The sequence below is a fragment of the Pseudomonas sp. GCM10022186 genome, assembly GCF_042656385.1.
In the GTDB taxonomy this organism is placed as follows: domain Bacteria; phylum Pseudomonadota; class Gammaproteobacteria; order Pseudomonadales; family Pseudomonadaceae; genus Metapseudomonas.
In genome coordinates, this window is sequence record NZ_JBHSOU010000001.1 from 1 (window position 1) to 54,087 (window position 54,087).

58 protein-coding genes (1 of these 58 only partly in view) are annotated in these 54,087 nt (G+C 64.9%); 35 read left to right on the forward strand and 23 right to left on the reverse strand.

Annotated features, from left to right (window positions below):
* Positions 1–201 precede the first annotated feature (201 nt).
* Positions 202–1,143 (forward strand): AEC family transporter, encoded by a 942-nt coding sequence (locus ACFPU0_RS00005; protein ID WP_377690749.1) that lies wholly within the window; start codon positions 202–204, stop codon positions 1,141–1,143.
* A 235-nt stretch (positions 1,144–1,378) separates the two neighbouring features.
* Here the strand turns inward: ACFPU0_RS00005 and ACFPU0_RS00010 are convergent, their stop codons facing one another.
* From ACFPU0_RS00010 to gatC, 5 genes are all read right to left on the reverse strand, one after another.
* Positions 1,379–1,756 (reverse strand): carboxymuconolactone decarboxylase family protein, encoded by a 378-nt coding sequence (locus tag ACFPU0_RS00010; protein WP_120652919.1) that lies wholly within the window; start codon positions 1,754–1,756, stop codon positions 1,379–1,381.
* A gap of 13 nt (positions 1,757–1,769) precedes the next feature.
* On the reverse strand, positions 1,770–2,159 hold the full coding sequence (locus ACFPU0_RS00015; RefSeq protein WP_377690750.1) for a septal ring lytic transglycosylase RlpA family protein: 390 nt from the start codon (positions 2,157–2,159) through the stop codon (positions 1,770–1,772).
* Between the two features lie 56 nt (positions 2,160–2,215).
* Positions 2,216–3,661 carry an Asp-tRNA(Asn)/Glu-tRNA(Gln) amidotransferase subunit GatB gene (gene gatB, locus ACFPU0_RS00020; RefSeq protein ID WP_377690751.1) on the reverse strand — a complete coding sequence of 482 codons (1,446 nt, stop codon included), beginning with the start codon at positions 3,659–3,661 and terminating at the stop codon, positions 2,216–2,218.
* 107 nt (positions 3,662–3,768) lie between these two features.
* Positions 3,769–5,220: an Asp-tRNA(Asn)/Glu-tRNA(Gln) amidotransferase subunit GatA gene (gene gatA / locus ACFPU0_RS00025; protein WP_377690752.1), complete on the reverse strand. Its 1,452-nt coding sequence runs from the start codon at positions 5,218–5,220 to the stop codon at positions 3,769–3,771.
* Between the two features lie 14 nt (positions 5,221–5,234).
* Positions 5,235–5,522 carry an Asp-tRNA(Asn)/Glu-tRNA(Gln) amidotransferase subunit GatC gene (gatC, locus tag ACFPU0_RS00030; RefSeq protein ID WP_377690753.1) on the reverse strand — a complete coding sequence of 96 codons (288 nt, stop codon included), beginning with the start codon at positions 5,520–5,522 and terminating at the stop codon, positions 5,235–5,237.
* A gap of 220 nt (positions 5,523–5,742) precedes the next feature.
* On the opposite strand from gatC, the gene mreB reads away from it, so the two are divergent.
* Genes mreB through tldD form a run of 8 tightly spaced genes read left to right on the forward strand, consistent with a single transcriptional unit; the run spans position 5,743 to position 16,636 of the window.
* A complete protein-coding gene (gene mreB, locus ACFPU0_RS00035; protein WP_377690754.1) occupies positions 5,743–6,780 on the forward strand; it encodes a rod shape-determining protein MreB in 1,038 nt (345 codons plus the stop codon).
* Positions 6,781–6,813: 33 nt separating this feature from the next.
* Positions 6,814–7,857 carry a rod shape-determining protein MreC gene (mreC, locus tag ACFPU0_RS00040; RefSeq protein WP_377690887.1) on the forward strand — a complete coding sequence of 348 codons (1,044 nt, stop codon included), beginning with the start codon at positions 6,814–6,816 and terminating at the stop codon, positions 7,855–7,857.
* Positions 7,857–8,345 (forward strand): rod shape-determining protein MreD, encoded by a 489-nt coding sequence (gene mreD / locus ACFPU0_RS00045; RefSeq protein WP_377690755.1) that lies wholly within the window; start codon positions 7,857–7,859, stop codon positions 8,343–8,345. The genes mreC and mreD overlap by 1 nt, the downstream gene beginning before the upstream one ends.
* Before the next feature lie 51 nt (positions 8,346–8,396).
* Positions 8,397–8,987 (forward strand): Maf family protein, encoded by a 591-nt coding sequence (locus ACFPU0_RS00050; protein WP_377690756.1) that lies wholly within the window; start codon positions 8,397–8,399, stop codon positions 8,985–8,987.
* Positions 8,988–8,996: 9 nt separating this feature from the next.
* Positions 8,997–10,454: a ribonuclease G gene (gene rng / locus ACFPU0_RS00055; RefSeq protein ID WP_377690757.1), complete on the forward strand. Its 1,458-nt coding sequence runs from the start codon at positions 8,997–8,999 to the stop codon at positions 10,452–10,454.
* A gap of 13 nt (positions 10,455–10,467) precedes the next feature.
* Entirely contained in the window at positions 10,468–14,286 is a 3,819-nt protein-coding gene (locus tag ACFPU0_RS00060) for a YhdP family protein (RefSeq protein ID WP_377690758.1), read from the forward strand.
* 56 nt (positions 14,287–14,342) lie between these two features.
* Positions 14,343–15,197 (forward strand): carbon-nitrogen hydrolase family protein, encoded by an 855-nt coding sequence (locus ACFPU0_RS00065; RefSeq protein ID WP_377690759.1) that lies wholly within the window; start codon positions 14,343–14,345, stop codon positions 15,195–15,197.
* Positions 15,194–16,636, forward strand: a complete 1,443-nt coding sequence (gene tldD, locus ACFPU0_RS00070) for a metalloprotease TldD (protein WP_377690760.1) — start codon at positions 15,194–15,196, stop codon at positions 16,634–16,636. The genes ACFPU0_RS00065 and tldD overlap by 4 nt, the downstream gene beginning before the upstream one ends.
* 66 nt (positions 16,637–16,702) lie before the next feature.
* Here the strand turns inward: tldD and yjgA are convergent, their stop codons facing one another.
* Complete coding sequence (gene yjgA, locus ACFPU0_RS00075; RefSeq protein ID WP_377690761.1) at positions 16,703–17,224, reverse strand: ribosome biogenesis factor YjgA; 522 nt, start codon at positions 17,222–17,224, stop codon at positions 16,703–16,705.
* Positions 17,225–17,368: 144 nt separating this feature from the next.
* Here yjgA and pmbA point away from each other — a divergent pair, with 144 nt between their 5' ends.
* Positions 17,369–18,715 carry a metalloprotease PmbA gene (gene pmbA, locus ACFPU0_RS00080; RefSeq protein ID WP_377690762.1) on the forward strand — a complete coding sequence of 449 codons (1,347 nt, stop codon included), beginning with the start codon at positions 17,369–17,371 and terminating at the stop codon, positions 18,713–18,715.
* Positions 18,716–18,785: 70 nt separating this feature from the next.
* Here the strand turns inward: pmbA and ACFPU0_RS00085 are convergent, their stop codons facing one another.
* From ACFPU0_RS00085 to ACFPU0_RS00130, 10 genes are all read right to left on the reverse strand, one after another.
* The gene (locus tag ACFPU0_RS00085; protein ID WP_044872096.1) at positions 18,786–19,058 is read right to left on the reverse strand and encodes an HPr family phosphocarrier protein; all 273 of its coding nucleotides are present in this window, start codon (positions 19,056–19,058) and stop codon (positions 18,786–18,788) included.
* A 16-nt stretch (positions 19,059–19,074) separates the two neighbouring features.
* Positions 19,075–19,932, reverse strand: coding sequence for an RNase adapter RapZ (rapZ, locus tag ACFPU0_RS00090; protein ID WP_377690763.1), 858 nt, complete (start codon positions 19,930–19,932; stop codon positions 19,075–19,077).
* Between the two features lie 9 nt (positions 19,933–19,941).
* Positions 19,942–20,406, reverse strand: coding sequence for a PTS IIA-like nitrogen regulatory protein PtsN (gene ptsN / locus ACFPU0_RS00095; RefSeq protein ID WP_377690764.1), 465 nt, complete (start codon positions 20,404–20,406; stop codon positions 19,942–19,944).
* Between the two features lie 10 nt (positions 20,407–20,416).
* Positions 20,417–20,725, reverse strand: coding sequence for a ribosome hibernation-promoting factor, HPF/YfiA family (hpf, locus tag ACFPU0_RS00100; protein WP_280290808.1), 309 nt, complete (start codon positions 20,723–20,725; stop codon positions 20,417–20,419).
* 84 nt (positions 20,726–20,809) lie between these two features.
* Positions 20,810–22,306, reverse strand: coding sequence for an RNA polymerase factor sigma-54 (locus ACFPU0_RS00105; RefSeq protein WP_377690765.1), 1,497 nt, complete (start codon positions 22,304–22,306; stop codon positions 20,810–20,812).
* Between the two features lie 147 nt (positions 22,307–22,453).
* On the reverse strand, positions 22,454–23,179 hold the full coding sequence (gene lptB / locus ACFPU0_RS00110; protein ID WP_377690766.1) for an LPS export ABC transporter ATP-binding protein: 726 nt from the start codon (positions 23,177–23,179) through the stop codon (positions 22,454–22,456).
* The gene (gene lptA / locus ACFPU0_RS00115; RefSeq protein WP_377690767.1) at positions 23,179–23,715 is read right to left on the reverse strand and encodes a lipopolysaccharide transport periplasmic protein LptA; all 537 of its coding nucleotides are present in this window, start codon (positions 23,713–23,715) and stop codon (positions 23,179–23,181) included. Before lptA ends, lptB begins: the two co-directional genes overlap by 1 nt.
* The gene (gene lptC / locus ACFPU0_RS00120) at positions 23,702–24,271 is read right to left on the reverse strand and encodes an LPS export ABC transporter periplasmic protein LptC (protein ID WP_377690768.1); all 570 of its coding nucleotides are present in this window, start codon (positions 24,269–24,271) and stop codon (positions 23,702–23,704) included. Before lptC ends, lptA begins: the two co-directional genes overlap by 14 nt.
* An 8-nt stretch (positions 24,272–24,279) precedes the next feature.
* Positions 24,280–24,804, reverse strand: coding sequence for a KdsC family phosphatase (locus ACFPU0_RS00125; protein WP_377690769.1), 525 nt, complete (start codon positions 24,802–24,804; stop codon positions 24,280–24,282).
* Complete coding sequence (locus tag ACFPU0_RS00130; protein WP_377690770.1) at positions 24,804–25,778, reverse strand: KpsF/GutQ family sugar-phosphate isomerase; 975 nt, start codon at positions 25,776–25,778, stop codon at positions 24,804–24,806. Before ACFPU0_RS00130 ends, ACFPU0_RS00125 begins: the two co-directional genes overlap by 1 nt.
* 231 nt (positions 25,779–26,009) lie before the next feature.
* Here ACFPU0_RS00130 and ACFPU0_RS00135 point away from each other — a divergent pair, with 231 nt between their 5' ends.
* The 10 genes from ACFPU0_RS00135 to hisC all read left to right on the forward strand — a co-directional run bounded on the left by ACFPU0_RS00135 (position 26,010) and on the right by hisC (position 33,899).
* Positions 26,010–26,819 carry an ATP-binding cassette domain-containing protein gene (locus ACFPU0_RS00135; protein WP_377690771.1) on the forward strand — a complete coding sequence of 270 codons (810 nt, stop codon included), beginning with the start codon at positions 26,010–26,012 and terminating at the stop codon, positions 26,817–26,819.
* The gene (mlaE, locus tag ACFPU0_RS00140) at positions 26,819–27,616 is read left to right on the forward strand and encodes a lipid asymmetry maintenance ABC transporter permease subunit MlaE (RefSeq protein WP_377690772.1); all 798 of its coding nucleotides are present in this window, start codon (positions 26,819–26,821) and stop codon (positions 27,614–27,616) included. The genes ACFPU0_RS00135 and mlaE overlap by 1 nt, the downstream gene beginning before the upstream one ends.
* Entirely contained in the window at positions 27,616–28,083 is a 468-nt protein-coding gene (mlaD, locus tag ACFPU0_RS00145) for an outer membrane lipid asymmetry maintenance protein MlaD (protein ID WP_377690773.1), read from the forward strand. The genes mlaE and mlaD overlap by 1 nt, the downstream gene beginning before the upstream one ends.
* A gap of 11 nt (positions 28,084–28,094) precedes the next feature.
* The gene (locus tag ACFPU0_RS00150; protein WP_377690774.1) at positions 28,095–28,742 is read left to right on the forward strand and encodes an MlaC/ttg2D family ABC transporter substrate-binding protein; all 648 of its coding nucleotides are present in this window, start codon (positions 28,095–28,097) and stop codon (positions 28,740–28,742) included.
* Complete coding sequence (locus ACFPU0_RS00155; RefSeq protein WP_377690775.1) at positions 28,735–29,046, forward strand: STAS domain-containing protein; 312 nt, start codon at positions 28,735–28,737, stop codon at positions 29,044–29,046. The genes ACFPU0_RS00150 and ACFPU0_RS00155 overlap by 8 nt, the downstream gene beginning before the upstream one ends.
* A gap of 109 nt (positions 29,047–29,155) precedes the next feature.
* Entirely contained in the window at positions 29,156–29,395 is a 240-nt protein-coding gene (locus tag ACFPU0_RS00160; RefSeq protein ID WP_377690776.1) for a BolA family protein, read from the forward strand.
* A gap of 20 nt (positions 29,396–29,415) precedes the next feature.
* On the forward strand, positions 29,416–30,681 hold the full coding sequence (murA, locus tag ACFPU0_RS00165) for a UDP-N-acetylglucosamine 1-carboxyvinyltransferase (RefSeq protein ID WP_377690777.1): 1,266 nt from the start codon (positions 29,416–29,418) through the stop codon (positions 30,679–30,681).
* A gap of 90 nt (positions 30,682–30,771) precedes the next feature.
* Positions 30,772–31,407 (forward strand): ATP phosphoribosyltransferase, encoded by a 636-nt coding sequence (gene hisG / locus ACFPU0_RS00170; protein WP_377690778.1) that lies wholly within the window; start codon positions 30,772–30,774, stop codon positions 31,405–31,407.
* Between the two features lie 123 nt (positions 31,408–31,530).
* Entirely contained in the window at positions 31,531–32,844 is a 1,314-nt protein-coding gene (hisD, locus tag ACFPU0_RS00175; protein WP_377690779.1) for a histidinol dehydrogenase, read from the forward strand.
* 2 nt (positions 32,845–32,846) lie between these two features.
* Entirely contained in the window at positions 32,847–33,899 is a 1,053-nt protein-coding gene (gene hisC, locus ACFPU0_RS00180; RefSeq protein ID WP_377690780.1) for a histidinol-phosphate transaminase, read from the forward strand.
* 235 nt (positions 33,900–34,134) lie between these two features.
* On the opposite strand, the gene algW is transcribed toward hisC, so the two are convergent.
* The gene (gene algW, locus ACFPU0_RS00185; protein WP_377690781.1) at positions 34,135–35,286 is read right to left on the reverse strand and encodes a Do family serine endopeptidase AlgW; all 1,152 of its coding nucleotides are present in this window, start codon (positions 35,284–35,286) and stop codon (positions 34,135–34,137) included.
* Positions 35,287–35,397: 111 nt separating this feature from the next.
* Between algW and ACFPU0_RS00190 the strand changes: the two genes are divergently transcribed.
* From ACFPU0_RS00190 to cysN, 4 genes are all read left to right on the forward strand, one after another.
* A complete protein-coding gene (locus tag ACFPU0_RS00190) occupies positions 35,398–36,156 on the forward strand; it encodes a Nif3-like dinuclear metal center hexameric protein (protein WP_377690782.1) in 759 nt (252 codons plus the stop codon).
* A gap of 149 nt (positions 36,157–36,305) precedes the next feature.
* Entirely contained in the window at positions 36,306–37,223 is a 918-nt protein-coding gene (gene cysD, locus ACFPU0_RS00195; RefSeq protein ID WP_377690783.1) for a sulfate adenylyltransferase subunit CysD, read from the forward strand.
* A gap of 50 nt (positions 37,224–37,273) precedes the next feature.
* Entirely contained in the window at positions 37,274–37,618 is a 345-nt protein-coding gene (locus tag ACFPU0_RS00200; RefSeq protein WP_377690784.1) for a four helix bundle protein, read from the forward strand.
* Positions 37,619–37,677: 59 nt separating this feature from the next.
* Positions 37,678–39,579, forward strand: a complete 1,902-nt coding sequence (gene cysN, locus ACFPU0_RS00205; protein ID WP_377690785.1) for a sulfate adenylyltransferase subunit CysN — start codon at positions 37,678–37,680, stop codon at positions 39,577–39,579.
* Positions 39,580–39,672: 93 nt separating this feature from the next.
* Here cysN and ACFPU0_RS00210 read toward each other — a convergent pair whose 3' ends face one another.
* Positions 39,673–40,113 (reverse strand): YhcB family protein, encoded by a 441-nt coding sequence (locus ACFPU0_RS00210; protein WP_377690786.1) that lies wholly within the window; start codon positions 40,111–40,113, stop codon positions 39,673–39,675.
* Positions 40,114–40,242: 129 nt separating this feature from the next.
* On the opposite strand from ACFPU0_RS00210, the gene ACFPU0_RS00215 reads away from it, so the two are divergent.
* From ACFPU0_RS00215 to zapE, 3 genes are all read left to right on the forward strand, one after another.
* Positions 40,243–40,869 carry an alpha/beta hydrolase gene (locus ACFPU0_RS00215; protein WP_377690787.1) on the forward strand — a complete coding sequence of 209 codons (627 nt, stop codon included), beginning with the start codon at positions 40,243–40,245 and terminating at the stop codon, positions 40,867–40,869.
* A gap of 29 nt (positions 40,870–40,898) precedes the next feature.
* On the forward strand, positions 40,899–42,248 hold the full coding sequence (locus tag ACFPU0_RS00220; RefSeq protein WP_377690788.1) for a tryptophan--tRNA ligase: 1,350 nt from the start codon (positions 40,899–40,901) through the stop codon (positions 42,246–42,248).
* A 95-nt stretch (positions 42,249–42,343) separates the two neighbouring features.
* The gene (gene zapE, locus ACFPU0_RS00225) at positions 42,344–43,438 is read left to right on the forward strand and encodes a cell division protein ZapE (RefSeq protein WP_377690789.1); all 1,095 of its coding nucleotides are present in this window, start codon (positions 42,344–42,346) and stop codon (positions 43,436–43,438) included.
* A gap of 139 nt (positions 43,439–43,577) precedes the next feature.
* Here zapE and ACFPU0_RS00230 read toward each other — a convergent pair whose 3' ends face one another.
* Positions 43,578–44,543 (reverse strand): hypothetical protein, encoded by a 966-nt coding sequence (locus ACFPU0_RS00230; RefSeq protein ID WP_377690790.1) that lies wholly within the window; start codon positions 44,541–44,543, stop codon positions 43,578–43,580.
* A gap of 128 nt (positions 44,544–44,671) precedes the next feature.
* On the reverse strand, positions 44,672–45,571 hold the full coding sequence (locus tag ACFPU0_RS00235; protein WP_377690888.1) for a GlxA family transcriptional regulator: 900 nt from the start codon (positions 45,569–45,571) through the stop codon (positions 44,672–44,674).
* Positions 45,572–45,825: 254 nt separating this feature from the next.
* Between ACFPU0_RS00235 and ACFPU0_RS00240 the strand changes: the two genes are divergently transcribed.
* On the forward strand, positions 45,826–46,965 hold the full coding sequence (locus ACFPU0_RS00240; protein WP_377690791.1) for an acyl-CoA dehydrogenase family protein: 1,140 nt from the start codon (positions 45,826–45,828) through the stop codon (positions 46,963–46,965).
* 186 nt (positions 46,966–47,151) lie between these two features.
* Here ACFPU0_RS00240 and ACFPU0_RS00245 read toward each other — a convergent pair whose 3' ends face one another.
* On the reverse strand, positions 47,152–48,189 hold the full coding sequence (locus ACFPU0_RS00245) for an NADP(H)-dependent aldo-keto reductase (RefSeq protein WP_377690792.1): 1,038 nt from the start codon (positions 48,187–48,189) through the stop codon (positions 47,152–47,154).
* Positions 48,190–48,463: 274 nt separating this feature from the next.
* Here ACFPU0_RS00245 and rplM point away from each other — a divergent pair, with 274 nt between their 5' ends.
* From rplM to ACFPU0_RS00280, 7 genes are all read left to right on the forward strand, one after another.
* Positions 48,464–48,892, forward strand: coding sequence for a 50S ribosomal protein L13 (gene rplM, locus ACFPU0_RS00250; RefSeq protein ID WP_003448479.1), 429 nt, complete (start codon positions 48,464–48,466; stop codon positions 48,890–48,892).
* A gap of 15 nt (positions 48,893–48,907) precedes the next feature.
* A complete protein-coding gene (rpsI, locus tag ACFPU0_RS00255; protein WP_003448478.1) occupies positions 48,908–49,300 on the forward strand; it encodes a 30S ribosomal protein S9 in 393 nt (130 codons plus the stop codon).
* A gap of 253 nt (positions 49,301–49,553) precedes the next feature.
* Positions 49,554–50,147: a ubiquinol-cytochrome c reductase iron-sulfur subunit gene (gene petA / locus ACFPU0_RS00260; protein ID WP_377690793.1), complete on the forward strand. Its 594-nt coding sequence runs from the start codon at positions 49,554–49,556 to the stop codon at positions 50,145–50,147.
* The gene (locus tag ACFPU0_RS00265; protein WP_377690794.1) at positions 50,147–51,358 is read left to right on the forward strand and encodes a cytochrome b; all 1,212 of its coding nucleotides are present in this window, start codon (positions 50,147–50,149) and stop codon (positions 51,356–51,358) included. Before petA ends, ACFPU0_RS00265 begins: the two co-directional genes overlap by 1 nt.
* A complete protein-coding gene (locus tag ACFPU0_RS00270) occupies positions 51,358–52,137 on the forward strand; it encodes a cytochrome c1 (RefSeq protein WP_377690795.1) in 780 nt (259 codons plus the stop codon). Before ACFPU0_RS00265 ends, ACFPU0_RS00270 begins: the two co-directional genes overlap by 1 nt.
* A gap of 89 nt (positions 52,138–52,226) precedes the next feature.
* Positions 52,227–52,844, forward strand: a complete 618-nt coding sequence (locus ACFPU0_RS00275; protein WP_377690796.1) for a glutathione S-transferase N-terminal domain-containing protein — start codon at positions 52,227–52,229, stop codon at positions 52,842–52,844.
* Positions 52,845–52,854: 10 nt separating this feature from the next.
* Entirely contained in the window at positions 52,855–53,283 is a 429-nt protein-coding gene (locus ACFPU0_RS00280) for a ClpXP protease specificity-enhancing factor (RefSeq protein ID WP_377690797.1), read from the forward strand.
* Positions 53,284–53,332: 49 nt separating this feature from the next.
* Here ACFPU0_RS00280 and ACFPU0_RS00285 read toward each other — a convergent pair whose 3' ends face one another.
* Complete coding sequence (locus tag ACFPU0_RS00285) at positions 53,333–53,863, reverse strand: BON domain-containing protein (RefSeq protein WP_377690798.1); 531 nt, start codon at positions 53,861–53,863, stop codon at positions 53,333–53,335.
* Positions 53,860–54,087: the final stretch of a phosphoheptose isomerase gene (locus tag ACFPU0_RS00290; protein WP_377690799.1), read on the reverse strand. 366 nt of this gene lie beyond the right edge of the window; the window shows 228 of its 594 coding nt (coding positions 367–594); its start codon lies off the right edge, out of view — the gene reads right to left on this strand; the stop codon is at positions 53,860–53,862. Before ACFPU0_RS00290 ends, ACFPU0_RS00285 begins: the two co-directional genes overlap by 4 nt.

The following is a 54,087-nucleotide window of genomic DNA, read 5'->3' on the forward strand; positions in this document are numbered from 1 at the left end:
GGGGGCCGGGGGAGAGGGAGGTGTCAGACTGGTGCGGAGACCTGAAAGCCCCGTACTAGAGACTTCTATTCGGTCCTGCAACAGCTAATGCAGACATAGCCAATGAATTCGCCCCTACAGAGTTGAACGCCCCGCGAAAGGCTTTTCCCCGCCGCAGTTGGTATCCTTAGCCGCCTAACTATCCCGCGCCAAGGTTCGCCAATGCTCGCCGTCGTCCAGCAGACCCTCAGCATCACCGCGCCGGTGTTCTCCATGCTGTTCGTTGGCGTGGCCCTCAAGCGCCTGGGCTGGATAGACGCGGCCTTCATCAACACGGCATCGAGCCTGGTGTTCAAGGGCACCATGCCCACCCTGCTGTTCCTCGGCATCGTCCAGGCGGACCTGCGCACGGCCCTGCAGCCGGCGCTGATCGGCTACTTCGTGGCGGCGACCCTGGTGTGCTTCCTGATCGGCTGGGGCTGGGCCATCCTGCGCTGCCCGGTGGCGGACCGCGGCATCTACGCCCAGGGCGCCTTCCGCGGCAACAACGGCATCGTCGGCCTGGCGCTGGCCACCAGCATGTATGGCGACTACGGCCTGTCGGTGGGCGGCATTCTCGGCGGGGTGGTGATCCTCAGCTACAACACCCTCTCGGCCATCGTCCTGGCGATCTACAGCCCGGATGCCAAGAGCGATCCCCTGAGCCTGGCCAAGAGCATCTTCAGCAACCCGCTGATCATCGGCGTGCTGGCCGCCATTCCGTTCGCCTATTGGCAGTTGCCTCTGCCCGCCTGGCTGATCACCTCGGGGGAGTACTTCGCCCAGATGACCCTGCCGCTGGCGCTGATCTGCATCGGCGGCACCCTGTCCCTGGCGTCCTTGCGTTCCAGCGGCAGGGTCGCCATCAGCGCCAGTCTGATGAAGATGGTCTGGCTGCCGATCCTGGCCACCTTCGGCGCCTGGCTTTGCGGTTTCCGCAATGCCGAGCTGGCGATCCTCTTCCTTTATTTCGGCAGCCCGACCGCCGCGGCGAGCTTCGTGATGGCCCGCGCGGTGAACGGCAACCACGAACTGGCCGCGGCGATCATCGTGATCACCACCCTGGCGGCGGTGGTGACCACCAACATCGGGCTGTTCTTCCTGCAGTGGGCGGGGCTGATCTGAGGGGCCCGGGTGGGGCACCCTGGTGGATCGATGAAGCGTGATCCACCCTACGGGGCCGCTGCGCAGCCCTTCGCGAATGAATTCGCCCCCGCATCCCGTTTTTCGTCCAGCCTCCAGCCTTCAGCGCTCTTGTCGGCTTTTCCTACAGTGCGTAGGGTGGATGTCGCCTTTTACATCCACCAACAAGGCCAAGCCCGGCACCGACGGTGGATTGGCAAATACGAGGTATGGTTCTTCAGGCCTTCTGGTAGTCGTCGATGACTTCCTGGGCGGCGCGGAAGGCGTCGATGGCGGCGGGGACGCCGGCGTAGACGGCGCAGTGCAGCAGGGCTTCGCGGATTTCCTCCACCGTGCAGCCGTTGTTCAGTGCTCCGCGCACGTGGCCTTTCAGCTCCTGCGGGCACTTCAGGGCGGTGAGGGCGGCCAGGGTGATCAGGCTGCGGGTCTTGCGCGGCAGGCCCTCGCGATTCCACACGCCGCCCCAGGCGTGCTCGTTGACGAAGTCCTGCAGCGGCTGGGTGAATTCGGTGGCATTGCCCAGGGCGCGGTCGACGAAGGCGTCGCCCATGACTTCGCGGCGCACCTGCAGGCCGGATTTGCGTTCTTCGCTCATCGTGATTCTCCAGTCAGTCGATCGATTCCACCCGCACCGGGGCGACACCGGCGCGCAGCATGCCGAGCCGCTCGGCGGCCCCGCGCGACAGGTCGATGATGCGGCCGCGGGTATGGGGGCCGCGGTCGTTGATGCGTACCACCACCGTGCGGTCGTTGTTCAGGTTGGTCACCTTCACCCGGGTGCCGAAGGGGAGGGTGCGGTGGGCGGCGGTCAGGGCATGCTGGTTGAAGCGCTCGCCGCTGGCGGTGCGCCGGCCATGGTGTTTGGCGCCGTAATAGGACGCCTTGCCTTCGGCGCGATAGTCGTGGCCGGTTTCGCCACTGCCGCCACCGAACGGACTGGTGCTGCAGCCGGCCAGGAACAGGGCCAGCAGCGGGAGCCAGAACAGGGATCGAAGCATGTCGGGGGTCTCGGACAAGAAAACGCCGGGCAAGCCCGGCGTCGTCAATGGGTGCTTCAGCTTTCGAGCTTCTTCTTGAGCAATTCGTTCACCTGGCCGGGGTTGGCCTTGCCCTTGGAAGCCTTCATCGCCTGGCCGACGAAGAAGCCGAACATCTTGGCGCGCTTGGCTTCGTCGCTGGCGCGGTACTGTTCGACCTGGGCGGCGTTGGCGGCCAGCACTTCGTCGAGCATGGCGTCGATGGCGCCGGTGTCGGTAACCTGCTTCAAGCCCTTCTTCTCGATGATCTCGTCGGCGGAGCCTTCACCGGCGGCCATGGCTTCGAAGACCATCTTGGCGATCTTGCCGGAGATGGTGTTGTCCTTGATGCGCAGGATCATGCCGCCCAGCTGCTCGGCGGAAACCGGCGACTGCTCGATTTCCAGGCCCTCCTTGTTGAGCAGGCTGGACAGTTCGACCATCACCCAGTTGGCGGCCAGCTTGGCGTCGCCGCAGACCTTGTTCACGGCCTCGAAGTAGTCGGCCATCTCGCGGCTGGCGGAGAGCACGCTGGCGTCATAGGCGGACAGGCCGAATTCGCTCTGGAAGCGCTCGCGCTTCTGGGGCGGCAGTTCCGGCAGGCTGGCGCGCACCTCGTCGAGGAAGCTCTGCTCGATCACCACCGGCAGCAGGTCGGGGCAGGGGAAGTAACGGTAGTCGTTGGCTTCTTCCTTGCCGCGCATGGAGCGGGTCTCGTCCTTGTTCGGGTCGTACAGGCGGGTTTCCTGGACCACCTTGCCACCGTCTTCGATCAGCTCGATCTGGCGCTGGATCTCGTGGTTGATCGCCTTCTCGATAAAGCGGAAGGAGTTGACGTTCTTGATCTCGGCGCGGGTGCCGAACTCGGCCTGGCCCTTTGGGCGGACCGAGACGTTGCAGTCGCAGCGCAGCGAGCCTTCGGCCATGTTGCCGTCGCAGATCCCCAGGTAACGGACGAGCGCATGAATGGCCTTGACGTAGGCCACCGCTTCCTTGGCGCTGCGGATGTCCGGCTCGGAGACGATTTCCAGCAGGGGCGTGCCGGCACGGTTCAGGTCGATGCCGCTCATGCCGTGGAAGTCTTCGTGCAGGCTCTTGCCGGCGTCCTCTTCCAGGTGCGCGCGGGTGATGCCGATGCGCTTGACGGTGCCGTCTTCAAGGGTGATGTCCAGGTGGCCCTTGCCGACGATCGGCTTCTCGTACTGGCTGGTCTGGTAGCCCTTGGGCAGGTCCGGGTAGAAGTAGTTCTTGCGGGCGAAGACGTTCTTGTCGGCGATCTCGGCGTCGATGGCCAGGCCGAACTTGCAGGCCATGCGCACGGCTTCCTCGTTCAGCACCGGCAGGGTGCCGGGCATGCCGAGGTCGACCAGGCTGGCCTGGGTGTTGGGCTCGGCGCCGAAGGTGGTGGCGCTGCCGGAGAAGATCTTCGATTGGGTGCTGAGCTGTGCGTGGATTTCCAGCCCGATGACGGTTTCCCATTGCATTGCGGTGTTCCTCAATCCTGCTGAGCCTGAGTCGTCCCTCTCCCGGCCCTTCGGGCCACCCTCTCCCTGAAGGGAGAGGGGAAAAGGACACATGGCGTTGCCATGGCTTAAAAGCCTGCCGGGGCGCGTTTGTGCCAGTCGGTCGCCTGCTGGTACTGGTGGGCGACGTTGAGCAGGCGGCTTTCCTGGAAGTATGGCGCCAGCAGTTGCACGCCGACCGGCAGGCCATCGACGAAGCCGGCGGGCATGGAAAGGCCCGGCAGGCCCGCCAGGTTGGCGGTGATGGTGTAGATGTCTTCCAGGTACTGGGCGACCGGGTCGTTGTTCTTCTCGCCGAGCTTCCAGGCCGGGTTGGGCGTGGTCGGGCCGAGGATCACGTCCACTTCGCCGAAGGCGGCCACGAAGTCGTTCTTGATCAGGCGGCGGATCTTCTGCGCCTTGAGGTAGTAGGCGTCGTAGTAGCCGGCGGACAGGGCATAGGTGCCGACCATGATGCGGCGCTTCACCTCGGCGCCGAAGCCTTCGGCGCGGGAGCGCTTGTAGAGGTCTTCCAGATTCTGCGGGTTCTCGCAGCGGTAGCCGAAGCGTACACCGTCGAAACGCGACAGGTTGGAGGAAGCTTCCGCCGGGGCGATCACGTAGTAGGCGGGAATCGCGTGCTGCATGTTCGGCAGGCTGACTTCCTTGACGGTCGCGCCGAGCTTCTTCAGTTCCTCGACCACGGCCAGCACGGCGTCGGCGATGCGGCTGTCCAGGCCGGCGCCGAAGTATTCCTTCGGCAGGCCGATGCGCAGGCCGGCCAGCGGCTGGTTCAGGTTGGCCAGGTAGTCGTCCACGGGCACGTCGACGCTGGTGGAGTCCTTCGGGTCGAAGCCGGCGATGGCGCCCAGCATCAGTGCGCAGTCCTCGGCGGTGCGGGCCAGCGGGCCGCCCTGGTCGAGGCTGGAGGCGTAGGCGATCATGCCCCAGCGGGACACCCGGCCGTAGGTGGGCTTGATGCCGGTGAGGTTGGTGAAGGCGGCCGGCTGGCGGATCGAGCCGCCGGTGTCGGTGCCGGTGGCGGCGGGCACCAGGCGCGCGGCGACGGCCGCGGCGGAACCGCCGGAGGAACCGCCGGGCACGCGGTCCAGGGCCCAGGGGTTCTTCACCGGGCCGTAGTGGCTGGATTCGTTGGAGGAGCCCATGGCGAACTCGTCCATGTTCAGCTTGCCGAGGCTGACCGCGCCGGCAGCCTTGAGGCGGGCGACCACGGTGGCGTCGTAGGGGGCCTTGAAGCCGTCGAGGATCTTCGAGGCGCAGCTGGTCAGCACGCCTTCGGTGCAGAACAGGTCCTTGTGGGCGATGGGCGCGCCGAGCAGGGCGCCTTGCTCACCGGCGGCGCGCCGTGCGTCGGCTGCCCGGGCTTGTTCGATGGCCGGTTCGTCGGTGATGCTGATGAAGGCGTTCAATTGCGGATCGAGCTGGTGGATGCGTGCCAGCAGGGTGCGGGTCAGCTCTTCGGCGGAGAATTCCTTGGCGGCCAGGCCGCGGGCGATCTCGGCGAGGGTCAGTTGATGCATGGGAAACCCTTTCCTTATTCGATGACTTTGGGCACGAGGTACAGGCCGTTCTCGACGGCCGGCGCGATGGCCTGGTAGGCGTCGCGGCGGTTTTCCTCGGAGACGCGATCGGCGCGCAGGCGCTGGGTGGCATCCAGCGGGTGGGCCATGGGCTCGATGCCGTCGGTGTCAACGGCCTGCATGGCGTCGATCAGGCCGAGGATGTTGTTGAGGGTCTCGGTAGTACGCGGGATATCGGCCTCGTTCAGCCCCAGTCGGGCGAGATGGGCGATTTTTTCCACGTCGGAGCGTTCAAGCGCCATCGGGGGGATCTCCAACTAGAAGCGGCCTGCGTGGGCAGTCGACCGTGCGGGAACCCGGCGGGGAACGGTGCTGCGAACGGGCGGTCAAAGGCCGCGATGATGGGCCTTGACGGCCCGGAAAAACAGGCAATTTAACATATCGGCGCCTTGCCCAAAATCCCCGTCATTGTTAGAGTTTGCCGCACTTTTTTACCCACGCGTTGCCTAGGGTCCCTCTCCCATGTTCAAGAAACTGCGTGGCATGTTTTCCAGCGATCTGTCAATCGACCTGGGCACTGCCAATACCCTTATTTACGTGCGCGAGCGCGGTATCGTCCTCAACGAGCCCTCCGTGGTCGCCATTCGTAACCACGGCAACCAGAAGAGCGTGGTGGCCGTGGGTACCGATGCCAAGCGCATGCTGGGCCGTACTCCAGGCAACATTTCCGCCATCCGTCCGATGAAGGATGGTGTGATCGCCGATTTCAGCGTCTGCGAGAAGATGCTGCAGTACTTCATCAACAAGGTGCACGAGAACAGCTTCCTGCAGCCGAGCCCGCGCGTGCTGATCTGCGTGCCCTGCAAGTCCACCCAGGTGGAACGCCGTGCCATCCGCGAATCCGCACTTGGCGCCGGCGCCCGTGAAGTGTTCCTGATCGAAGAACCCATGGCTGCCGCCATCGGCGCCGGCCTGCCGGTGGAAGAGGCCCGCGGTTCCATGGTCGTGGACATCGGCGGTGGCACCACCGAGATCGCCCTGATTTCCCTGAACGGCGTGGTCTACGCCGAATCCGTGCGTGTTGGCGGCGACCGCTTCGACGAGTCCATCGTCACCTACGTGCGCCGCAACTACGGCAGCCTGATCGGCGAATCCACCGCCGAGCGCATCAAGCAGGAAATCGGCACCGCCTATCCGGGCGGCGACGTCCGCGAGATCGATGTCCGTGGCCGCAACCTGGCCGAAGGCGTGCCGCGCAGCTTCACCCTGAACTCCAACGAAGTGCTGGAAGCCCTGCAGGAGTCCCTGGCGACCATCGTCCAGGCGGTGAAGAGCGCCCTGGAGCAGTCCCCGCCGGAACTGGCCTCCGACATCGCCGAGCGCGGCCTGGTGCTGACCGGTGGTGGCGCGCTGCTGCGCGATCTGGACAAGCTGCTGGCCCAGGAAACCGGCCTGCCGGTGATAGTCGCCGAAGATCCCCTGACCTGTGTCGCCCGTGGCGGCGGCCGTGCCCTGGAGATGATGGACCGTCACGCGATGGATCTGCTCTCCACCGAGTGAGGTTGGAGAGCGTCGCAGCCATAGGAGCGGGCCATCAAGCCGCTATTCACCAAGGGACCTTCGCTCGGCGTGCGCATGCTGGTGTTCGCCGTGCTCTCGGCTGCGCTGATGGTGGTCGATGCCCGTTTCGACACCTTGAAGCCCATGCGCAGCCAGATGGGCCTGGTCCTCACGCCCTTCTACTGGCTGGCTGACCTGCCGGTGCGCGTCTGGGACGGGGTCAGCGACCAGTTCACCAGCCGCAGCACCCTGATCGCCGAGAACGAGAAGCTCAAGGCCGAAGCCCTGCTGATGCAGCGCCGCCTGCAGAAGCTGGCGACGCTGACGGAGCAGAACGTGCGCCTGCGCGAACTGCTCAACTCCGCTGCCCTGGTGGACGAGAAGGTGCTGGTGGGCGAGCTGATCGGCGTCGATCCCAACCCCTTCACCCACCGCATCCTGATCGACAAGGGCGAGAAGGACGGCGTGTTCATGGGGCAGCCGGTGCTGGATGCCCGCGGCCTGATGGGCCAGGTGGTGGAGGTGATGCCTTATACCGCCCGGGTCCTGCTGCTGACCGATACCACCCACAGCATCCCGGTGCAGGTGAACCGCAACGGCCTGCGCGCCATCGCCAGCGGCACCGGCAACCCGGAGCGCCTCGAGCTGCGCCACGTGGCCGACACCGCCGACATCAAGGAAGGCGACCTGCTGGTCAGCTCCGGCATGGGCCAGCGCTTCCCGGCCGGTTACCCGGTGGCGACGGTCAAGGAAGTCATTCACGACTCCGGCCAGCCGTTCGCCATCGTCCGCGCCGTGCCCACCGCCGCGCTGAACCGCAGCCGTTACATGTTGCTGGTGTTCACCGACTCCCGCAGTCCCGAAGAACGCGCCAACGACGCCGCCAAGGCCCAGGAAGCCGCCGACCGTGAAGCCGCGGCGCAGCCCCAGGGCAGCGTGCCGGCCGCCGCCGGCCAGGCCGTGCCCGCCGCCAGCGCGCCGGCAGCTCCCGCCGTTCCGGCCAGCGCACCCGCGGCGCCCAACCAGGGTGCGCCCGCCAAGCCGCCGGCGGCGCAGAACAGCCAGGAGAACCACTGATGGTCGGCCAGCGCTCCAACAATGGCTGGGTCATCTGGCTCAGCCTGATCCTGGCCCTGGTGCTCAGCGTCGGGCCGGTGCCCAGCTTCATGGAAATCGGTCGGCCGCTCTGGCTGGCGCTGTTCCTCACTTACTGGACTCTTGCGCTGCCGCACCGGGTCGGCATGACCACGGCCTGGGTCCTGGGCCTGGCGGAAGATGTGCTCTACGGCAGCCTCCTCGGCCAGAACGCACTGATTCTCGCCCTGATCACCTTCCTGGTGCTGACCCTGCACCAGCGCCTGCGCATGTTTCCCATGTGGCAGCAGTGCCTGGTGCTGCTCGTGGTTTTCGGCCTGGCCCAGCTGGTGCAGCTGTGGCTCAATGCCCTCACCGGTAATCGTCCCCCGACCCTGGTCTTCCTGCTGCCCGCGCTGGTCAGCGCGCTGCTCTGGCCCTGGGTATACGCCGCCCTGCGCGGCACGAGTCGCCGCCTCAACGTCAACTGATCGGCTTGCGGCCATGTCGCAAGCCTCTGTCTTCGACAGGGAGAAGTCCGCATGGCCACGCTGTACCTGGCTTCGGGGTCGCCGCGCCGGCGCGAACTGCTGGCGCAGATCGGCGTTCCCCATGTCACCCTGATCACCTCCGTCGACGAAACCACCCAGCCGGGTGAATCCGCCTATGCCTATGTCGAGCGCCTGGCCCGGGAGAAAGCCCTGGCGGGTCTCGCCTCCCTGGCCGAGCCGAGCGATGCCTGCGTGCTGGGTGCCGATACCGCTGTGGTACTGGATGGCCGTATCCTCGGCAAACCGCTCGATCGTGATGACGCCCTGGCGACCCTGGCGCTGCTGTCCGGTCGCGAGCACGAGGTGCTCAGCGCCGTTGCGCTGGCCGATGACTCGCGCTGCGAGGCCAGGGTGGTCGCCAGCCGGGTGCGCTTTCGCGACATTGCCCGGCCCGAACTGGAAGCCTACTGGGCCAGCGGCGAGCCCGTGGACAAGGCGGGCAGCTACGCTATCCAGGGATTGGGGGCGGTATTCGTCAGTCGGGTGGAGGGCAGTTATTCAGCGGTAGTGGGATTGCCGCTGCTGGAAACGGCGGAGTTGCTCGCCGGGTTCGGCATTCCTTGTTGGCAGCACCTGGGATAGGTCAACGGCATGAGCGAAGAGATTCTGATCAATATCACGCCGATGGAATCGCGCGTGGCGGTAGTCGAGAACGGTGTGCTGCAAGAGGTGCATGTCGAGCGCACGCAACGCCGCGGCATAGTCGGCAATATCTACAAGGGCAAGGTGGTGCGGGTACTGCCGGGCATGCAGGCGGCCTTCGTCGACATCGGCCTGGACCGCGCGGCCTTCATCCATGCCTCGGAAATCAGCACCCGCGAAGGCAGCGCGGTGGAAAGCATCAGCGCCCTGGTGCACGAGGGCCAGAGCCTGGTGGTGCAGGTCACCAAGGACCCCATCGGCAGCAAGGGCGCGCGCCTGACTACCCAGCTGTCGATCCCTTCGCGCTATCTGGTGTACATGCCGCGCACCAGCCATGTGGGGATTTCCCTGAAGATCGAGGACGAAGCCGAGCGCGAGCGCCTCAAGCAGGTGGTGGCCGACTGCATCGCCGCCGAAGGCATCGAGGAAGCCGGCGGCTTCATCCTGCGCACCGCCGCCGACGGCGCCCGCGCCGACGAGATCCTGGTGGACATCCGCTACCTGCGCCGGCTCTGGGAGCAGATTTCCGCGCAGATGCAGACCGCACCGGCACCCTCGGTCATCTACGAAGACCTCAGCCTGGCCCTGCGCACCCTGCGCGACCTGGTCAACCCGCGCATCGAGAAGATCCGCATCGACTCCCGGGAGACCTTCCAGAAGGTCACCCAGTTCGTCGACGAGCTGATGCCGGAAATCGCCGACCGCCTGGAGCACTACCCCGGCGAGCGGCCAATCTTCGATCTGTACGGCGTCGAAGACGAGATCCAGAAGGCCCTGGAGCGCAAGGTGCTGTTGAAATCCGGCGGCTACCTGATCATCGATCCCACCGAGGCGATGACCACCATCGACGTCAACACCGGCGCCTTCGTCGGCCACCGCACCCTCGAAGAGACCATCTTCAAGACCAACCTCGAGGCGGCCACCGCCATCGCCCGCCAGCTGCGCCTGCGCAACCTGGGCGGGATCATCATCATCGACTTCATCGACATGGAAGATGAAGAGCACCAGCGCCAGGTGCTGCGGACCCTGGAGAAGCAGCTGGAGCGCGACCACGCCAAGACCAACATCATCGGCATCACCGAGCTCGGCCTGGTGCAGATGACCCGCAAGCGCACCCGCGAAAGCCTGATCCAGGTGCTCTGCGAACCCTGTTCCTGCTGCCAGGGACGCGGCCTGCTGAAGACCGCGGAAACCATCTGCTACGAGATCTTCCGGGAAATCCTCCGTGAGGCCCGCGCCTACCAGGCCGAAGGCTACCTGGTGCTGGCCAACCAGAAGGTAGTGGACCGCCTGCTGGACGAAGAATCTGGGAACGTCGCCGATCTGGAGGCTTTCATCGGGCGCCCCATCAAGTTCCAGGTGGAAACCATGTATTCCCAGGAACAGTACGATGTGGTCCTGCTCTGAGGCGCTGGGCTGAGTGGACTCCTTCGCCCGTGGATTGATGCGCGCCCTGCGCTGGTTGCTGGGGCTCTGCGCCCTGTTTCTGGTGCTGGCGGCACTCTATGTCAGCCTGGGCCGCGAGCTGGTGCCGCTGGTGGCGGAATACCGTGCGGAGCTGGAGGCCAAGGCATCCGCCGCGCTGGGACGGCCGCTCCGGGTCGGCAGCCTGGAGGGCCGCTGGTACGAAATGGCGCCGCTGCTGATCGCCCACGATGTCCAGTTGGGGGAGAGCGAAGGCGCCTTGCGCCTGGCACAGATCCGTGTGGTGCCCGACATGCTCGGCAGCCTGCTGGCCTGGCAGCCGCGCATCGCCCGCCTGGAGCTGGACGGCATCCAGCTCGCCCTGCGCCAGGACGAGGCGGGCAAATGGAGCCTGGAAGGCTTCGTCGCCAACGCCGACAAGCCGCTTCCCGGTCCGCGCCAGGTGCGCGAGCTGCTGCAGCGGATCGGCCATGTCTCGGTGCTCGACAGCCGGGTCACCCTCGAGCCTCACGGCCGCGATCCCGTCGATCTCAGCCAGGTCAACCTCGGCCTGCGGGCCAGCGGCAGCCGCCAGCGCCTCGATGGCCGTCTCGACCTGCCTGACGGGCAGCCCCTCGCCCTGCGCCTGCGGACCCGGATGGACAGCGAGACCTGGTTGCAGGGCGACGCCGAACTCTACCTGAGCCTGCCGCAGAGCGACTGGGCGCGCTGGGTGCCGGCGAACCTGACCCGCGACTGGCAGCTGCAGCGCCTGCAGGCCGGCGGCGAGGCCTGGCTGGAATGGGTCAAGGGCGGCCTGCAGCGCGCGGTGCTCCGGCTGCATGTGCCCGAGGCCGTTGGCGCCTATGCCCAGCGCGAGCCCGTCACGCTGAACAACCTGGGGCTGAATGCCTATTTCAGCCGTACCGCAGAGGGCTACCAGGTGCTGCTGGATTCCCTGGCGGCGAACATCGGCAAGCAGCGCTGGGGCGAGGCTCATATCCGCATCGACCAGAAGGCCGGCGAGCAGCCGGAGTGGCGGCTCAGCGCCGATCGCCTGGACCTGGGCCCCCTGTTGCCGGTCGTCGATGCGCTGGTACCGCTGCCCGAGCAGGCCGCGGCAGCCCTGGCCGGGCTCAAGCCCCGCGGCGCCTTGCGCAATCTGAGCCTGTTCTATCGGCCGCGGCAGCAGGGCGCCAGGCGCCTGGAGTTCAGCAGCAACCTGGACGGCGTCGGTTTCGACGCCTATCACGGCGCGCCGGCCGCGGAAAACGTCAGCGGCAGCCTGGTGGGCGATCTCCAGCGGGGCGAGCTGCGCCTGGATGCGGATGACTTCATGCTGCATCTGGACCATCTCTTTCCCAAGCCCTGGCGCTACCGGGAAGCCCGCGCGCGGCTGACCTGGACCCTTGACGACAGCGCCATCACCCTGGCCAGCCCCTACATGCGCCTCGCCGGCGAGGAGGGCGACATCGCCGGCGACATGCTGATCCGCCTGATGCGCGACCCCGCGGCCGAGGACTACATGGACCTGCGCGTCGGCCTGCGCGACGGCGACGCCCGCTACACCGAGAAATACCTGCCGACCCGCTCGCCCGGGCTCAACCCGGCCCTGGCCAAGTGGCTCAAGGAGGCCATCAAGGGCGGGGCGGTGGATGAAGGCTATTTCCAGTACCAGGGTTCCCTGGCGCGAGGTGCCGAACCGGCGGCGCGCTCCCTCAGCCTGTTCTTCAAGGTGCACGACGCCGAATTGGCCTACCAGCCGGGCTGGCCGCTACTGCGCGAGGCCCGTGGCGATGTGTTCATCGAGGACACCGGTGTGCGGGTCAAGGTGCCGGATGGCCGGATCCTCGACAGCCGGGTGAGCGATGCCGAGGCCGAGGTGCCTCATGTGGAACCGGGCGAGGTGCCGCGGCTGCAGCTGGACGCCAAGCTGGACAGCAGTTTCACCGATGGCCTGAAAATTCTCCAGGAAGCCCCCATGGGCACCGCCGATATCTTCGCCGGCTGGAAGGGGCAGGGCAGCCTGGACGGCAGCCTGAAGCTCGATATCCCGCTGGAGAAGGGGCATCCGCCCCATGTCGTGGTGGATCTGGCCACCAGCGGTGCGCAACTGAAGATCGCCCGTCCGGAGCTGTCCTTCACCCAGCTCAAGGGGGCTTTCCGCTATGACACCGCCACCGGCCTCAGCTCCCGGGACATCCGTGGCCAGGTCTTCGGCCGCGAAGTTCGGGCCAGGGCCCAGGCCGAAGGCCGTGATGGCAAGGCCCGCTCGCGGATCCTGGCCAACGGCAGCATCACCCTCCAGGACCTCACCGCCTGGCTCGGGGTCACCCAGCCGTTGCCGGCCTCGGGGACGCTGCCCTACAGCCTGAACCTGAGCCTGGAAGGCAAGGACAGCCAACTGCGCATCGATTCCAACCTCAACGGCCTGGCCATCGACCTGCCAGCACCCTTCGGCAAGGCCCGGGACCAGTCCCGCGATACCAGTTGGCACATGACCCTGGATGGCGATGAACGGCGGTACTGGCTGGTCTATGACAAGCTGGCCAGCCTGGCCCTGGCGGCGCCCGTGGGCAAGCTGGAGGAGGCACGTGGCGATCTGGTGCTGGGGGGCGGTGCGGCCAGCCTGCCGGACGCCAAGGGCCTGCGCGTGCGCGGCCGGGTCGAAGAACTGGATACCGCGCCCTGGATGGAGCTGGCCAGGCAGTACATGCCCAAGGGGGGCGCCGAGAAAGCCAGGCTGCTGCGCAGCGCCAATCTGGAGATCGGCCGCTTCAAGGGCTATGGGTTGAGCCTGGAGAACCTCAAGGCCAGCCTGGAGCGCACCTCCGGCGGTTGGAATCTCGGCCTGGATAGCGCGCTGCTCCAGGGCAGCGTGGTGATGGCGGACGCCAGGGACGTGCCCATCGCCATCCGCATGAAGCAGGTTCGCCTGCCCAAACCACCGGAAAACGAGGCTGAGGCCGACGCCAAGCCCGACCCGCTGGCCGCGGTCGACCCGCGCCAGGTACCGGCGCTGGATGTGCGCATCGATCAGGTGGTGCTGGGCGACTCGCCCCTGGGCGCCTGGTCGTTCAAGGCTCGTCCCGATGCCAGGGGGGTGGTCTTCAGCGACCTGGACCTCAACCTCAGGGGGTTGAAGGTCGGCGGGCGGGCCGGCTGGGAAGGCGAGGCCGGGAACAGCAGCTCATGGTACAAGGGGCGCCTGGAAGGCAAGAACCTGGCGGATGTGCTCAAGGCCTGGAACTTCGCGCCGACGGCCACCAGCGAACGCTTCCGCATGGATGTGGATGGCCGCTGGCCCGGCTCGCCGGCCTGGGTCAGCCTCAAACGCTACTCCGGTTCGCTGGACGCCAGCCTGCACAAGGGCCAGTTCGTCGAGGTGGAGGGTGGCGCCCAGGCCTTGCGGGTGTTCGGCCTGCTCAATTTCAACTCCATCGGCAGGCGCCTGCGCCTGGATTTTTCCGACCTGCTCGGCAAGGGACTGGCCTATGACCGGGTCAAGGGCCTGCTGGTGGGCAGTGACGGGCGCTTCGTGACCCGTGAGCCGATCAAGCTCGAAGGGCCCTCCAGCGGTCTGGAGCTGGACGGTACCCTGGACCTGGCTGCGGACCGTATCGACGCCAAGCTGCTGGTGACCCTGCCGGTGACCAACAACCTGCCGCTGGCCGCCCTGATCGTCGGTGCTCCGGCCATCGGCGGCGCGCTGTTCGTGGTGGACAAGCTGCTGGGGGACAAGGTGGCGCGCTTCGCCAGTGTCCAGTACAAGGTCGAAGGCCCCTGGAAGAACCCGAAGATCACCTTCGACAAGCCTTTTGAAAAGCCTCGTTGAAGCCAGGTGCCGCAGCATGGGTTAGCATGCATCCCATGCCCCGAGCGGAGAGTTCGATGTCCCTTGCCGTGATTCAGATGGTCAGCCAGGACGATGTCCTGGCCAACCTTGCCAGCGCCCGACATTTGCTGGAACGGGCCGCCGAAGGTGGCGCCCGCCTCGCGGTGCTGCCGGAGAACTTTGCCGCCATCGGCCGCCGCGACCTGGCGCACCTGGGGCGCGCCGAAGCCCAAGGGCAGGGCCCGATCCTGCCCTGGCTGCGCCAGGCGGCCCGTGACCTCAAGTTGTGGATAGTGGCCGGCACCCTGCCGCTGCCGCCTGACGGACGGCCCCAGGACCGCCCCCATGCCTGCTCGCTGCTGATCGACGAACAGGGCGAGCGGGTGGCGCGCTACGACAAGATCCACCTGTTCGATGTCGACGTCAGCGACAACCGTGGTCGTTACCGCGAGTCCGATGACTACATGCATGGCGGTGCGGTGGTGGTGGCCGATACCCCGGTCGGGCGACTGGGCCTGACCGTCTGCTACGACCTGCGTTTTCCCGAGCTCTATGGCGCCTTGCGTGAAGCGGGCGCCGAGCTGATCAGCGCGCCTTCGGCCTTCACCGCGGTCACCGGAGCGGCCCACTGGCAGGTGCTGGTGCGCGCCCGCGCCATCGAGACCCAGTGCTACCTGCTGGCGGCCGGGCAGGGCGGCGTACATCCGGGGCCGCGGGAAACCTTCGGCCATTCGGCCATAGTCGACCCCTGGGGCCGCGTGCTCGCCGAGCAGGCCCAGGGCGAGGCCGTGCTGCTGGCCAGGCGCGATGCCGAGGAGCAGGCGGCAATCCGCCAGCGCATGCCGGTGAGCACCCACAGAAGATTCATGACGCCGGCCGCCCCCGGGCCGGCGCGTACGGAGAAGTTATGAGCGACCTCTTGTTATCCGTCAGCGAGCACCTGCTGGCGCCCGGCGACCTCAGCATCGAGCGGCTGCCGGAGATCCTCGGCGAACTGGCCGGTCCCGGCATCGATGCCGCGGACCTCTACTTCCAGGGGCAGATTTCCGAGTCCTGGGTGCTGGAGGACGGCATAGTCAAGGAAGGCAGTTTCCACCTCGACCAGGGTGTGGGCGTGCGTGCCCAGTCCGGTGAGAAGACCGGCTTCGCCTACAGCAACGCCATCACCTTCGATGCCCTGCGCCAGGCGGCGCACGCCGCGCGCTCCATCTCCCGCGCAGGCCAGGAAGGCCGTGTGCAGGCCTTTGCCAGTCCGCAGATCACCCGCCTCTACGATTCCAGCAGCCCGCTGGATGTGATCAGCCGCGCCGAGAAGGTGGAGCTGCTGAAAAAGGTGGATGCCGCCACCCGCGCCCTGGACCCGCGCATCAAGCAGGTGACCGTGAGCATGGCCGGGGTCTGGGAACGCATCCTGATCGCCGCCAGCGACGGCAGCCTGGGGGCCGACGTGCGGCCGCTGGTGCGCTTCAATGTGAGCGTGATCGTCGAGCAGAACGGCCGCCGCGAACGCGGCGGCCATGGCGGCGGCGGGCGCACCGACTACCGCTATTTCCTCCAGGAAGACCGCGCCATGGGTTATGCCCGCGAGGCGCTGCGCCAGGCCCTGGTCAACCTGGAAGCCGTCCCCGCACCAGCCGGCACCCTGCCGGTGGTCATGGGCGCAGGCTGGTCCGGCGTGCTGCTGCACGAGGCGGTGGGCCACGGCCTGGAAGGGGATTTCAACCGCAAGGGCAGTTCGGCCTACAGCGGTCGCATCGGCGAGCGAGTCGCTTCCAGCCTCTGCACCATTGTCGACGACGGCACCCTGGCCTATCGCCGCGGTTCCCTGAGCGTGGACGACGAAGGCACCCCGACCCAGTGCACCACGCTGATCGAGAACGGCGTGCTCAAGGGGTACATGCAGGACAAGCTCAACGCCCGCCTGATGAAGGTGGCGCGTACCGGCAACGGCCGTCGCGAGTCCTACGCGCACCTGCCGATGCCGCGCATGACCAACACCTACATGCTGGCCGGCAAGAGCGATCCGCAGGAGATCATCGCCTCGGTGGAGCGCGGCATCTATTGCGCCAACCTCGGCGGCGGCCAGGTGGACATCACCAGCGGCAAGTTCGTCTTCTCCACCAGCGAGGCCTACCTGATCGAGAACGGCAGGATCACCACCCCGGTGAAGGGCGCCACCCTGATCGGCAACGGCCCCGAGGCCATGAGCCGGGTGTCCATGGTCGGCAATGACCTGGCCCTGGACAGCGGTGTGGGAACCTGCGGCAAGGACGGCCAGTCGGTGCCGGTGGGCGTGGGCCAGCCGACCCTGAAGATCGATGCGATGACGGTGGGAGGGACGGGAGCTTGAAGCTGGAAGCTGAAAGCTTGAAGCCGATGATGCTTCAAGCTTCCGGCTTGGCGCTTCAAGCTGCTTTTAGCGCAAGCCGCGCTTGGTTTCGTCCAGGTCGCGGATGTACTTGAAGACCTTGCGCGCGGCGGCCGGCGGTTTGTTGTGGGCCGCTTCGTGCTGGGCATGACGGATAAGGCCGCGCAGGTGCTGGCGGTCGGTGTCCGGGTAGTCGGCGACGAAGCTTTCCAGGGCGGCATCGCCACCCTCGATCAGGCGGTCGCGCCAGCGCTCCAGGGCGTGGAAGCGCTCGTTGTACTCGCGGGTGGAGCTGTCGAGCTGGTCGATCAGGGCGAGGATGGCCTCGACGTCCTGCTCGCGCATGAGCTTGCCGATGTACTGGATGTGCCGTTTGCGGGCGACATGCGCCTTGTGCTTCGGTGCTTCCGCCAGGGCCCGCTGCAGGGCGTCGGTCAGCGGCAGCTTGGCCAGCACGTCGGCCTTGAGGGTGGTCAGGCGCTCGCCGAGGTCCTGCAGGGCATGCAGCTCGCGCTTGATCTGGGATTTGCTCTTCTCGCCGGAGAAGTCGTCGTCGAGGAATTCAGACATGGGGGTGGTCCAATGGGAAACGCCGCCATGATAACCAGTCGGGGCCGCCTTGTCCGGCCCGGCTGGCGCCGCCGGAGCGCGGTACGTGCGGGGAGGCGCCAGGTCGCGGCCCCCGCCTCGAGGAATTTTTGAACTGGAGTGGCTATGAGTGAAGTAGAAGTGGTCGGCCCGGAAGCATTGCCGGAACTGCAGGCGCGGGTCGAGCGCATCCTCGCCGAGGCCCGGCGCCAGGGCGCCAGCGCCTGCGAGGTGGCTGTTTCAGTGGAGCAGGGACTGTCCACCACCGTTCGCCAGGGCGAGGTGGAGACGGTCGAATTCAATCGTGACCAGGGTTTCGGCATCACCCTGTATGTCGGGCAGCGCAAGGGCTCGGCCAGCACCTCGGCCAGCGGCGAGGAGGCGATCCGCGAAACCGTGGCGGCGGCCCTGGCCATCGCCAGGCATGCCTCCGAGGACGAGTGCGCGGGGCTGGCCGATGCGGCGCTGATGGCTCGCGACCTGCCGGAACTGGATCTCTATCATCCCTGGGCCATCAGCCCCGAACAGGCGGTGGAGCAGGCGCTGATCTGCGAGACGGCGGCCTTCGGGGTCGACAAGCGTGTCACCAAGGCCGATGGCACCACCCTCAACACCCACCAGGGCTGCCGGGTCTATGGCAACAGCCATGGCTTCGTCGGTGGTTATGCCAGCACGCGGCACAGCCTGAGCTGCGTGATGATCGCCGAGGCCGCGGGCCAGATGCAGCGCGATTACTGGTATGACGTCAACCGCATCGGCGATCAGCTGGCGGACCCGGCGAGTATCGGCCGGCGTGCCGCCGAGCGTACCGCGGCGCGCCTTGGCGCCCGTCCCGTACCCACCTGCGAGGTGCCGGTGCTGTTCGCCGCCGAGCTGGCCACCGGCCTGTTCGGCAGTTTCCTCGGCGCCATTTCCGGCGGCAACCTCTACCGCAAGTCGTCCTTCCTCGAAGGCGCGCTGGGCCAGCGGCTGTTCCCCGAATGGGTCACCATCGACGAGCGGCCGCACATTCCCCGCGCCATGGCCAGCGCCGCCTTCGACAACGACGGCCTGGCCACCTATGCCAAACCTTTCGTGGAGAAGGGCGAACTGGTGTCCTACGTCCTCGGCACCTACTCCGGCCGCAAGCTGGGCCTGCCCAGCACGGCCAACGCCGGTGGCGTGCACAACCTCTTCGTCAGCCACGGACTGGAAGACCAGGCGGCACTGCTGCGGCGCATGGGGCGCGGCCTGCTGGTGACCGAGCTGATGGGGCAGGGGCTGAACATGGTCACCGGTGATTACTCCCGTGGCGCCGCCGGCTACTGGGTGGAGAACGGCGAGATTCAGTTCCCGGTGCAGGAAGTGACCATCGCCGGCAATCTCAAGGACATGTTCCGGCAGATCGTCGCCATCGGAAGCGACCTGGAAATGCGCGGCAACATCCGTACCGGCTCGGTGCTGATCGAACGGATGACCGTCGCCGGGAGTTGAGTGGCATCCGGCCAAATGAAAACGCGCCCTGATGGGCGCGTTTTTCATGTGGCCGGCAGAGGGCGGGAGGTCATTCGCCTTCGTCGAACTTGTTGTTGATCAGTTCGATCAGCGCATTGAGGGCGTCGTCGTCCTGCTCGCCCTCGGTATGCAGGTGAATGGGCGTGCCCTTGCCCGCGGCCAGCATCATCACGGCCATGATGCTCTTGCCGTCCACCAGGCTCTCGGGAGAACGGCCCACGCGGATCTGGCAGGGGAAGCGGCCGGCCACGCCGACGAACTTCGCCGCTGCACGGGCATGCAGGCCAAGCTTGTTGATGATGGTGATCTCGCAGGCTGGCATCGCGGTTCCAATCCTTCTAGCTGAGGTCGCGGTGGCGAACCTGGACGTTCTTCAAACTGGGTTTCAGGGCGGCTCCCAGGCGCTCGGCGATATAGACCGAGCGGTGATGACCACCTGTGCAGCCGATGGCGATGGTGACGTAGGCCCGGTTGCTCGCGGCAAAGCGTGGCAGCCACTTGTTCAGGTAGCCGAGGATATCCTGGTACATCTCCTCGACGTCGGGTTGCGCGGCCAGGTAATCGGCGACCGCTTGCTCCAGCCCCGAATGGTCACGCAGTTCCGGCTTCCAGTAGGGATTGGGCAGGCAGCGCACGTCGAACACCAGGTCGGCATCCACGGGCATGCCGCGCTTGAAACCGAAGGACTCGACCAGGAAGGCGGTGCCGGGCTCAGGCTGGTTCAGCAGGCGAAGCTTGATGCTGTCGCGCAGTTGATACAGGTTGAGGTGCGTGGTGTCGATCTTCAGGTCGGCGAGATCGGCGATCGGCGCCAGCAGCGCTTCCTCGTCCTTGATGGCTTCGGCGAGGGAGCGGTTGTCATTGGTCAGCGGGTGGCGTCGACGCGTCTCGGAGAAGCGCTTGAGCAGGGTGTCGTGGTCGGCGTCGAGGTAGAGCACGTCACATTTGATATGGCGACTGCGCGCCTCTACCAGCAGTTCGGGGAAGCGTTGCAGCTGGCTCGGCAAGTTGCGCGCGTCGATCGACACGGCGACCTTCGGCTCCAGCAGCTCCGTGTGCAGGAGGGCGCGTTCGGCCAGTTCGGGCAGCAGGCCGGCGGGCAGGTTGTCGATGCAGTAGAAACCGTGGTCCTCGAGAACGTCGAGGGCGGTACTCTTGCCCGACCCGGAACGGCCGCTGACGATGATCAGGCGCATGGCGAGGCCCTAGCGTCCGCTCTGAACGTCCACGACCACCTGGTACAGGCTGGTGCTGTCCGGAGCCTGCCGCAGGCGCTCGCGCACATCGCTACGGTCGAGCATGCTGGCGATCTGGCGGAGCAGTTCAAGGTGTTCGTCGGTGGCGGCTTCCGGGACCAGCAGGACGAACAGCAGATCCACGGGCATGCCATCGATGGCGTCGAAATCGATCGGAGCGTCGAGGCGGAGCACGGCGCTGATAGGCGCCGTGCAACCGGTGAGACGACAGTGGGGAATTGCAATGCCATTGCCGAAGCCGGTGGACCCGAGCTTCTCCCGGGAAACCAGGCTCTCGAAGATATCCTGGTTATCGAGGTCGGGAAGGTCACGGGCGACCAGCTTGGCGATCTGTTCCAGAACACGTTTCTTGCTGCCACCCGGCACGTTCACCAGGGAACGGCCGGGGGTCAGGATTTGCTCGAGTCGAATCATGGGGAAGGGGTCAGCGGGCGGTAGCACCCTGCTGGCGGTTAAGCTGCTTTTCCTTGTGCTTGATCAGTTGGCGATCGAGCTTGTCGGTGAGCAGGTCGATTGCCGCGTACATGTCTTCATGTTCCGCGTTGGCAACGACTTCGCCGCCGGCGATGTGCAAAGTGGCTTCGATTTTCTGTTTGAGTTTCTCGACGTTCATGATCACCTGCACGTTGGTGATTCGGTCGAAATGGCGCTCCAGACGGTCGAACTTCTCGACAACGTAGTTGCGCAGGGCGTCGGTCACATCCAGTTGATGTCCACTGATGTTGACTTGCATACCGCTTTCTCCTTATTGCCCGTGTAGAAGAGACAGGCTAACGGGCCTGCCACCGGAACACTTTGGCGTGGGTCAATTTCCGCGTCACATCAGTCGCTTCCGTTCGCTGGAAGGCGCTATCCCAAGGGACTCGCGATACTTGGCTACTGTGCGACGGGCCACTTGAATGCCCTGTGCCTCCAGTAAACCAGCGATCTTGCTGTCACTCAACGGCTTTTTCGGATTTTCCGCTGCGACCAGTTTCTTGATGATGGCGCGGATCGCGGTAGACGAGCATTCGCCGCCTTCCGAGGTGCTGACATGGCTGGAGAAGAAGTACTTCAGCTCGTAGATGCCGCGTGGAGTGTGCATGTATTTCTGGGTGGTCACGCGCGAGATGGTGGACTCGTGCATGCCCACTGCTTCGGCGATGTCGTGCAGCACCAGGGGCTTCATCGCCTCTTCGCCATACTCGAGAAAGCCGCGCTGGTGCTCGACGATCTGGGTGGCGACTTTCATCAGGGTTTCATTGCGGCTCTGCAGGCTCTTGATGAACCAGCGCGCTTCCTGGAGCTGGTTGCGCATGAAGGTGTTGTCGGCGCTGGAGTCGGCGCGACGGACGAACCCGGCATAGTGCGGATTGACCCGCAGGCGCGGCACGGCCTCCTGGTTCAGCTCCACCAGCCAGCGTTCGTTGTGCTTGCGCACTATGACGTCCGGTACCACGTACTCGGGTTCGCTGGCTTCGATCTGCGAGCCGGGGCGCGGGTTGAGGGCCTGGATCAGTTCGATGATCTGGCGCAGCTCGTCTTCCTTGACCTTCATGCGTCGCATCAGCTGGCTGTAGTCGCGGCTGCCGAGCAGGTCGAGGTAGTCGCCGGCCAGGCGCTGGGCCTCGCCGAGCCAGGGGGTGTTCGACGGCAACTGGCGCAGTTGCAGGACGAGGCATTCGCGCAGGTCGCGGGCGCCGACGCCGGCGGGCTCGAATTGCTGGATGCGATGCAGCACCACTTCGACTTCATCCAGCTCGATGCCGAGCTCGGCGTCGAAGGATTCGGCGATCTCGGCGAGGGATTCCTCGAGGTAGCCGTCGTTGTTGATGCAGTCGATCAGGGTGACCGCGATCATCCGATCGGTATCGGACATGGGCGCCAGGTTGAGCTGCCAGAGCAGGTGGCTCTGCAGGCTTTCACCCACCGACGTGCGCGAGGTGAAGTCCCACTCGTCGTCATCGTTGCTCGGCAGGCTGCTGGCGCTGGTCTGGTAGACGTCTTCCCAGGCGGTGTCGACGGGCAGCTCGCTGGGAATGCGTTCATGCCATTCGCCATCTTCGAGGGCTTCGGCATTGGTCGCGACGCTGGACTCCTGGAAGTTCACTTCCTGGCTGCCGGGGTTGGGCAGCTGGTCGCCTTCGGCCATGGGGTCGGAGGTGTCGAAGTCGTCTCCATCCTCCTGCCGTTCGAGCATGGGATTGGATTCCAGCGCCTCCTGGATCTCCTGCTGCAGGTCCAGGGTGGAGAGTTGGAGTAGGCGGATGGCCTGTTGCAGCTGCGGGGTCATCGTCAGCTGCTGGCCCATCTTGAGGACTAGCGATGGTTTCATGGCAGGGGGCTTAGCACCTTATTCGCCGGCGCTCGCGCGCCATCCACTACAGGGCGCGTTGAGCGCCACCAGAAGCAAATTATATGCCTGACCTTGAAGGATTTTCCTAGTTACCGCAAGTCGTCCGGCAGACGAATTCGCCTGCGGTTACAGGCGGAACTCGTGGCCCAGGTAGACGTCCTTCACCAGCTGGTTGGCCAGGATGGCCTCGGCATCGCCTTCGGCGATCAGTTGGCCTTCACTGACAATGTAGGCGGTCTCGCAGATATCCAGGGTCTCGCGGACGTTGTGGTCGGTGATCAGCACGCCGATGCCCTTCGCCTTGAGGTGGTGGATGATCTGCTTGATGTCGCCCACGGAGATCGGGTCCACGCCGGCGAAGGGTTCGTCCAGCAGGATGAACTTGGGGGAGGTGGCCAGCGCGCGGGCGATTTCCACGCGGCGGCGCTCGCCGCCCGACAGGCTCATGCCGAGGCTGTCGCGGATGTGGCTGATGTGGAATTCCTGCAGCAGGCTTTCCAGCTCCTTGCGGCGTCCGGCGCGGTCGAGGTCCTTGCGGGTCTCGAGGATCGCCATGATGTTGTCCGCGACGCTGAGCTTGCGGAAGATCGAGGCTTCCTGCGGCAGGTAGCCGATGCCGGCACGGGCGCGGCCGTGCATGGGCTGGTGGGTGACGTCCTGCTGGTCGATCAGGACGCGGCCCTGGTCGGCCCTCACCAGGCCGACGATCATGTAGAAGCAGGTGGTCTTGCCCGCGCCGTTGGGGCCGAGGAGGCCGACGATCTGACCGCTGTCGATGGACAGGCTGACGTCGCGGACCACCTGGCGGCTCTTGTAGCTCTTGGCCAGGTGCTGGGCTTTGAGGGTCGCCATTACTGTGCTTTCTGCTCTTTCTTCTTCGGCTGGATCACCATGTCGATCCGCGGTCGCGGAGTGCTGACATTGGCGCCGGTGGCGCGGCCCGCATTGACGATCTGGCGCTGGGTGTCGTAGACGATCTTCTCGCCTTCGAAGGTGTTGCCTTCCTGGACCACCTTGGCCTGGTCGAGCAGGATGATGCGCTCGTTGGCGGCGAAGTACTGGATGGTCAGGCCATAGGCCTTGACGATTTCCTTGTCCACCGCCGGCTTCTGTTCGTAGTAGGCAGGCTTGCCCACCGAGGTGAAGACTTCGACGTCGCCGTTGGCGTCCTGGGTGATGGTGACAGTGTCGCCGGTGATCTTCAGGGTGCCCTGGGTGATCACCACATTGCCGCGGTAGACCGCGACACCTTGCTTGTCATCGAGCTCGGCGCTGTCGGCCTGCACGCGAATCGGCTGATCGCGGTCAGAAGGCAGTGCCCAGGCGGCGGCACTTCCGAGTGCGGCGCCCAGGCTGAGCAACAGGGGGAGGGTTTTAACGAACCTCATGCTGGCCTCTTACGTTGGACTGCAGGAGCATCCTGCTGTCATTCAAGTACGCTTTCATTCCATTCGCCGTGGTCACCCCATTTGCCGCCTCGATTCTAACGGCTTGCTGGGTCTGCGCATATTCCTCGTCGGGGAACACGGTCAGGCGGCTGGTGGTCAGGATGGTGGGACGGCCCTTGGCATCGGTGCGGGCCACCCTGACCTTGTCGATCAGTTCAACCTGCTTGCCTTCGGGGCCGACTTCGCCGCGCTCGCTCTGCACGTGCCAGGGGAAGGCCGTGCCGCGATGCAGCAGCAGGTCGGGATTGGTCAGCAATGTGACATCAGTGGCCTTGATATGTTCGAGGTGTGTGGCGGTCATTTCGTAATGCAGCTTGCCGTCGGCCTGGAACTGGGTGCTCTTGCCGTTCTCGACGTAGAAGTCGATGGCGTTTTCATTGCCCTGGGCTGGCGTTCGGTCCATGAAGCTTTCCGGGCGGATGTTCCAGTAGCCGAGCGCGATGAGCAGCGCGGCGATGGGCGTCAGGATCAGCGCCAGGCGGAAGTTCTTCGACATGGCAGGCCTCAGAGATAGGCGGCTTGGGCCGCTTCCAGGCTGCCCTGGGCGCGCAGGATCAGCTCGCAGAATTCGCGGGCCGCGCCTTCGCCACCGCGGGCCTGGGTGACGCCATGGGCGTGCTGGCGCACGAAGGCGTCGGCGCTGGCCACCGCCATGCCGAGGCCGACGCGGCGGATCACCGGCAGGTCGGGCAGGTCGTCGCCCAGGTAGGCGACCTGGTCATGGGTCAGGCCGAGCTCGGCGAGCAGGCCGTCGAGTACCACCAGCTTGTCCTCGCGACCCTGGAACAGGTGCTGGATGCCGAGGTTCTGCGCACGGCGCTCGACCACCTCGGATTGGCGGCCGCTGATGATGGCGGTGCGCACGCCGGCGTTCATCAGCATCTTGATGCCCTGGCCGTCGAGGGTGTTGAAGGTCTTGAATTCGCCGCCACCGGGCAGGAAGTAGAGGCGGCCATCGGTCAGCACGCCGTCGACGTCGAACACCGCCAGGCGGACCGACTTGGCGCGGGCAAGCAGTTCATTGCTCATCAGATCACTCCGGCGCGGGTCATGTCGTGGATGTGCAGGGCGCCGATGGGGCGGTCGTCCGTGTCGACCACCACAAGCACGTTGATCTTGTGGTCGTCCATGATCTTCAGGGCTTCGGCGGCGAGCATGTCCGGGCGCACGGTCTTGCCGTGGGCGGTCATGACCTCGTCGATGCTGGCCAGGCGCACGTCGACGCCCTTGTCCAGGGTGCGGCGCAGGTCGCCGTCGGTGAAGATGCCGGCAAGGCGGCCGTCGCTTTCCAGCACGGCGGTCATGCCCAGGCCCTTGCGGGTCATTTCCAGCAGCGCCTCGCGCAGCGGGGTACCGCGGACGACGTTGGGCAGGTTGTCACCGCCGTGCATGATGTTCTCGACCTTCAGCAGCAGGCGACGGCCGAGGGCGCCGCCGGGGTGGGAGAAGGCGAAATCCTCCGCGGTGAAGCCTCGGGCTTCCAGCAGGGCGATGGCCAGGGCGTCGCCCAGTACCAGGGCGGCCGTGGTGGAGGAGGTGGGGGCGAGGTTCAGCGGGCAGGCTTCCTGGTCCACGCGGGCGTCCAGGTTGGCCTCGGCGGCCTTGGCCAGGGCGGAATCCGGGTTGCCGGTCAGGCTGATCAGGGTGATGCCCAGGCGTTTGATCAGCGGCAGCAGGGTGACGATTTCGGCGGTGGAGCCGGAGTTGGACAGGGCCAGGACCACGTCGTCGGGGGTGATCATGCCCATGTCGCCGTGGCTGGCTTCGGCCGGGTGGACGAAGAAGGACGGGGTGCCGGTGCTGGCCAGGGTGGCGGCGATCTTCTTGCCGATGTGCCCCGACTTGCCCATGCCAACCACCACGACGCGCCCTTTACAGGCCAGGATGAGCTCGCAGGCGCGAACGAAATCGCCGTCGATGCGCTGCAGAAGGGCGTCGATCGCCTCGCGTTCGAGTTGGATAGTACGTTTGGCGGACTTGGTCAGATCGCTGGATTGGCTCATGGAAGGCGTGTAGTTGCCGAAGGAAAAGGCAGGGATTATAGCGATAAAGGTGATTCAGCTCACGCGCCAATGCCGTGGAAGCTGTCGCAAACCTGAACATGGGCCGGCGCGGCCTTGGGAGGCGCCGGGGCGCGGTGATATAGTTCGCCCCTTGTTCGGCCCGTCCTGGGCGGGGTGTCCTGGCGTCGGGGCGCGTCGTCTTTCAGGGAGGCTGTATCGCAAGGAGTCTAGATGAGCGCCGAAAACGCCTATGCCGTGGAATTGAAGGGGGTTACCTTCAAGCGCGGTACGCGCAGCATTTTCCAAGATGTCGATATCCGCATCCCGCGCGGCAAGGTCACCGGCATCATGGGGCCTTCGGGCTGCGGCAAGACCACATTGCTGCGTTTGATCGCCGCCCAGCTCAAGCCCGCCAGCGGCGAAGTCTGGGTCAATGGCCAGAACCTGCCGAAGCTGTCGCGATCCGACCTGTTCGACATGCGCAAGGAGTTCGGGGTGCTGTTCCAGAGCGGTGCCCTGTTCACCGACCTGGATGTGTTCGAGAACGTCGCTTTCCCGTTGCGGGTGCATACCAAGCTCCCCGAGGAAATGATTCGTGACATTGTCCTGATGAAGCTTCAGGCCGTCGGCCTGCGCGGTGCCATCGATCTGATGCCCGATGAGCTTTCCGGTGGTATGAAGCGCCGCGTCGCACTGGCGCGCGCCATCGCCCTGGACCCGCAGATCCTGATGTACGACGAACCGTTCGTCGGCCAGGACCCCATCGCCATGGGCGTGCTGGTGCGGCTGATCCGCCTGCTCAACGATGCCCTCGGCATCACCAGCATAGTGGTCTCCCACGATCTGGCCGAGACCGCCAGCATCGCCGACTACCTCTATGTGGTGGGAGATGCCCAGGTCCTGGGGCAGGGGACTCCCCAGGAGCTGATGGATTCCGATAACCCGCGTATCCGCCAGTTCATGAAAGGCATTCCGGATGGCCCGGTACCCTTCCATTTCCCGGCGCCTGATTACCGCAAAGACCTGTTGGGGGGGCGCTGATGCGCAAGAAGTCCTTGCTCGAGCGCATCCGCCTGCTCGGGCGTTCCGGTCTCGACGTGGTGGAGGCGCTGGGGCGCTCCACGCTGTTCCTGATGCATGCCCTGTTCGGCCGCACCGGTGTGGGCCAGGGCTTCCACCTGCTGGTCAAACAGCTCTACTCGGTCGGCGTGCTGTCGCTGGCGATCATCGTCGTATCCGGTGTCTTCATCGGCATGGTGCTGGCCCTGCAGGGCTACAACATCCTGGTGGACTACGGTTCCGAGCAGGCCGTGGGGCAGATGGTCGCCCTGACGCTGCTGCGTGAACTGGGCCCGGTGGTGACCGGCCTGCTCTTCGCCGGCCGCGCGGGCTCCGCGCTGACCGCCGAGATCGGCAACATGAAGGCCACCGAGCAGCTGTCCAGCCTGGAGATGATCGGCGTCGATCCGCTCAAGTACATCATTGCGCCACGTCTCTGGGCAGGCTTCATCTCGATGCCCCTGCTGGCGATCATCTTCAGCGTGGTGGGCATCTGGGGTGGCGCCATGGTGGCCGTGGACTGGCTGGGAGTGTATGAGGGCTCTTTCTGGTCCAACATGCAGAACAGCGTTGAATTCACCGAGGATGTGCTGAACGGCGTGATCAAGAGCGTCGTGTTCGCCTTCGTGGTGACCTGGATCGCCGTGTTCCAGGGATATGACTGCGAGCCGACCTCGGAAGGGATCAGCGTCGCAACGACTAAAACCGTGGTCTACGCCTCTCTGGCCGTGCTGGGGCTGGACTTCATCCTGACCGCTTTGATGTTTGGAGATTTCTGATGCAAATCCGCACCTTGGAGATTGGTGTCGGCCTGTTCCTCCTGGCCGGTCTGCTGGCCTTGCTGCTTCTGGCCCTGCGGGTCAGCGGTCTGTCCTATGGCGCCAGTGACGATACCTACAAGCTTTATGCCCATTTCGACAATATTGCCGGTTTGACTGTCAGAGCAAAGGTAACCATGGCCGGTGTCACCATCGGCAAGGTCACCGCCATCGACCTGGATCGCGACAGCTACACCGGTCGCGTGACGATGGAAGTCGAGAAGCGCGTGGACAACCTGCCCGCGGACTCCACCGCGTCCATCCTCACGGCGGGCCTGCTGGGTGAGAAGTACATCGGTATCAGCGTCGGTGGCGACGAGGAGCTGCTCAAGGAGGGCGGTACCATCCGCGACACCCAGTCGGCCCTGGTGCTGGAAGACCTGATCGGCAAGTTCCTGCTGAACACGGTCAACAAAGAAAGCAAATGAGGATTCGAAACATGATCAAAGCCCTGCGTAACGGCCTGCTGGTGCTGCTGGCGGCTCTGCCTCTGCTGGCCACCGCCGCACCGAGCGCGCACGAAGTCATCCAGAAGGCTACCGACCAGCTGCTGACCGACCTCAAGGCCAACAAGCAGCAGTACCGCAGCGACCCGAATGCCTTCTACGACTCGCTGAATCGCATCCTCGGCCCGGTGGTGGACGCCGACGGCATTTCGCGCAGCATCATGACGGTGAAGTACTCGCGCAAGGCCACGCCCGAGCAGATGAGCCGTTTCCAGGAGAACTTCAAGCGCAGCCTGATCCAGTTCTACGGCAACGCCCTGCTGGAGTACGACAACCAGAACATCCGGGTGCTGCCTGCCAAGCAGGAAGACCCCCAGCGCACCAGCGTAGGCATGGAAGTCACCGGTCGCAGCGGTGCCATCTACCCGGTGTCCTACACCATGGTGAACATCAACGGGCAGTGGATGCTGCGTAACGTGATCATCAATGGCATCAATATCGGCAAGCTGTTCCGCGACCAGTTCGCCGATGCCATGCAGCGCAACGGCAACGATCTGGACAAGACCATCAACGGCTGGGCGGACGTGGTGGCCAAGGCCAAGGAATCCGACGAAGCCAAGCAGGCGAAAGGCAATGAGTGATGCCCGTATCGAGCAGGCCGTGCCGGGTGAGCTGCGGCTGGCCGGCGTGCTGGATCACAGCACCGGCCCGCAGCTGCGCGAGACGGGCAGGCAGCTGATCCGCGCGAGCAACGGCGCCAGTCGCCTGGTGCTGGACTGTTCGGCGGTGGAAAAGAGCAGCAGCGTGGGTCTCGCGCTGCTACTCGCCTTCATGCGGGATGCCGAAGCCGCGGGCAAGGCGCTGACGCTGCGCGGCCTGCCCGACGACATGCGGCAGATATCCGAGGTTTCCGGGTTGACCGAGCTGCTGCCCATGGAGGCTTGAGCCGGTTCGGCGGCCCTCCGTCAGGCCCCGCGTGCGCGGGGTTCGCAGGCGGGGGGCTTTTTTGTATCATGGCCGACCCGCGCGCGTTGGGCGCCGATTGAGGTTGAGCATGCAGGCCGTAGAAGTGAAAAGCCTCCTGGAGGCGAAACTCCCAGGTACCCAGGTGGAAGTCGAAGGGGAAGGCTGCAATTTCCAGTTGAATCTGATCAGTGACGAGCTGGCCGGCCTGAGCCCGGTGAAGCGTCAACAGCAGGTTTACGCCCACCTGAACGCCTGGATCGCCGATGGCAGCATCCACGCCGTCACCATGAAATTCTTCAGCCGCGCCGCCTGGGCCGAGCGCACCTGAGCTCAGCTGCCGAGAGAACTATGGACAAACTGATTATTACCGGCGGTCAACGCCTCGACGGCGAAATCCGCATTTCCGGCGCCAAGAACTCCGCGCTGCCGATCCTCGCCGCTACCCTGCTGGCCGACACCCCGGTCACCGTGGCCAACCTGCCGCACCTGCACGACATCACCACCATGATCGAGCTCTTCGGTCGCATGGGCGTGCAGCCGGTGATCGACGAGAAGCTGGCGGTCGAGGTCGACGCCAGCAGCATCAAGACCCTGGTGGCGCCGTACGAACTGGTCAAGACCATGCGCGCCTCCATCCTGGTGCTCGGCCCCATGGTGGCTCGCTTCGGCGAAGCCGAAGTGGCGCTGCCCGGCGGTTGCGCCATCGGCTCGCGCCCGGTGGACCTGCACATCCGCGGCCTCGAGGCCATGGGAGCGAAGATCGACGTCGAAGGCGGCTATATCAAGGCTCGCGCCCCGGCTGGTGGCCTGCGCGGCGCCAACTTCTTCTTCGATACCGTCAGCGTGACCGGTACCGAGAACATCATGATGGCCGCGGCGCTGGCCAACGGCCGTAGCGTGCTGCAGAACGCCGCCCGCGAGCCGGAAGTGGTCGACCTGGCCAACTGCCTGATCGCCATGGGCGCGCAGATCCAGGGCGCCGGCACCGACACCATCACCATCGACGGCGTGAAGCGCCTGGGCGGCGCGCGCTACAACGTGATGCCCGACCGTATCGAGACCGGCACCTACCTGGTGGCCGCTGCCGCTACCGGTGGCCGTGTGAAGCTCAAGGACACCGATCCGACCATCCTCGAAGCCGTGCTGCAGAAGCTGGAAGAGGCCGGTGCCCATATCAATGCGGGCAACAACTGGATCGAGCTGGACATGAAGGGCAACCGTCCGAAGGCGGTGAACGTGCGTACCGCCCCCTATCCGGCGTTCCCCACCGACATGCAGGCGCAGTTCATCTCCATGAACGCCGTAGCCGAAGGCACCGGTGCGGTGATCGAGACCGTGTTCGAGAACCGCTTCATGCACGTCTACGAAATGAACCGCATGGGCGCGCAGATCCTGGTGGAAGGCAACACCGCCATCGTCACCGGCGTGCCGAAGCTCAAGGGCGCACCGGTCATGGCCACCGACCTGCGGGCTTCCGCGAGCCTGGTGATCGCCGGCCTGGTGGCCGAGGGCGACACCCTGATCGACCGCATCTACCACATCGACCGTGGTTACGAGTGCATCGAAGAAAAACTGCAGTTGCTCGGCGCCAAGATCCGTCGCGTGCCGGGCTAGGTCGCAATGCCGGCCGGCCCTGAACGGGGCCGGCCTGGTGTGACCGTGCAACAGGCCCGGTACGGGCCCTAGCCAAGGAAATCCAGTTTCATGCTCACCATCGCGCTGTCCAAGGGCCGTATTCTCGACGACACCCTGCCGTTGCTCGCCGAAGCCGGTATCGTCCCCACCGAGAATCCGGACAAGAGCCGCAAGCTGATCATCCCCACCACCCAGGAGGATGTGCGCCTGCTCATCGTGCGTGCCACCGACGTGCCGACCTATGTCGAGCATGGCGCGGCCGACCTCGGCGTCGCCGGCAAGGACGTGCTGATGGAGTACGGCGGCCAGGGCCTGTACGAGCCCCTGGACCTGAAGATCGCCTGCTGCAAGCTGATGACCGCCGGTGCGGTCGGTGCGCCCGAGCCCAAGGGGCGCCTGCGCGTGGCCACCAAGTTCGTCAACGTCGCCAAGCGCTACTACGCCGAGCAGGGCCGCCAGGTGGACGTGATCAAGCTGTACGGCTCCATGGAGCTGGCACCGCTGGTAGGTCTGGCCGACAAGATCATCGACGTGGTCGACACCGGCAACACCCTGCGCGCCAACGGCCTGGAGCCCCAGGAACTGATCGCCACCATCAGCTCGCGGCTGATCGTCAACAAGGCATCGATGAAGATGCAGCACGCGCGTATCCAGGCGTTGATCGACGTACTGCGCAACGCCGTCGAGTCCCGACACCAAAGCTGACACCTTGAGTGCGGCCCTGCGCCGCACGCGCCTATCCGTGTCATAGCCACTATTCTCGGGTGCCCGCACGGTGGGCTTGCTACTCTAGCGGCGCCCGAGCATTTGCCATTCATGAGGCCCGCTATGACCGCTCCCATCGCCATCCGCCGACTCAACGCCGCTGATCCGGATTTCGCGCGACACCTGGATCATCTGCTGAGCTGGGAAAGCGTGTCGGACGACGCGGTCAACCAGCGGGTCCTCGATATCATCCAGGCCGTGCGCGAGCGCGGCGACGCCGCGGTGGTGGAGTTCACCCAGCGCTTCGACGGCGTGCAGGCCGCCTCCATGGCCGAGCTGATCCTGCCCCGCGAGCGGCTGGAACTGGCCCTCACCCGCATCACCCCCGAGCAGCGCCAGGCCCTGGAAACCGCCGCCGCCCGCGTGCGCAGCTACCACGAGAAGCAGAAGCAGGATTCCTGGACCTACACCGAGGCCGACGGCACCGTGCTGGGCCAGCAGGTCACCCCGCTGGATCGCGCCGGCCTCTACGTGCCGGGCGGCAAGGCGTCCTATCCCTCGTCCGTGCTGATGAACGCGATCCCCGCCAAGGTCGCCGGCGTCGCCGAGGTGGTGATGGTGGTGCCGACGCCCCGTGGCGAGATCAACGAAATCGTCCTCGCCGCCGCCTGCGTGGCCGGCGTCGACCGTGTCTTCACCATCGGCGGCGCCCAGGCCGTGGCGGCACTGGCCTATGGCACCGAGAGCGTGCCCCAGGTGGACAAGATCGTCGGCCCGGGCAACATCTACGTCGCCACCGCCAAGCGCCACGTATTCGGCCAGGTGGGCATCGACATGATCGCCGGCCCGTCGGAAATCCTCGTGGTCTGCGACGGCGAGACCGATCCCGACTGGATCGCCATGGACCTGTTCTCCCAGGCCGAGCACGACGAGGACGCCCAGGCCATCCTGGTCAGCCCCGATGCCGGCTTCCTCGACAAGGTGGCCGCCAGCATCGACAAGCTGCTGCCCACCATGGAGCGTGCCGAGATCATCCGCACCTCGCTGCAGAACCGTGGCGCGCTGATCCTGGTGGCCGACCAGGCCCAGGCCTGCCAGGTGGCCAACCGCATCGCCCCCGAGCACCTGGAACTGTCCGTGGCCGACCCACAGGCCTGGTTGCCGCAGATCCGACACGCCGGCGCCATCTTCATGGGGCGCTACACCGCCGAAGCCCTGGGCGACTACTGCGCCGGCCCGAACCATGTGCTGCCGACTTCCGGCACTGCGCGCTTCTCCTCGCCGCTTGGCGTGTATGACTTCCAGAAGCGTTCGTCGATCATCTTCTGTTCGGCCGATGGTGCGTCCGAACTGGGCAGGACCGCGTCCGTGCTGGCCCGTGGCGAGTCGCTGACCGCCCACGCACGCAGCGCCGAATATCGAATCAAGGGGGAGTGAGGATGAGCAAGTTCTGGAGTCCCTTCGTCAAGGACCTGGTGCCCTACGTTCCGGGCGAGCAGCCGAAGATCGCCAATCTGGTCAAGCTGAACACCAACGAGAACCCCTATGGGCCTTCGCCGAAGGCGGTAGCGGCCATGCAGGCCGAAGTGGGCGACAACCTGCGCCTGTATCCGGACCCGAACAGCGATCGCCTGAAGCATGCGGTGGCCGACTACTACGGCGTGCAGCCCAGCCAGGTGTTCGTCGGCAACGGCTCGGACGAAGTCCTGGCCCACGCCTTCCACGGCCTGTTCCAGCACGGCGAGCCGCTGCTGTTCCCCGACGTGAGCTACAGCTTCTACCCGGTCTACTGCGGGCTCTATGGCATCCCCTTCGAGGTGGTGCCGCTGGATGAGCAGTTCCAGATCCGCGTCGAGGACTACGCGCGCCCCAACGGCGGCATCGTCTTCCCCAACCCCAACGCACCCACCGGCTGCCTGCTGGCGCTGGAGGCCATCGAGCGTCTGCTCCAGGCCAACCCGGATTCGGTGGTGCTGGTGGACGAGGCCTACATCGACTTCGGCGGCCAGACCGCCATCGGCCTGGTGGACCGCTACCCGAACCTGCTGGTGACCCAGACCCTGTCCAAGTCCCGTTCCCTGGCAGGACTGCGGGTGGGCCTGGCGGTGGGCCATCCGGACCTGATCGAGGCCCTGGAGCGGATCAAGAACAGCTTCAACTCCTACCCGCTGGACCGCATGGCCATCGCCGGCGCGGCGGTGGCCTTCGAGGACAAGGCCTACTTCGAGGACACCTGCCGCAAGGTGATCGACAGCCGCGAGAAGCTGGTTGCCGAACTGGGCAAGCTGGGCTTCGAGGTGCTGCCTTCGGCGGCCAACTTCGTCTTCGCCCGCCACCCGCATAAGGATGCCGCCGGCATTGCCGCCGGCCTGCGCGAGCAGGGCGTGATCGTGCGCCACTTCAAGCAGGAGCGGATCGCCCAGTTCCTGCGCATCACCATCGGTACGCCGGAACAGAACCAGGCGCTGATCGAGGCGTTGGGCAAGCTCTGAGCCTTCCTGTGCTGAATGAAAAGCCGAGCGCGGATGTCCGCCTCGGCTTTTTTCCTGGGCGTTTGTTCTTGGTGCGGTGTGCCGAGGACAGGTTATCGGTCTGCGGGAGGTGCCTCTTCAGAGATCGGCTGTGAGGCTGATGGAACGGTGAGAACAGTTCCTGTCCAGAGTCGAACCAGGTCCGAACTGGAAGTGGGTAATGAAAAGCGGCGCCCGAAGGCGCCGTTTCCGGGGATCAGCTGCCGCCGTTCTTGCTCGGCGGAGGACGGACGCCGACCTCGGCGGTCAGTTCCAGCTCCTGGCCATTGCGCATGATCTGGATGCTCACCTTCTCGCCGGGGTGGGTGCGGGCGACCTGGTTCATCGACTTGCGACCATCGCCGGCCGGCTCGCCATCGATGCTGAGGATGATGTCGCCGGGCTGCAGCGTGGCGCGCTGCGCGGGGCTGTCGCGGTAAATGCCGGCGACCACGATGCCGGGGCGGCCTTCCAGGCCGAAGGATTCGGCCAGTTCCGGGGTCAGCGGTTGCACTTCGATCCCCAGCCAGCCGCGGATCACCTGGCCGTGCTCGATGATCGCCTTCATCACCTCCAGCGCCAGCTTGGTGGGAATGGCGAAGCCGATGCCCTGGGAACCGCCGGACTTGGAGAAGATCGCGGTGTTGATGCCGATCAGGTTGCCGCTGGCGTCCACCAGGGCGCCGCCGGAGTTGCCGGGGTTGATCGCCGCGTCGGTCTGGATGAAGTCTTCATAGGTGTTCAGGCCCAGTTGGTTGCGGCCGGTGGCGCTGATGATGCCCATGGTCACGGTCTGGCCGACGCCGAAGGGGTTGCCGATGGCCAGGGCGACATCGCCGATGCGGATGTTGTCCGAGCGGCCGAGGGTGATGGGGGGCAGGTCCTTGAGGTCGATCTTCAGTACCGCGAGGTCGGTTTCCGGGTCGCTGCCCACCAGGCGTGCCAGGGTTTCGCGGCCGTCCTTGAGGGCCACCACTATCTGGTCGGCGCCGGCGGTCACATGGTTGTTGGTCAGCAGATAGCCCTCGGGGCTCATGATCACCGCCGAACCCAGGCTCGACTCCATGCGCCGCTGGCGTGGCAGGTTGTCGCCGAAGAAGCGGCGGAACTGCGGGTCCTCGAACAGTGGGTGGGCGGGCTTGCTCACCATCTTGGTGGTGTAGAGGTTGGCCACGGCGGGAGAAGCGCTGGTCACGGCATCGGCGTAGGAGTCCGGCCCCTGGCGGGTGAAGTTGAACTTGGGCGCTTCCTGCAGATGCACTTCCTCGCGGGGCAGGCCGACCCAGTTCGGGTATTGCTGGATGATCAGCAGTGCAACGAGCACGCCGACAATCAGGGGCCAGCCGATAAATCGCAGGGCCTTGAGCATCGAGGGAGAATCCTGAGGGTTGCGGGGGGCGGGGGTGCCCCTTAAGGTGGCGCCATTATACGAGGGCGCGTGTCAAAAACGAGTCGTCCGCAACAGCTTGTGAGGAATGCCATGGCCATTGCCCTGAATACCCTGGTGGAAGAAGCGGAGCGCTACCTGAACGCCTCGCGCATCCAGGATTACTGCCCCAACGGCCTGCAGGTCGAGGGGCGTCCGCAGGTCAGCCGGATCGTCACTGGGGTGACTGCCAGCCAGGCGCTGCTGGACGCAGCGGTGGAAGCCGAGGCAGATGTGATCCTGGTGCACCACGGCTACTTCTGGAAAGGCGAGAATCCGTGCGTTGTGGGCATGAAGCAGCGCCGCCTGAAGACGCTGCTGGCCAACGACATCAGCCTGTTGGCCTATCACCTGCCCCTGGATGTGCACCCCGAAGTGGGCAACAACGTGCAACTGGCGCGTCAGCTGGACATCATCGTCGAAGGCCTGCTGGAGCCGGACAATCCGCGCACCGTCGGCCTGGTCGGTTCCCTGGTCGAGCCCGTGGCCGCCAGCGACTTCGCCCGCCGTGTGCGTGAGGTGCTGGGGCGCGAGCCGCTGCTCGTCGAGGGGGAGCGGATGATCAGCCGGATCGGCTGGTGCACCGGCGGCGGACAGGGCTATATCGACCAGGCCATCGCCGCTGGCGTCGACCTGTACCTGACCGGCGAGGCCTCGGAGCAGACCTTCCACAGTGCGCGGGAGAACGGCATCAGCTTCATCGCCGCCGGCCACCACGCCACCGAGCGCTACGGGATACAGGCGCTGGGGGATTACCTGGCGCGGCGCTTCGCCCTCGAACACCTCTTCATCGATTGCCCGAACCCCGTGTGATGCGTGGCCTGCAGGCACCTATCGGGCAGGTATATCGCTAGATTGTTTCGTTCTAACCACGTCCCTCAATAGAATGAGGGGCTGTGTTAGAGTGCCGCTTCGTCCACGGCCCGCCGGCCGTCGTATCAGAAAGACCTTCGTGAGTAGCCATGCTCGATAAACTGACGCACCTGAAACAGCTGGAGGCGGAGAGCATCCACATCATTCGTGAAGTGGCCGCCGAATTCGACAACCCGGTGATGCTCTACTCCATCGGCAAAGACTCCGCCGTCATGCTGCACCTGGCGCGCAAGGCGTTCTTCCCCGGCAAGCTGCCGTTCCCGGTCATGCATGTCGACACCCGCTGGAAGTTCCAGGAGATGTACAGCTTCCGCGACAAGATGGTCGCCGAGATGGGCCTGGACCTGATCACCCACGTCAACCCGGAAGGCGTCGCCCAGGGCATCAACCCCTTCACCCATGGCAGCGCGAAGCACACCGACGTGATGAAGACCGAGGGCCTCAAGCAGGCGCTCGACAAGTACGGTTTCGACGCAGCCTTCGGCGGCGCCCGCCGCGACGAGGAGAAGTCCCGCGCCAAGGAACGCGTCTACTCCTTCCGCGACAGCAAGCACCGCTGGGACCCGAAGAACCAGCGTCCCGAGCTGTGGAACGTCTACAACGGCAAGGTGAAGAAGGGCGAATCGATCCGCGTCTTCCCGCTGTCCAACTGGACCGAGCTGGACATCTGGCAATACATCTACCTCGAGCAGATCCCGATCGTGCCGCTGTACTTCGCCGCCGAGCGCGAGGTCATCGAGAAGAACGGCACGCTGATCATGATCGACGACGAGCGCATCCTCGAGCACCTCTCCGACGAAGAGAAAGCACGCATCGAGAAACGCATGGTGCGTTTCCGCACCCTCGGCTGCTACCCACTCACCGGCGCGGTGGAATCCACCGCCACCACGCTGCCGGAAATCATCCAGGAAATGCTCCTGACCCGTACTTCCGAACGCCAGGGCCGTGTCATCGACCATGACCAGGCCGGTTCGATGGAAGAAAAGAAACGGCAAGGGTATTTCTAGCCGGAAGCTGAAAGCGGGAAGCTTGAAGCTTGAGCAGCAGGGAGTGCTGCATGAATTTCGAGAAACTGGAAGTATGGAAGCGGGCCGCACGCTTATCGGCGGATCTCTACCGGCAGCTGCGTGACCTGAACGATTTTGGCTTCAAGGACCAGATCACTCGTGCAGGCCTTTCGATACCGAGCAATATTGCCGAAGGCATGAGCCGTGAGGGAGAGCGGGAGAAGATCAGGTTCCTGCTGATCGCCAAAGGCTCTTGTGCTGAGCTCAGGACGCAGTTGTATATCGGGTTGGATGTAGGCTTCGTGCCAGAAGCCTTCGCCAAGTTCGGTATCCGTGAAACCCGGGAAATCGCCGCCATGCTGTCCAGTCTGATTCGAGTCATACGCCAAGACTGATTACTCGATCGCTGTAGGCTTCAAGCTTCTGGCTTCAAGCTTCCAGCTCGGAGAATGCAATGAGCCACCAATCCGATCTGATCAGCCAGGACATCCTCGCCTACCTGGCCCAGCACGAGCGCAAGGAACTGCTGCGCTTCCTCACCTGCGGCAACGTCGACGACGGCAAGAGCACCCTGATCGGGCGCCTGCTGCACGACTCCAAGATGATCTACGAAGACCATCTGGAGGCCATCACCCGCGACTCGAAGAAGGTCGGCACCACCGGTGACGACGTCGACCTGGCGTTGCTGGTGGATGGCCTGCAGGCCGAGCGCGAGCAGGGCATCACCATCGACGTGGCGTACCGCTACTTCAGCACCGCCAAGCGCAAGTTCATCATCGCCGACACCCCCGGCCATGAGCAGTACACCCGCAACATGGCCACCGGCGCCTCCACCTGCGACCTGGCGATCATCCTCGTCGATGCCCGCTACGGCGTGCAGACCCAGACCCGCCGCCACAGCTACATCGCGTCGCTGCTGGGGATCAAGCACATCGTCGTCGCGGTCAACAAGATGGACCTGAAGGACTTCGACCAGGGCGTCTTCGAAGCGATCAAGGCCGACTACCTGCAGTTCGCCGAGCGTATCAAGCTCGCCCCCACCTCGATCCACTTCGTGCCGATGTCGGCGCTGAAGGGCGACAACGTGGTCAACAAGAGCGAGCGCTCGCCCTGGTACTCCGGCCAGTCGCTGATGGAGATCCTCGAGACCGTGGAAATCGCCGGCGACCGCAACGTCTCCGACATGCGCTTCCCGGTGCAGTACGTGAACCGCCCGAACCTGAACTTCCGCGGTTTCGCCGGCACCCTGGCCAGCGGCATCGTGCACAAGGGCGACGACGTGGTGGCCCTGCCATCGGGCAAGGGCAGCCGGATCAAGTCCATCGTCACCTACGACGGTGAACTGGAGCAGGCCGGCCCGGGCCAGGCCATCACCCTGACCCTGGAAGACGAGATCGACGTTTCCCGCGGCGACATGCTGGTGCACGCCGACAACCAGCCCGTGGTGGTCGACAGCTTCGACGCCATGCTGGTGTGGATGTCCGAGGAGCCGATGCTCCCGGGCAAGAAGTACGACATCAAGCGTGCCACCAGCTACGTGCCGGGTTCCATCCCGAGCATCGCGCACAAGGTGGATGTGAACACCCTCGAGGAAACCGCTGCCAGCAGCCTGCAGCTGAACGAGATCGCCAAGGTCAAGGTCAGCCTGGATGCGTCCATCGCCCTCGACGGTTACGGGCAGAACCGCACCACCGGTGCCTTCATCGTCATCGATCGCCTGACCAATGGCACCGTCGGCGCCGGCATGATCATCGCCGACCCGCAGGCCGGGCGTAACGTCGAAGGCCACCATGGCAAGCAGGCCCACGTGTCTCCCGAGGAGCGTGCCGCGCGCTTCGGCCAGAAGCCGGCTACCGTGCTGTTCAGCGGTCTCTCCGGCGCCGGCAAGAGCACCCTGGCCTATGCCGTGGAGCGCAAGCTGTTCGACATGGGCCGTGCCGTCTATGTGCTGGATGGCCAGAACCTGCGCCACGACCTGAACAAGGGGCTGCCCCAGGATCGCGCCGGCCGTACCGAGAACTGGCGCCGCGCCGCCCATGTCGCCCGTCAGTTCAACGAAGCCGGCATGCTGACCCTGGCTGCCTTCGTCGCCCCCGATGCCGAAGGTCGCGAGCAGGCCAGGGCGCTGATCGGCGCCGAGCGCCTGATCACCGTGTACGTCCAGGCATCCCCCATGGCGTGCCGCGAGCGCGACCCCCAGGGCCTCTACGCTGCCGGCCAGGACAACATCCCGGGTGAGTCCTTCCCCTACGACGTCCCGCTGGATGCCGACCTGGTGATCGATACCCAGTCCACCAATGTGGAAGAGGGTGTGAAGCAGGTGCTCGACCTGCTCCGCGAACGCGGCGCGATCTAAACGGCCCGGTAGCAAAAAGCCCCGCAGATCGTGCGGGGCTTTTTGTTGGCTTGCAGTTCGGCTGGCCGGGTACCCGGCGCAGCCGAGGGGCAATCAGTACTTGCCTTTCAGGCCGAAGGTCTCGTCCAGGGTGCCGGGGGCGTCCGGAGCCTTGGGCGCATAGTCCTTGGGTGCCTCGTTGCTCTTCGGCGGGGTCAGGCGCTCGCGCGGGCTGGCGGCCTCGTCGGCGTGCAGGGCGGCCAGCAGGCGTTGGCGTGTCAGCTCGTCCAGGGCCAGGCGGCTGGCGCCCTCGGAGAGGTGCTCCTGCACTTCCTGGTAGCTCTGGGTGAGCTTCTTCACCAGGTTGGCAGTGGTGTTGAAGTGAGTGACGACCTCGCTCTGGTAGGTATCGAAGCGTTCCTGCAGGTCATCCAGTTGGCGCTGCGTCCGGCTCGGGGCGGCGTTGGGCACCAGGCGGGCGATCAGGAAACCGATGCCGATACCGGCGAGCAGGGTCAAGACTGGTAGCAACCAGATGATGAGCGACTGTTCCACGAGTCCTTCCTCTATAAGCGGCTTTGCTTTACGTTAACGGCTCGAATCCGCGCTGTATACCGCGACGCAAGCCCTGTTGTGCTAATCCAAGACGAGTCGACCCGTCACGGGGTCACGGAGTTTCCCTAGTTGAGCCGCGAAATCCCTCTTCTGCTCGATGGCCCCTGTGGCCAGCTCGAAGCGCTGCATCTCGATCTGCCCGAGGCCAAGGGCCTGGCGCTGATCTGCCATCCAAACCCGGTGCAGGGCGGCACCATGCTCAACAAGGTGGTTTCCACCCTGCAGCGCACCGCCCGTGATGCCGGCTACAGCACCCTGCGCTTCAACTATCGCGGCGTCGGCGCCAGTGCCGGCGGCCATGACATGGACACCGGCGAGGTGGACGATGCCGAAGCCGTCGCCCACTGGTTCCGCGCCCAGCGCCCGGAGCTGCCACTGACTCTGTTCGGATTCTCCTTCGGTGGCTTCGTCGCCGCCACTCTCGCCGGGCGCCTGGAGCGCCAGGGCATCCCGGTGCCGCGCCTGTTCATGGTGGCGCCCGCGGTGATGCGCATGACCCTGGACCACCCGTTGCCCGAAGGCGGTGAGCTGACGGTCATCCAGCCCGACACCGATGAAGTCGTGCCGCCCCAGGCGGTCTATGACTGGTCCGCCGGCCTTGCGCGCCCCCATGAGCTGCTGAAAGTGGCAGAATGCGGACACTTCTTCCACGGCAAGCTGACCGATCTCAAGGACCTGGTCCTGCCGCGTCTCTGATTCCGAACGAAGTCCGACAAGCGAACACCATGACCACTCGTATCCTCACCGGCATCACCACCACCGGCACGCCGCACCTCGGCAACTACGCGGGCGCCATTCGCCCGGCCATCGTCGCCAGCCGCGCCAGCGACGTCGATTCCTTCTACTTCCTGGCCGACTACCACGCCCTGATCAAGTGCGACGATCCGGCCCGCATCCAGCGTTCGCGTCTGGAAATCGCCGCCACCTGGCTGGCCTGCGGCCTGGATACCGACAAGGCAACCTTCTACCGCCAGTCCGACATTCCCGAGATCCCCGAACTCACCTGGCTGCTCACCTGCGTCAGCGCCAAGGGCCTGCTCAACCGCGCCCACGCCTACAAGGCCTCGGTGGACAAGAACCTGGAGAATGGCGAAGACCCGGATGCCGGCGTCACCATGGGCCTGTACAGCTACCCGGTGCTGATGGCGGCGGACATCCTGATGTTCAACGCCCACAAGGTTCCGGTGGGCCGCGACCAGATCCAGCACGTGGAGATGGCCCGCGACATCGGCCAGCGTTTCAACCACCTGTTCGGCGCCGGCCGCGAGTTCTTCACCCTGCCGGAAGCGGTGATCGAGGAAGAAGTGGCCACCTTGCCCGGCCTTGACGGCCGCAAGATGTCCAAGAGCTATGACAACACCATCCCGCTGTTCGGCAGTGCCAAGCAGCTGAAGGACGCCATCGCGCGCATCATCACCGACTCCCGCGCGCCTGGCGAGCCGAAGGATCCGGACAGCTCCCACCTGTTCACCCTCTACCAGGCCTTCGCCACCCCGGCGCAACTCGCCGGGTTCCGCGCCGACCTGCTGGCCGGCCTGGCCTGGGGCGAAGCCAAGCAGCGCCTGTTCCAGCTGCTCGACAGCGAGCTGGGCGAGGCCCGCGAGCGCTATCACGCGCTGATCGAGCGTCCATCCGACCTGGAGGACATCCTCCTCGCCGGCGCCGCCAAGGCCCGCAGGATCGCCACGCCCTTCCTCGGTGAGCTGCGCGAGGCCGTCGGTCTGCGCTCCTTCCGCGCCAGTGCGCAGGCCGGTGGCGAGGCCAAGGCGAAGAAGGCGGCCAAGAGCGCCCGTTTCGTCAGCTTCCGCGATGAGGACGGCAGTTTCCGTTTCCGTCTGCTGGACGCCGATGGCGAGCAGCTGCTGCTGTCCCGTTCCTTCGCCGATGGCAAGGCTGCGGGTCAGGTCAGCAAGCGGCTGCAGGCCGGCGATGAACTGGATCTGCGCGTCGAGGGCGAAGCCTTCGGCATCTGGCTGGACGACGAGCAGGTAGCGGCCAGTCCGGCCTTCGCCGACGCCGCCGCCCGCGATGCGGCCATCCAGCGTCTGTACGCGGCTCTCGCGCCTCAGGAATAGTTGTCTTTCCAGTGGCTGGCGCTACCGGCCAATTGCCAATCCACGGGGCAGGCTCTAAAGTACCTGCCCCGTTTTTCGTTGCCTTGCTACCGATCATGACCCCCCTCGAGCGCTACCAGGCCGATCTCAAGCGGCCGGATTTCTTCCATGATGCCGCGCAGGAAACTGCCGTCCGCCATTTGCAGCGTCTGTACGACGACCTGATCGCTGAAGACCGCGGCAAGCCCGGCCTGCTGGGCAGCCTGTTCGGCAAGAAGCGCCAGGGCCCGGTCAAGGGCCTGTACTTCTGGGGCGGCGTGGGGCGCGGCAAGACCTACCTGGTGGATACCTTCTACGACGCGCTGCCGTTCAAGCAGAAGATGCGCACCCACTTCCACCGCTTCATGAAGCGCGTCCACGAGGAGATGAAGACCCTCAAGGGCGAGAAGAACCCGCTGACCATCATCGGCAAGCGTTTCGCCGACGAGGCCCGGGTGATCTGCTTCGACGAATTCTTCGTGTCGGATATCACCGACGCCATGATCCTGGCCACGCTCCTCGAAGAGCTGTTCAAGAATGGCGTCAGCCTGGTGGCGACCTCCAACATCGTCCCCGACGGCCTCTACAAGGACGGCCTGCAGCGGGCGCGCTTCCTGCCGGCCATCGCCCTGCTCAAGGAGCACACGGATATCGTCAACGTCGACAGCGGCGTGGACTACCGCCTGCGCGCCCTCGAGCAGGCCGAACTGTTCCACTTCCCGCTGGACGCCGAGGCCGAGGCCAGCCTGAGCCGCAGCTTCAAGAGCCTGCTGCCGGACTGCACCATGGCCCAGGAAGATGAAGTCCTGATGATCGAGAACCGCGAGATCCGCGCCGTGCGCGTCTGCGAAGACGTCGCCTGGTTCGAGTTCCGCGAGCTCTGCGACGGTCCGCGCAGCCAGAACGACTACATCGAGCTGGGCAAGATCTTCCACGCGGTGATCCTCGCCAACGTCGAGCAGATGGGCGTGACCAAGGACGACATGGCGCGGCGCTTCATCAACCTGGTGGACGAGTTCTACGACCGCAACGTCAAGCTGATCATCTCCGCCGAGGTGGAGCTGAAGGACCTCTACTCGGGCGGTCGCCTGAACTTCGAGTTCCAGCGCACCCTGAGCCGCCTGCTGGAGATGCAGTCCCACGAGTTCCTGTCGCGGCCGCATAAACCGTAAAAAGATAGCTGGAAGCTTGAGGCCTGAAGCTGGAAGCGGCGGGGTTGACGATAAACACCGTCGCCCCAGGCTCTTCCAGCTTCCAGCTTCCAGCTTCCAGCTTCCAGCTTCCAGCTTCCAGCTTCCAGCTTCCAGCTGGCTAGTTCTGCGCCACCTTCTGTTCCTCCCGCTGCAACAGCTTCTGCGCATGGGCCACTTCCAGGGCTTCCATGGCATTGATCGGCTTGAGCGCCACGGCTTTCTTCAGGTGCTCCAGGGCCTTGGCTTCCTCGTCGTCGCCGTACACGTATTCCAGGGCGTTGGCGTACTCGTAGTGGCCGATGGGCAGGTCGTTGGTGGCCTTGAAGGAGCGGGCGAAGTACTGCTCCATCTTTTCCGCGCTGACTCCATAGGTCATCTTGCCCACCAGCTTGCCCACCTTGCGGATCACGCCGGCTTCGAAGCCACCGTAGAGGGCGAGGGCGAAGGGTTGCTGCGGCTGTTCCGTCAGCAGGGCGTCCAGCTCCTCGGGAATCTGGCTGGTGTAGCCGCGCTTGAGCACCACCGCAACCGGCAGCTCCTCGCCCAGCCGCGCCTTGGCGTAGGCGCGGCCGAACCGGGCGACGGCGTCGGCCTTGACCAGGTCGCCCGCGTCGTCGGTGTAGCGGATCACCTCTTCCAGCAGGCGATGTTTCTCGGCCTGGTCCGGCGCCAGGAACAGGGCGTAGACCACCTGGGCGAACATCGCCGGTACCTGGCCGCCGACGCCCAGGGCCAGGCCCTGCTTCTTGGCTTCGGCGAAGTCGCCGCGGAACATCAGGCGCCAGACGTCCTGCAGTTTGGCCGCATAGGCCTCGGCCTCTTCCGGCTTGCCGGTGAAACCGCTACTGCCGGTCACGGTCATCTCCAGTGCCTTGGGGTATTTCGTGGCCATGCTCAGCACCCAATCGGCGTCCGGGTAGGGGTAGTCGGGGCCGAAGCCGCGGGTCAGGCGCGGCCAGGCCTGGCGCAGCTTGTCGCCGGAATAGTCGTAGGCGGCCTGGTCGTAGGGGAAGGGTTTCCAGTTGTCGTCCGCCGCAGCGGTGAGGCTGCAGGCGGCCAGCAGGGCGAGCAGATAGCGGCGCATGGTGATGGACCTTTTCTTGTTGTCGTCCTCCCGCGCCGGGCTGGCGCGGGCTCGGGGCGTCCCGTTCGGGCATGGGCCGATCATAGGGTGGCGCCGGCCGAGGCCAACCCATCCTTGGGATGGCCGCGTCACTCGCCTTGCTGCTGGTACTGGCGGCGGTACTGGTTGGGCGAGAGCTGGGTGTGCTGGCGAAACAGGCGGGCGAAGAAGCTGGCGTCGTCGTAACCCACTTCGTAGCTGATGGTCTTGATGCTCTTGCGCGTGGCCGAGAGCAGCCCCTTGGCCGTTTCGATGCGTAACCGCTGCAGGTAGTGCAGGGGCTTGTCGCCGGTGGCGGCCTGGAAGCGCCGCATGAAGTTGCGAATGCTCATGCCGTGGTCGCGGGCCACGTCCTCGAAGCGGAACTTGTCGGCGAAGTGGTCCTCGAGCCAATGCTGGATCTGCAGGATGGTCATGTCGTGGTGCAGCTTCTGCCCGCCGAAACCGATGCGGCCAGGGGTGTAGCTGCGCTGGACTTCGTAGAGGATGTCGCGGGCCACCGCCTGGGCGATGCCGGCGCCGCAGAAGCGTTCGATCAGGTAGATATAGAGGTCGCAGGCCGAGGTGACACCGCCGGCGCAATAGAGGTTGTCGGCGTCGGACAGGTGCTTGTCCTGGTTCAGCAGCACCTTGGGGAAGCGTTCGGCGAACTCGCCGAAGAAGCGCCAGTAGGTGGTGGCTTCCTTGCCGTCCAGCAGGCCGGCCTGGGCCATCCAGAATACCCCGTACGCCTCGCCGCAGATGGCGCTGCCGGCGGCGTGGCGCTCGCGCAGCCAGTCACAGACCTGTGGATAACGCGCCAGCAGGGTGTCGAAGTCGCCCCAGAAGGTCGGGATGACGATGACGTCCGCTGTATCCAGTGGACCGTCCACCGGAATGCGCACCTCGCTGAAGCTGCCCACGGGTTGGCCGTCGGGGCTTACCAGGCGGGTCTGGAAGGCAGGGGTCAGGCCCTTGCCCTGCAGCTTGCCGAAGCGAAGGCTGGCCATATGGAAGAAATCCTTGGCCTGCATCAGGGTAGAGGCGAAGACGCCGTCGATGGCGAGGATGCTGACCTGCCGGAGGGTAGGGGGCTGCATGCTGTTCATGGTGTTGTTCTTATTAGGGGAAAGCGGTCATTCTGCGGCTGGATCGTCTTATTTTTTGTCCTAAGTGTCCAGTATGGCGGAGGAGGGGACTAGCCTAGAGTCGTTGGCCTCCGCCTCTCCCGACAACGACATGAATACCTATTCAAGGTGAAGCCATGATCCCAAGAACCTTGTTCAGCTCCGATCACGAACTCTTCCGCGACAGTGTGCGCAAGTTCCTCGAACAGGAGGCGGTGCCCTATCACCACCAGTGGGAAAAGGACGGGCATATCGACCGCGCCCTGTGGAACAAGGCCGGCGAGGCGGGAATGCTCTGCTCGCACATCCCCGAGGAATATGGCGGCATGGGCGCCGACTTCCTCTACAGCGCGGTGGTGATCGAGGAGATCGGTCGCCTGGGCCTGACCGGCATCGGCTTCTCGCTGCACTCGGACATAGTCGCGCCCTACATCCTTCACTACGGCTCCGAGGCGCAGAAGAAGAAATACCTGCCAAAGCTGGTCAGCGGCGAGCTGGTGACCGCCATCGCCATGACCGAGCCGGGCGCCGGCTCCGATTTGCAGGGGGTCAAGACCACCGCTGTGCTGGATGGCGACGAATACGTGATCAACGGTTCCAAGACCTTCATCACCAACGGCTTCCTCGCCGACCTGGTGATAGTCGTGGCCAAGACCGATCCCAAGGCCGGCGCCAAGGGTACCAGCCTGTTCCTGGTGGAGGCGGGCACTCCGGGCTTCGCCAAGGGCAAGCGTCTGGAGAAGGTGGGCATGAAGGCCCAGGACACCTCCGAGCTGTTCTTCCAGGACGTCCGTGTACCCAGGGAAAACCTGCTGGGCCAGGCGGGCATGGGCTTCGCCTACCTGATGCAGGAGCTGCCCCAGGAGCGCCTGACCGTGGGTGTCGGCGCCCTGGCTTCGGCCGAGGCGGCGCTCAACTGGACCCTGGACTACACCCGCGATCGCAAGGCCTTCGGCAAATCCATCGCCGAGTTCCAGAACACCCGCTTCAAGCTGGCCGAGATGGCTACCGAGATCCAGGTCGGCCGGGTCTTCGTCGACCGCTGCCTGGAACTGCACCTGGAGGGCAAGCTGGATGTGCCCACGGCAGCCATGCTCAAGTACTGGGGCACCGACCTGCAGTGCAAGGTGCTGGACGAATGCGTGCAGCTGCACGGCGGTTACGGCTTCATGTGGGAATACGCGGTGGCGCGGGCCTGGGCCGATGCGCGGGTGCAGCGGATCTACGCCGGTACCAACGAGATCATGAAGGAGATCATCGCCCGCTCGCTGGTCTGACAAAAGCCGATAAGAGCGCTGGAGGCTGAAGGCTGAACGAAGAAAGGCTTGACTTGGCACCGCGCCGAGCGAACCCTGTCCAGCCTCCAGCCTCCAGCCTCCAGCCTCCAGCCTCCAGCCTCCAGCCTCCAGCCTCCAGCCTCCAGCCTCCAGCCTCCAGCCTCCAGCCTCCAGCCTCCAGCCGTGTCAGGGCGCCGGGTTCGGCTGGTCCTTGTGGATGGCGGCGATGCCTTCCAGTACCGCTTCGGACAACTTCAGCTCGGTGCTTCGCAGGTTGGCTTCCAGTTGCTCCAGCGACGTGGCGCCGATGATGTTGCTGGTCACGAAGGGCTGCGCCGTGACGAAGGCCAGCGCCATCTGCGCCGGGTCCAGGCCATGTTCGCGGGCCAGGGCCACGTAGCGCGAGCAGGCCGCCTGGGACTGCGGGTTGGTGTAGCGGGTGAAGCGGCTGAACAGCGTGATCCGCGCATTGGCCGGTCGCGCGCCGTTCTCGTACTTGCCGGAGAGCATGCCGAAGGCCATCGGCGAATAGGCCAGCAGGCCGCACTGTTCGCGGATCGCCACTTCGGCCAGGCCCACCTCGAAGGTGCGGTTGAGCAGGTTGTAGGGATTCTGGATCGATACGGCGCGCGGCAGGCCGAGCTGGTCGGCCAGCCGGAGGAACTTCATGGCGCCCCAGGGCGTTTCGTTGGACAGGCCGATATGGCGGATCTTGCCGGCCTTGACCTGCTCGCCCAGGACTTCGAGGGTTTCCTGCAGCGGGGTGAAGTCTTCTTCCTTGTGCTGATAGCCGAGCTGGCCGAAGAAGTTGGTGCTGCGCTCGGGCCAGTGCAACTGGTAGAGGTCGATCCAGTCGGTCTTGAGGCGTTTCAGGCTGGCGTCCAGCGCGACGGTGATGTGCTCGCGATTGTGCTTGAGGTTGCCGCCACGGATATGGCTGATGCCGTTGCCCGGGCCGGCGACCTTGCTGGCGAGGATCCAGTCGGCGCGGTCGCCACGTTTGGCGAACCAGTTGCCGATGATGGTTTCGGTGGCGCTGTAGGTCTCCGCCCGCGGCGGCACCGGGTACATCTCCGCCGTGTCCATGAAGTTGATCCCGTAGGCCTTGGCGCGCTCGATCTGGGCGAAAGCCTGCTCCTCGGTGTTCTGTTCGCCCCAGGTCATGGTGCCCAGGCACAGGCTGCTGACCTTGAGGTCGGTGCGGCCGAGTTGGCGGTATTCCATCGCTGCCTCCTTGGTTCAAGTGAAGAGGGCATGAAATCAGGTTGAAATTTTTCCTGCAATCGGCATAATTCCGCGGCTTTCTTCGCGGGGATGCCTAGCCTGCGGAGAAGGAAGGCGGGGATGCCTAGCCTGCCGAACAAACCTCTGCCGTAGCGGACGCGCTGACCCGAGCCCCCGATAGCGTCTGTTTCCGGCTGCCCTGTATTGCCAGGGCGAGCACTATTCAGTAAGATCCGCCGTCTTATTTTCAGGGCGGCCCCTGAGGCTATAGCGAATGAAGACTTTTACTGCAAAACCGGAAACTGTTAAGCGCGACTGGTACGTCGTCGACGCTGCAGGTCAGACCCTGGGTCGTCTGGCCACCGAAATTGCCAGCCGTCTGCGTGGCAAGCACAAGCCGGAATACACCCCTCACGTTGACACCGGCGACTACATCGTCGTGATCAACGCCGAGCAGGTTCGTGTTACCGGTGCCAAGACCACCGACAAGATGTACTACTCGCACTCCGGCTTCCCGGGCGGCATCAAGGAGATCAACTTCGAGAAGCTGATCGCCAAGGCCCCCGAGCGCGTGATCGAGACCGCGGTAAAAGGCATGCTGCCGAAAAACCCGCTGGGCCGCGACATGTATCGCAAGCTGAAGGTGTACAAGGGTTCTGTTCACCCGCACACCGCTCAGCAGCCCCAAGAACTGAAGATTTAACGGGATAAGTTCATTATGTCGGCGACTCAAAACTACGGCACCGGCCGTCGCAAGACTGCTACCGCTCGCGTCTTCCTGCGTCCGGGCACTGGCAAGATTTCCATCAACAACCGCAGCCTGGATACCTTCTTCGGCCGCGAAACCGCTCGCATGGTCGTGCGTCAGCCGCTGGAGCTGACCGAGACCGTCGAGAAATTCGACATCTACGTCACCGTCGTCGGCGGTGGTGTAAGCGGCCAGGCCGGTGCGATCCGCCACGGCATCACCCGCGCCCTGATCGAATACGACGAGACCCTGCGCAGCCCGCTGCGTAAGGCCGGCTACGTCACTCGCGACGCTCGCGAAGTTGAACGTAAGAAAGTCGGTCTGCGTAAAGCGCGTAAGCGTCCGCAGTACTCCAAGCGTTAATTCGACGCTTGCAAAAAGCGCCCAGTTTCTTCGGAACTGGGCGTTTTTTTATGCGCTGAAAGTTATGCCCTGCGACAGCTTGTCGCACGCTCGAATCCCCCGCCATTCAAGGCTTCCGGCCTATTTGTATCCGGCTATTACCTTGTCAGCAAAGGGGGTTTTCTTTACCATTTGGCGAATTTTTTGCGCGGCTCGATTTTTTACTTAGTAAAGGCCTGAACAACAGGCCTAGAAGCTGATGGGAGACGACTGAATGAGCAATGACGGCGTGAATGCAGGCCGGCGTCGCTTCCTCGTAGCGGCCACGTCCGTGGTCGGTGCGGCGGGAGCGGTGGGGGCTGCTGTCCCGTTCGTGGGGTCATGGCTGCCCAGTGCCAAGGCCAAGGCCGCGGGTGCACCGGTCAAGGTGAATATAAGCAAGGTCGAGGCCGGCCAGCAGATCATCGCCGAATGGCGCGGTCAGCCGGTGTTCATCGTGCGTCGTACCGAGGAAATCCTGGCGAACCTGCCGAAGATCCAGGACCGCATGGCCGACCCCGAGTCCAAGGCTTCGGTGCAGCCGACCTACGTGGACCCGGTCAGCCGTTCGATCAAGCCGGAAATCCTGGTGCTGGTCGGCATCTGCACCCACCTGGGTTGCTCGCCGTCCTTCCGCCCGGAAGTCGCCCCGGCTGACCTGGGTGCCGAGTGGGTCGGTGGCTATTTCTGCCCCTGCCACGGTTCCCGTTACGACCTCGCCGGTCGTGTCTACAAGGCGCAGCCCGCGCCTCTGAACCTGCCGGTGCCGCCGTACTCGTACGAGTCGGATGACGTCATCGTCGTCGGTGTGGACCAGGAGAAGGCCTGATGAGCAAATTCATGGAATGGGTCGATGCGCGCTTCCCCGCGACCAAGATGTGGGAAGACCATCTGAGCAAGTACTACGCCCCGAAGAACTTCAACTTCTTCTATTTCTTCGGTTCGCTGGCACTGCTGGTACTGGTCAACCAGATCCTCACCGGTATCTGGCTGACCATGAGCTTCACTCCGTCCGCCGAAGAAGCCTTTGCGTCCGTTGAGTACATCATGCGCGACGTGGAGTACGGCTGGATCATCCGCTACCTGCACTCCACCGGTGCATCGGCGTTCTTCATCGTTGTCTACCTGCACATGTTCCGCGGTCTGCTCTACGGCTCCTACCAGAAGCCGCGCGAGCTGGTGTGGATCTTCGGCATGCTGATCTACCTCGCCCTGATGGCCGAGGCCTTCATGGGCTACCTGCTGCCCTGGGGCCAGATGTCCTACTGGGGCGCCCAGGTGATCATCTCGTTGTTCGGTGCCATCCCGGTGGTCGGCGACGACCTGACCCAGTGGATCCGTGGTGACTACCTGATCTCCGGGATCACCCTGAACCGCTTCTTCGCCCTGCACGTGATCGCCCTGCCGATCGTCCTGCTCGGCCTGGTCGTGCTGCACATCCTGGCGCTGCACGAAGTGGGTTCGAACAACCCGGACGGCGTGGACATCAAGAAGAAGAAGGACGAGAACGGCATTCCGCTGGACGGCATCGCGTTCCACCCCTACTACTCCGTGAAAGACATCGTCGGTGTGGTGGTGTTCCTCTTCGTGTTCTGCTTCGTGGTGTTCTTCTTCCCGGAAATGGGCGGTTACTTCCTCGAGAAGCCGAACTTCGAACAGGCCAACCCGTTCAAGACCCCTGAGCACATCGCGCCGGTGTGGTACTTCACCCCCTTCTACGCGATCCTCCGTGCGGTACCGGACAAGCTCCTCGGCGTAATCGCCATGGGTGCCGCCATCGCCATCCTGTTCGTGCTGCCGTGGCTGGATCGCAGCCCCGTCAAGTCCATGCGCTACAAGGGCTGGCTGAGCCGTATCTGGCTGCTGGTGTTCTGCGTCGCCTTCATCATCCTCGGCGTGCTGGGCGTTCTGGCGCCGACTCCGGGCCGTACGCTGCTGTCGCAGGTGTGCACCATCCTGTACTTCGCGTACTTCATCCTGATGCCGTTCTACACAAGGATGGAAAAAACCAAACCGGTACCGGAAAGGGTGACAGGCTGATGAAAAAGCTATTTGCTGCATTTGTTTTCGCTGCGCTGCCGGCTCTTTCCTTCGCGAGCGGTGGTGAAGTGCATCTGGACAAGGTCGACATCGACCTGACCGACAAGGCTGCCATGCAGGATGGCGCGCGTACCTTCGCGAACTACTGCATGGGCTGCCACAGCGCCAAGTTCCAGCGCTATGAGCGCGTGGGCAAGGATCTGGGCATTCCTGAAGAGTTGATGCTGGAAAACCTGGTCTTCACCGGCGCCAAGATCGGCGACCACATGAAGATCGGCATGCAGCCCCAGGACGCCAAGGTGTGGTTCGGTGCCGCTCCGCCGGACCTGACCCTGGTTGCCCGCGTGCGGGGCACCGACTGGCTGTACAGCTACCTGCGCGCCTTCTACGAAGATCCTGCGCGTCCGTGGGGCGTGAACAACAAGGTCTTCCCGAACGTGGGCATGCCGAACGTCCTGGCCGGCCTGCAAGGTCGTCAGGTCGTGGGTTGCAAGCAGGTCCAGGTAGTCGAGGGCGGCAAAAAGCAATTCGACCCGCTGACCGGCGCTCCGCTGACCCATGAGGCTTGCGACCAGCTCACCGTACTGCCGAAGACCGGCAAGCTGACCGAAGCCGAATTCGACGAGAAGGTCCAGAACCTGGTGACCTTCCTCGCCTACTCAGCCAACCCGGTCAAGCTGGAAAGCCAGCGTATCGGTACCTACGTGCTGCTGTACCTGGCGTTCTTCTTCGTGTTCGCCTACCTGCTCAAGCGCGAGTACTGGAAGGACGTGCACTGATACACTGCTGCACCCCTGTAAAAAGCGCGCGCCCTTCAAGGGCGCGCGCGTCTTTCTGCCCCTGAATAATCCCAAGCGAGGAGGGCGCAATGGCCGTCACCAACAGGCTGGCCTGTTATTCCGACCCTGCCGACCACTATTCCCATCGCGTACGCATCGTGCTCGCCGAGAAGGGTGTCGCCGCCGAAATCATCAATGTCGAGCCGGGGCGTTGCCCGCCCAGGCTGGCCGAGGTCAACCCCTACGGCAGCGTGCCGACCCTGGTGGATCGTGACCTGGTGCTCTACGAGTCCACCGTGGTGATGGAATACCTCGAAGAGCGGTATCCCCACCCCCCGCTGCTGCCGGTCTATCCGGTGGCTCGTGCCAACAGCCGCCTGCTCATCCATCGGCTGCAGCGCGACTGGTGTTCCCTGGTGGACCGCATTCTCGATCCCCGCAGCAAGGACGCCGACAAGACCCAGGCACGCAAGGAGTTGCGGGAGAGCCTGACCGGGGTTTCGCCGCTGTTTGCGGACAAGCCCTTCTTTCTGAGCGAAGATTTCAGTCTGGTGGACTGCTGCCTGCTGCCGATACTCTGGCGCCTTCCCGTCCTGGGCATCGAGTTGCCGCGACCGGCCAAGCCCCTGCTCGACTATATGGAGCGCACGTTCGCCCGCGACTCCTTCCGGACCAGCCTGTCCGCCGTCGAGCGCGAAATGCGCTGAGGAGACCAAGATGAACTCCAGTCGTCCCTACCTGGTTCGCGCCCTCTACGAGTGGATAGTCGACAACAATTGCACGCCCCATCTGCTGGTCAATGCCGAGCATGCTGGTGTGCGTGTGCCGCCCGGCTATGCCAATGACGGTCAGATCGTGCTCAATGTCTCGCCCAGCGCCGTGCGCCACCTGCACATGGACAACGAAGCGGTCAGCTTCGAGGGGCGCTTCGGTGGCGTTGCCCACAGCCTCTACATTCCCTCGGCCGCGGTCATGGCCATCTATGCCCGGGAGAACGGCCAGGGCATGGTCTTCGATCTGGAGCCCCCGCTTCCGGGTGATGATCCGGGGCCGGACGATGACGGCCCGTCCGGCGGCGAGCCGCCGAGTTCGGGGGGTGAACCCTCGCGTCCCAGTGGCCGCCCCAGTCTGAAAGTGGTCAAGTAATAAAAAAGGCGATCCTCCGGATCGCCTTTTTTCTGCCCGCCGCAGCCGGTCAGTTGGTGTACTCGAAGAGTCGGACGATCTTCTGCACGCCGGAAACGTTCTGGACGATGTTGGTGGCCAGTTGCGCTTCCTGGCGGGTCACCAGGCCCAGCAGGTAGACGATGCCGTTCTCGGTGATCACCTTGATCTGCGAACTGGGAACCTTTTCGTCGGCCAGCAGCTGGGTGGTGATCTTGGTGGTGATGGTGCTGTCGTTCATGCGCGCCAGGGTGGACGAGGGTTGCATCACCTGCAGCTCGTTGTGCACGCGGCGTACGCCCTGGGCGGTCTGGGCAGCCTGGCCGGCCAGCTCCTTGAGGTCGGCTCGCGGAGTCTGGCCGGCAAGCAGCACCACGCCGTTGTAGCTGGCGACCACTATGTGCGAGTTGGTCTTCAGGTCGGCGCTGGCGCCTTCCACCTTGGCGCGTACCTTGGACGGGGTGGACTGGTCGTCGATGGCCTTGCCGATGGTGCGGCCGCCGCAGCCGGACAGGGCGAGGCAGAGGGCGAGGCCGGCGAGCAGCAGGGGGGAACGGGTCATTCTTCACTCCCAAACAGTTGACGGTCGATCAGGTCGCAGAGGCAATGGATGGTCAGCAGGTGCACTTCCTGGATGCGCGCGGTGATCTTGGAGGGGACGCGGATCTCCACATCTTCCGGCAGCAGCAGGGAGGCCATGCCGCCGCCGTCGCGGCCGGTGAGGGCGACCACGACCATCTCCCGGTCGTGGGCGGCCTGGATGGCCTGGATCACGTTGGCGGAGTT

What these genes read in the sequence shown, in the direction of transcription:
- ACFPU0_RS00155 (WP_377690775.1), top strand. Translation starts at nt 28,735, where the DNA reads ATGAGTGATGCCCGTATCGAGCAGGCCGTGCCGGGTGAGCTGCGGCTG.
- lptB (WP_377690766.1), bottom strand. Translation starts at nt 23,179, where the DNA reads ATGGCGACCCTCAAAGCCCAGCACCTGGCCAAGAGCTACAAGAGCCGC.
- hisG (WP_377690778.1), top strand. Translation starts at nt 30,772, where the DNA reads ATGCTCACCATCGCGCTGTCCAAGGGCCGTATTCTCGACGACACCCTG.
- cysN (WP_377690785.1), top strand. Translation starts at nt 37,678, where the DNA reads ATGAGCCACCAATCCGATCTGATCAGCCAGGACATCCTCGCCTACCTG.
- rng (WP_377690757.1), top strand. Translation starts at nt 8,997, where the DNA reads ATGAGCGAAGAGATTCTGATCAATATCACGCCGATGGAATCGCGCGTG.
- ACFPU0_RS00015 (WP_377690750.1), bottom strand. Translation starts at nt 2,159, where the DNA reads ATGCTTCGATCCCTGTTCTGGCTCCCGCTGCTGGCCCTGTTCCTGGCC.
- hisC (WP_377690780.1), top strand. Translation starts at nt 32,847, where the DNA reads ATGAGCAAGTTCTGGAGTCCCTTCGTCAAGGACCTGGTGCCCTACGTT.
- pmbA (WP_377690762.1), top strand. Translation starts at nt 17,369, where the DNA reads ATGAGTGAAGTAGAAGTGGTCGGCCCGGAAGCATTGCCGGAACTGCAG.
- ACFPU0_RS00065 (WP_377690759.1), top strand. Translation starts at nt 14,343, where the DNA reads ATGTCCCTTGCCGTGATTCAGATGGTCAGCCAGGACGATGTCCTGGCC.
- mreD (WP_377690755.1), top strand. Translation starts at nt 7,857, where the DNA reads ATGGTCGGCCAGCGCTCCAACAATGGCTGGGTCATCTGGCTCAGCCTG.
- rpsI (WP_003448478.1), top strand. Translation starts at nt 48,908, where the DNA reads ATGTCGGCGACTCAAAACTACGGCACCGGCCGTCGCAAGACTGCTACC.
- lptA (WP_377690767.1), bottom strand. Translation starts at nt 23,715, where the DNA reads ATGAGGTTCGTTAAAACCCTCCCCCTGTTGCTCAGCCTGGGCGCCGCA.
- gatC (WP_377690753.1), bottom strand. Translation starts at nt 5,522, where the DNA reads ATGGCGCTTGAACGCTCCGACGTGGAAAAAATCGCCCATCTCGCCCGA.
- mlaE (WP_377690772.1), top strand. Translation starts at nt 26,819, where the DNA reads ATGCGCAAGAAGTCCTTGCTCGAGCGCATCCGCCTGCTCGGGCGTTCC.
- ACFPU0_RS00085 (WP_044872096.1), bottom strand. Translation starts at nt 19,058, where the DNA reads ATGCCAGCCTGCGAGATCACCATCATCAACAAGCTTGGCCTGCATGCC.
- ptsN (WP_377690764.1), bottom strand. Translation starts at nt 20,406, where the DNA reads ATGATTCGACTCGAGCAAATCCTGACCCCCGGCCGTTCCCTGGTGAAC.
- ACFPU0_RS00240 (WP_377690791.1), top strand. Translation starts at nt 45,826, where the DNA reads ATGATCCCAAGAACCTTGTTCAGCTCCGATCACGAACTCTTCCGCGAC.
- ACFPU0_RS00005 (WP_377690749.1), top strand. Translation starts at nt 202, where the DNA reads ATGCTCGCCGTCGTCCAGCAGACCCTCAGCATCACCGCGCCGGTGTTC.
- cysD (WP_377690783.1), top strand. Translation starts at nt 36,306, where the DNA reads ATGCTCGATAAACTGACGCACCTGAAACAGCTGGAGGCGGAGAGCATC.
- ACFPU0_RS00135 (WP_377690771.1), top strand. Translation starts at nt 26,010, where the DNA reads ATGAGCGCCGAAAACGCCTATGCCGTGGAATTGAAGGGGGTTACCTTC.
- ACFPU0_RS00275 (WP_377690796.1), top strand. Translation starts at nt 52,227, where the DNA reads ATGGCCGTCACCAACAGGCTGGCCTGTTATTCCGACCCTGCCGACCAC.
- ACFPU0_RS00160 (WP_377690776.1), top strand. Translation starts at nt 29,156, where the DNA reads ATGCAGGCCGTAGAAGTGAAAAGCCTCCTGGAGGCGAAACTCCCAGGT.
- ACFPU0_RS00220 (WP_377690788.1), top strand. Translation starts at nt 40,899, where the DNA reads ATGACCACTCGTATCCTCACCGGCATCACCACCACCGGCACGCCGCAC.
- ACFPU0_RS00270 (WP_377690795.1), top strand. Translation starts at nt 51,358, where the DNA reads ATGAAAAAGCTATTTGCTGCATTTGTTTTCGCTGCGCTGCCGGCTCTT.
- rapZ (WP_377690763.1), bottom strand. Translation starts at nt 19,932, where the DNA reads ATGCGCCTGATCATCGTCAGCGGCCGTTCCGGGTCGGGCAAGAGTACC.
- hisD (WP_377690779.1), top strand. Translation starts at nt 31,531, where the DNA reads ATGACCGCTCCCATCGCCATCCGCCGACTCAACGCCGCTGATCCGGAT.
- ACFPU0_RS00230 (WP_377690790.1), bottom strand. Translation starts at nt 44,543, where the DNA reads ATGCGCCGCTATCTGCTCGCCCTGCTGGCCGCCTGCAGCCTCACCGCT.
- hpf (WP_280290808.1), bottom strand. Translation starts at nt 20,725, where the DNA reads ATGCAAGTCAACATCAGTGGACATCAACTGGATGTGACCGACGCCCTG.
- ACFPU0_RS00190 (WP_377690782.1), top strand. Translation starts at nt 35,398, where the DNA reads ATGGCCATTGCCCTGAATACCCTGGTGGAAGAAGCGGAGCGCTACCTG.
- ACFPU0_RS00130 (WP_377690770.1), bottom strand. Translation starts at nt 25,778, where the DNA reads ATGAGCCAATCCAGCGATCTGACCAAGTCCGCCAAACGTACTATCCAA.
- gatB (WP_377690751.1), bottom strand. Translation starts at nt 3,661, where the DNA reads ATGCAATGGGAAACCGTCATCGGGCTGGAAATCCACGCACAGCTCAGC.
- ACFPU0_RS00200 (WP_377690784.1), top strand. Translation starts at nt 37,274, where the DNA reads ATGAATTTCGAGAAACTGGAAGTATGGAAGCGGGCCGCACGCTTATCG.
- yjgA (WP_377690761.1), bottom strand. Translation starts at nt 17,224, where the DNA reads ATGTCTGAATTCCTCGACGACGACTTCTCCGGCGAGAAGAGCAAATCC.
- petA (WP_377690793.1), top strand. Translation starts at nt 49,554, where the DNA reads ATGAGCAATGACGGCGTGAATGCAGGCCGGCGTCGCTTCCTCGTAGCG.
- ACFPU0_RS00285 (WP_377690798.1), bottom strand. Translation starts at nt 53,863, where the DNA reads ATGACCCGTTCCCCCCTGCTGCTCGCCGGCCTCGCCCTCTGCCTCGCC.
- gatA (WP_377690752.1), bottom strand. Translation starts at nt 5,220, where the DNA reads ATGCATCAACTGACCCTCGCCGAGATCGCCCGCGGCCTGGCCGCCAAG.
- ACFPU0_RS00125 (WP_377690769.1), bottom strand. Translation starts at nt 24,804, where the DNA reads ATGAGCAATGAACTGCTTGCCCGCGCCAAGTCGGTCCGCCTGGCGGTG.
- ACFPU0_RS00150 (WP_377690774.1), top strand. Translation starts at nt 28,095, where the DNA reads ATGATCAAAGCCCTGCGTAACGGCCTGCTGGTGCTGCTGGCGGCTCTG.
- ACFPU0_RS00280 (WP_377690797.1), top strand. Translation starts at nt 52,855, where the DNA reads ATGAACTCCAGTCGTCCCTACCTGGTTCGCGCCCTCTACGAGTGGATA.
- lptC (WP_377690768.1), bottom strand. Translation starts at nt 24,271, where the DNA reads ATGTCGAAGAACTTCCGCCTGGCGCTGATCCTGACGCCCATCGCCGCG.
- zapE (WP_377690789.1), top strand. Translation starts at nt 42,344, where the DNA reads ATGACCCCCCTCGAGCGCTACCAGGCCGATCTCAAGCGGCCGGATTTC.
- rplM (WP_003448479.1), top strand. Translation starts at nt 48,464, where the DNA reads ATGAAGACTTTTACTGCAAAACCGGAAACTGTTAAGCGCGACTGGTAC.
- ACFPU0_RS00235 (WP_377690888.1), bottom strand. Translation starts at nt 45,571, where the DNA reads ATGGCCAGCCTTCGCTTCGGCAAGCTGCAGGGCAAGGGCCTGACCCCT.
- ACFPU0_RS00050 (WP_377690756.1), top strand. Translation starts at nt 8,397, where the DNA reads ATGGCCACGCTGTACCTGGCTTCGGGGTCGCCGCGCCGGCGCGAACTG.
- ACFPU0_RS00105 (WP_377690765.1), bottom strand. Translation starts at nt 22,306, where the DNA reads ATGAAACCATCGCTAGTCCTCAAGATGGGCCAGCAGCTGACGATGACC.
- tldD (WP_377690760.1), top strand. Translation starts at nt 15,194, where the DNA reads ATGAGCGACCTCTTGTTATCCGTCAGCGAGCACCTGCTGGCGCCCGGC.
- ACFPU0_RS00245 (WP_377690792.1), bottom strand. Translation starts at nt 48,189, where the DNA reads ATGGAATACCGCCAACTCGGCCGCACCGACCTCAAGGTCAGCAGCCTG.
- algW (WP_377690781.1), bottom strand. Translation starts at nt 35,286, where the DNA reads ATGCTCAAGGCCCTGCGATTTATCGGCTGGCCCCTGATTGTCGGCGTG.
- murA (WP_377690777.1), top strand. Translation starts at nt 29,416, where the DNA reads ATGGACAAACTGATTATTACCGGCGGTCAACGCCTCGACGGCGAAATC.
- ACFPU0_RS00265 (WP_377690794.1), top strand. Translation starts at nt 50,147, where the DNA reads ATGAGCAAATTCATGGAATGGGTCGATGCGCGCTTCCCCGCGACCAAG.
- mreB (WP_377690754.1), top strand. Translation starts at nt 5,743, where the DNA reads ATGTTCAAGAAACTGCGTGGCATGTTTTCCAGCGATCTGTCAATCGAC.
- mlaD (WP_377690773.1), top strand. Translation starts at nt 27,616, where the DNA reads ATGCAAATCCGCACCTTGGAGATTGGTGTCGGCCTGTTCCTCCTGGCC.
- ACFPU0_RS00010 (WP_120652919.1), bottom strand. Translation starts at nt 1,756, where the DNA reads ATGAGCGAAGAACGCAAATCCGGCCTGCAGGTGCGCCGCGAAGTCATG.